Below are 48,525 nucleotides of genomic sequence, written 5' to 3'. Positions count from 1 at the left end.
AAAAAGAATATCAATGCTGGGAGTTATAATTTAACGAAGAAGCAAATAAGAGAAGCGGTAAAGAGAATTAAAACGTCTACAAATGAAAAGATAAACAATATTACAGTTTTGAATATAGGGAAAGTAACGCCAATATACAGGATTTTAAGAGCGATAAAATACGCGCAAGTCATATAAAGAACTGATAAGACGAAGCCCTGAATTAAGTAAGTTACAGGGGTTGTCTTAAAAAATCCTACAGTATCTTGATACTATCACAAAGTTAAGGAATATTGACAACAATTTATTAAGATTGTATAATAAAAAAACAAGGAGTGAGGCTATAGCTCAGCTGGTCAGAGCGCTACGTTGACATCGTAGAGGTCATAGGTTAGACTCCTGTTAACCCCACCAATAATAGGAAGGCTTTCCACGACTAGTTAATGCAGGAATTTTTATTTTGTTGTCTAGAAATTTTTCTATTTTTTGTGTGGCTTCTTTTTTTATTTCAAGAGTTGTAGCTAAAAATTATTTTACAGTAACTAGACGGCTTCGAGGGTTTTGATGTGGTGTGCGCCGGTACCGGGAGCTGTGGGAGCTTTTTCACGCATTTACAACAAAAACTGCATTGATGACATCGAGGTTCTTATTGAAAAAAGTGGTCCCGTTCGGATCCGGGACCTTTTTGTTCAGGCCAGAACCCGCCTCGAATTTTTTACGTTAATATCAGCGAAGACTATGAAAGAGCGCTGCTGTTGGAAAAGGATTCGATTCCGGTAAACCGATTTTTAAGGAGGATTCACTCATGACCTTACTGGAACTTGCCATAATACTGGGAATATCTAGGATCAGCGGTTATATGGCGGCCAGGTTAAACCAGATGAACGTACTGGGCCAGATCATCGCCGGCCTTCTCATAGGACCTTCGGTCTTCGGCTTGGTCCACTCCGATTATGTGCTGGAGTTCATGGCCGAAATAGGTGTGGTCCTGCTAATGTTCCTGGCAGGCCTCGAGACCGACACGTCGGAACTTATAGCGTCAGGATTTTCGTCTACGGCCATCGCCGCCGGAGGGGTTATAGTGCCCTTCGCTGCAGGTGCTTGGGGCGGACTGGCTGCGGGTGTTACCCTGCCCGAGGCCCTGTTCCTGGGGACCATGTTGACAGCCACCTCTGTCAGTATAACAGTGCAGGCACTGAGGGAAATGGGAAAGCTGAATTCAAAAGAGGGTATTGCCATTATGGCTGCTGCGGTAATCGACGACGTGATAGGTATAATCGTCCTCACCTTTGTGACCGGCTATATCTCCGGTGGAACCAGGATCCTGCCGCTGATGGAGAAAATAGGAGTATTTGCGGTCGCGGTGGCAGTTATTGCAGTAGTGCTTCGGAGATACAGTGAGCGCATAGTGGAGGTAATGAGACCGGGAACTAGGATCATAACCTTTGCTTTGGTACTATGCTTTAGCATGGCTTACTTCGCCGAAAAGGCGGACATTGCCGCCATCACCGGTGCTTACATAGCGGGCTTGATTCTTTCAAACTACAGTACAAAAGAAAAAATTGTCCGCGGCATAGAAGAAATAGCCTACCTTTTCTTCACGCCCATATTTTTCATCAGCATCGGACTGAAGACTGATGTAAGGGCTGTGCTAGGCGATATCGGCTTCAGTCTTATCATAATAGCCATTGCTGTGCTCGGTAAGGTCATCGGCTGCGGGCTGACGGCAAGGCTCGTGGGATTCAACTGGAGTGAGGGCTTTACAGTAGGCGCGGGCATGGTGCCCAGGGGAGAAGTGGCCCTGATCATCGCCAACCTGGGCTTAAAAAAGGGCATCGTTTCCCAGAGGATTTTCGGTGTTTCGGTGCTGATGGTTCTTGTAACTTCTCTTATTGCCCCGCCGCTTTTAAAGCTGTTTTTCCATAGGGCAGAAAATACCAAGAACGGGGAGTGAAGGCAATGTACCTGATGGTTATCATCCTTAACCGGCCGGAACTTTTAAAAAAGCTCCTGATGGTAATGAAAAGGAACGGGGCCAAGGGGGCCACGGTGCTGGATTCCATAGGTCAGGGCGTTATTATGAAAAGTTTTGAAGAACACAGGCCAATGATTGCCAGCATTAAAAAATTGAAAGAAGAGGGACTTTTCGTGAATAAGACCATCCTTTCGGTTATAGAAGACAAGCAAAAGCTCCAGAGCATAGCCGATGCCGTAGAAAGAGAGATAGGTAGTTTTGACGAAGACAGCGAAATGGGTATAATGTTTTCTGTGCCCCTCAACATGGTTAGGGGTGGTAAGTTCGGCCGTTACGACGGGCCATTCGAATAAGAAAAGACTCTTGGAGTTGTGCTCATGAAAGGTAGCAGGATCAGTAAGGACCATAGCCTGCACAGTAGCTATAAAAACAAGAGACTTTAAATTGCATATAAAAAAGAGGTGCAAAAATCGCACCTCTTATTTTGTATATTCTTCAATGTATTTTTTAATTTCATCTTTTGTTGCAACTCTGCCTGCAACTTTGACTTCTTCATTAATCACAAGAGCAGGTGTAATCATTACGTATTCTATAATTTTATTTAAATCCTGAACTTTTTCGACTTCTACTTCAATTCCTAGTTCTTGTAATGCAGCTTTTGTATTTTCCTCCAAAGCTTTGCACTTTGCGCATCCCATTCCAAGAATTTTAATATTCATTATATTTTCCTCCTTTAATTTCATTTATTTATTTTATTTTCATATAAACATTTTAATTTATCATAAATTTTTTTAAATAGCTTTAAAAAAATTTCCAAAAACAAATCCAATAAAAGTCGACATTATAATTACTAAACTTACATAGGTAATAGTCTTTTTTGGCCCGAGGACGCTATTAATTACAAGCATGCTAGGAAGACTCAAAGCAGGTCCTGAGAGCAAAAGTGCGAGGGCAGGACCTTGTCCCATACCGTAACCCAAAAGGCCCTGAATTATAGGAACTTCTGTAAGAGTAGAAAAATACATAAAAGCACCTATTATTGAAGCAATGAAGTTTGAAAGTAATGAATTTCCACCGACAAGAGCTTCAACATACCTTGAGGGGAGTATTCCCGCATCATACCCCGGCCTTCCCATTAAAAATCCTGCTATCGCAACACCTGCAAAAAGAAGGGGAAGTATTTGTTTGGCAAGACTCCAAGTAGCTTCGATCCATGAGGTAATTTCTTCTTTTTTGAACCATTTAACAAGGATTATCGTTAGGAACACGAGGAAAAATACTGTCAAGTACCATTTTACGTTATATACAGTACTGAAAAATCCTACAGGCTGCGCGGGTTTACCCCATGCTGCAAAAATTAATATAAATACAAGGTTTGCAAAAAACAAAAAATCCTGCAATAGGCTTCTTCCTTCATTTTTTGTTGAAACTTGATAGATTTTAGACAGCCTTGCCACATCTTCTTTTTTAAATATTATTTCCATGATTAAGCCAATAACAATTGAAAATAATACTGCCCCAACTGTCCTTGCTATTCCCAATTTGTATCCCAAAATTCTTGCTGTCATTATTATTGCAAGGACGTTTATCGCAGGACCCGAATACAAAAACGCTATTGCGGGACCAAGACCAGCTCCTCTTTTATAAATCCCCGTAAAAATCGGCAAAATTGTGCACGAGCAAACAGCAAGAATTATTCCGGATACTGAGGCGACCGCGTAGGAAAGCCATTTTTTTGCCCCATCGCCGAAGTATTTCATAACCGCCTGCTGGGAAATAAAGTTTGAAATAGCACCTGCTATGAAAAGAGCAGGTATTAAGCAGGTTAATACATGATGCCTTGCATAATTTTGAAGCATGTAAAGGGATTCTATGACAGCCCTTTTAAAGTGCATGCTCTCTAAAGGCATATAGTAAACAAAAAAGAAAACACCTGCAATGACTAGAAATTTTTTAATTTCTTCCTTCATTTGTAGCCTCCTTTTTGATAAATTTTGATATTAACAAAATTATTCAACTTTGTCCTTACTAGAATCAATAAAGGAAACCTTAGTTACAAGATCACACTTTATGGTTTTGTCAATACAGATAAAATAATCTTTCATACAAGGGAATCTTACTTTGTAAAATACTGAAAGACCTTCTTTCTTGCTTTCTAAAATGCCAGCCTTTTTTAATATATTTAAATGTTTTGATATTGTTGATTGATCTACACCTATTTTATTTACAATTTCGCATACGCAAATTTCCTTTTCATTTAAAATTACGTCTAAAATTTTCAGCCTTGTCGGATGAGAAAGGGCCTTAAAAAATTCTGCGCGGAGTTCATAGATGTTTTCTGCCATGGGATTCACCTCCTATATTCCTATATTAGCATATAGGAAATATTAGGTCAACAAAAAATTTTCAAAAACCTAATAAGACAGAAGTTGGCTCATTGTATAATTAAACGCAACACCCAAAAAATTATAGAACCATAGTGAGAAATCCTGTATGATATAGATATTCAAAAAACCTCTAAACATACAGGGAGGTCTCACTATGGCTCAACATAATTGTACCACAAAATATCGCTCTTTTAAACACCTAAGTGTTTAATGAAAGAGGACAAATTGCTGTCCTGTACAAAGAAGGCAAAAGCATACGCTACATTGCAAGACAACTAGGTAGAGCTCCAAGTACTATCAGTAGGGAAATTAAGCGTGGTACTGTTACTCAGCTCAAATCTGATTTATCTACTTACGAAGCATATTTCCCCGAAGCAGGGCAGGCAGTATATGAAAAAAGGCGAAAAAATTGTGGTGCTAAACTCAAACTACCACTCGTTAAGGACTTCATTAGATTTGCGGAGGAAAAGATGCTTGAGAGAAAACCATGGTCTCCAGACAGCATAGTGGGTTATTGTAAAAGGGATCCCGATTGGAAAGATAAGCCCATGGTTTGTACTAAAACTCTGTATAACTATATAGACAGGAGACTGCTTAAAGTACGCAATATTGATTTATTGCTTAAGACGAGGCTAAAACCCAGGGATAAGATGAAGAAAAGAGAACCTAAACGGATTATGGGTAAAAGCATAGATTTAAGGCCAAAGGAAGTAAAGACACGTGAAGAATTTGGGCACTGGGAAATAGACACTGTAGTAGGCAAACGTTCTAATGATGCGGTTCTTTTGACATTGACGGAAAGGAAAACCAGGTATGAGCTCATATTTCTTCTAGATTCAAAGAATAGTGAAGCAGTAAAGAGAGTGTTTATGGAACTTAAAAGCAGCTATGGAGAATTATTTAGGGAAGTATTTCGTAGTGTAACAGCCGACAATGATTCGGAATTTAGTGAAATGTCAAATATTTTAGAGAGTCTAAGTAGCGGAGCATATTTTGCCCATCCTTACTCATTGTGGAAAAGAGCGAGCAACGAGAGGCAAAACGGGATTATAAGGCGTTTTATTCCTAAGGGCAAAGCAATAAAAGATATACCACTATCAGAGGTTAAGGAGATAGAGAGATGGATGAACCTAAGGTTTTACAATTTAAAAAGTAAAAATTTGGATGTCTATATAATACTTTTCTTTAAAAAAGTGTTGCATTTAATATTGCAATTTAGATATAATAAATAGGCATAGAGTTAAACATAGAGTAAGCAGCGGAAAATAATAAGTTGCAAACATTTTGCTAACATAATAAATAAAAACGCTTAAAAACAGCTGTGAAACAAACTTAATAATTTCCAGCAAAATTAGCAAAAAAACTTACTCTTTAGGGCTTTTTAAAACTTTTTAATGGTAATTAAAAATACACAAAAAATCCCTAAGAGGTCTGCAAAACCTTGATTCCCCAGTTCGAATCCGGGTGTCGCATCCATAATTATTGAGAGACCTTCTAAAGCCCTAAAGAAGGCTTATATTTTTTGATCTTCTGGGAGGGAAAAGTATGAAAGAATTGACCAGCATAGAAAATGTGGAAAACCTCATACGAGAAAATGGCATGGTGTTTTTTTATTTTTCCACGGAAGACTGTGGCATCTGTTCTTCCTTGCTTCCTAAGCTTGATAAAATGCTGGAAAGTTACCCCAAGGTAGAGAGTTTTCACATTTCTATTGACAAAATGCCGGCGGCATCTGGTAAATTCTCTGTTTTTACTGTTCCTACGATTATAGTGTATGTGGATGGAAGGGAAGCCATAAGAGAAGCACGGTTTATATCAATGGATGTTTTGGAAGAAAAGCTTTCAAAGTATTATTCTCTCTTCTTTGAAGAGAGCACTTAGTTTTAATGAAATTTTAATGCAATGAATTGCTAGCTTTTCTTCCAAAATTTTTATATAATATTATAGGGTTGCTCATTAAATTTTATGGGGGAAGAGTTGTGAAGGGAAGGCTTATTTTAATTGTAGATGATGATAGGTTTACACGAAGAATATTAAGAGATATTTTGGAAAAAGAAGGGTATTCTATTATAGAAGCAAGAGATGGGGAAGAGGCTTTTAGGCTATACAAAGAGATGCTTCCAGACATGGTCATCTTGGACGTGGTGCTACCTGGGATGAGCGGATTTGACCTTCTAAAAATTTTAAGAAAAGAAGAGGAAAATCTAATGCTTCCCATTTTGGTGCTTACGGCTAAAGGGGATTTTGAAGAAAAGATAAAAGGGCTTGAACTGGGAGCTGATGATTATTTGGTAAAACCTGTAAATGAAAAGGAGCTGGTCATTAAAGTCAACAATTTGTTTCAGAGAATTGAGCACAATAAGATGGCTAATCCTTTAACGGGCTTAAGGGGAAACATAGACATAAAAGAAGAAATAAAGAGAAGGATTAAATCAAAAGAGCTTTTTGCTGTTTTGTACATAGATTTGGATAATTTTAAGTCTTACAACGACTACTATGGCTTTCTTAGAGGGGACGAAGTTATTAAACTTACAGCAAAGATTTTATCCGATGCTGTAGAGCTTGTTGGCAATGACAAGGACTTTTTAGGTCATATAGGTGGAGATGACTTCGTGATAATTACTACTCCCGAGAAAGCTGAGGAGATGTGCAAGTACATAATTTCTCGCTTTGACAGTGAAATAAAATTTTTATACGATAAAAAAGACAGAGAAAGAGGTTACATAGAGACCACTAGTAGAAGAGGAGAGAAGCTTAAGTTTCCTTTTGTGTCAGTTTCTATTGCTATTGTGACTAATGAATTTAGAGATTTTAGAAGCGATTTGGAAATAAGTGAAGTAGCGGCAGAACTCAAGAAAAAATTAAAACAGATGAAAGGGAGCTGCTATTTGAAAGATAGGAGAAGGGGTTAAATGGCATACAAAAAGTATGCCATATTTTTGTAATTTTTTACAGGAAGGGTGAATTTTTTGAATCCTCTTGTTCCTGAAAAAAGCGTCAATTGCGTTCTCCTAGATGGGAGAGAAATAGAAATTGGAAATGCTTTAGAAAGATTAGGCATAGAAGTCATATATACGGAAAAATGTGATGAACTTTATAAAGCTATTTCCTATCATCCTGATATTCTTGTGCACCCTGTAGAAGAGAAAGAAGTAATAGTGGCACCAAATGTTTCTCAAAGGTTTATTAACGAGCTTACAAAGTTTGGCATAAAAGTAGTAAAAGGTAAAACTTTTCTTAAAAGAAACTATCCATATGATATAGCATATAATGTAGCAAGATTAGGGAATACAGCTTTTCACAATTTGAAATATACTGATCCGGTTTTGAGAGAGATTTTAGAGAAAAAAGGTGTGAAGTTTTTACATGTCAACCAGGGATACACTAAGTGCAATATGGCAATTGTGGATGAGAAAAGTTTTATAACTTCCGACAGAGGTATATTTGAAGTGGGAGTGAGAAGTGGATTTGATGTGCTCTTAATTGAGCCAGGGGGAATAATTCTAGAAGGGTTTGATTATGGGTTTATAGGAGGAGCAACGGGGCTTATAGGGGAGAAAAGATTGGCAGTGACAGGGACTTTTTATCATCATAAAGATTATGAAAAAATAATGGAATTTTTAAATAAAAAAGGAATTAAAATCACTTATCTGACTTCTGGTCAAATAAAAGACATCGGTTCCATCATTCCACTCTTTTGACCTGCACAAAAACGGAGCAATGTACACATACTATTAGCGAAAGGAGTGATAGAAATTGCAACTTTTTTCCATCGCAGTTTCAAATAAATTGAATATAGATGAAGAAAACTTGATATCTGCTTTTAAAAATTTATCAAATAAAGGAGTAAAAGTGATAGTTAGTTCAAATATATGCAGGAGTTCTACTTATTATGAATTGAAATTGGAAGAAAAATTTGCATTTGGCAAAGACAATAAAGCTAGGGATTTGATAGCAGAGGCTATTTCAGATATAATTGTAAACCATGCAGTCAATTGGATTGTATCAAAGCTTATTGGCAAATATTATTATTACTTTAGCCAACAGGAAAAAGATGATATAAGAAAAATTGCTTACAGTATTTTAGAAAGTGAAGACAATATAGAGACTTTTAAAAAGGTGAAGAGAAAAGAAATAGCTAAAGAGGTATTCGATTTTTTGGAAGAAAATAGGCACATTGATATAGAAGGTTTTGTGAATTTCAGGTTAAAAAGTTTTGTGGGAGAGCTGAGTGAAGTAGTAGATAAGGCAGTAGACGAGTTTTTAATGCAGAAAGAGTACAACGAGTTTGTAGGGCTTTTGAAATATTTTGTAGAGTTACAAGACTCCAAGTTAGAGGTTTTAAATGTGGTAGTGGATAAGGGAGGGAAGTTTCACCTCTACAATGAAAGTTATGAACCTTTATCCAGCGAATATATAAAAGAAATAGCGGGAGAACTTCAGGAAGGTGTTGTGACGGATGAGGACGCTTTGATGAGCATTTTGATAACTATTGCTCCTCAAAAGATATTTTTTCACTCAGTAAATTACTTAAAAAATAAAGAGATTTTGGACACGATAAAAAAGGTATTTACCAATAGGGTGGAGGTTGTGTGTTCTGAAGTTAAATGCGAAAAGTGAAAATGGTTATTGACAAATGGCTTTAATGGGGATATAATGAATTAAAAATTGAATATGAAGGCAATGATGGGAAGAGTAGATATTCATAAGGAACATCACAGAGATTGAGTGACATAGGCTGAGATCACTCAAATGTTCCGAATATCGAAGACCACCCCGGAGCTGCGGATGATGAGTCCGAACGGTTATTCCGATATAATACCAGAGTATAAAGAAGAGTGGAACCGCAGATGACCTCTGCCTCTTTACGGGGTAAGAGGTTTTTTATTTAAAATTATACAAATTTATACAAAGGAGGTTAAGGCGATGGTAATTACTTTAAGGGACGGCACGAAAAGAGAATTTGAAAAGGGAATCACTGTGTATGAAATTGCAAAAAGTATAAGCGATAAACTGGCGAGAGAGGCTGTGGGAGGAAAATTTAATGGCAAGATAGTAGAGCTTAATACGAAGATTGAAGAAGATGGGGAGTTAGAGATTTTGACTTTTGAAGATGAAGAGGGGAAAAAGATTTACTGGCACACTTCTTCCCATATTCTGGCACAAGCTGTCAAAAGGCTTTTTAAAGATGTCAAACTGGCAATCGGCCCTGCCATAGACAATGGCTTTTACTACGATTTTGATACAGAAAGGCCTTTCACAACAGAAGATTTTGAGGCTATAGAGGAGGAAATGAATAAAATAATAAAAGAGGACTACAAGTTAGAGAGATTTGTCCTTTCAAAAGAAGAAGCTATAAAGTTTATGAAAGAAAAAGATGAGCCCTATAAGGTAGAGTTGATTGAAGAGATACCAGAAGGAGAAGAAATTTCCTTTTACAAGCAGGGAGAGTTTGTGGACCTATGTGCAGGACCTCATCTCCCCTCTACAGGCATGGTAAAGGCCATTAAATTGCTTTCAGTAGCTGGTGCTTATTGGAAGGGCGATGAGAAGAACAAGATGCTGCAAAGAATATATGGCATAAGCTTCCCCAAGAAGAGCATGCTGGACGAGTACCTACATATGATGGAAGAGGCTAAAAAGAGGGACCACAGAAAATTGGGGAAGGAGCTTGACTTATTTAGCATACATCCTGAAGGGCCTGGTTTTCCATTTTTCCATCCGAAGGGCATGATTATAAGGAATATATTGGAGGATTTTTGGAGAAAAGAGCACATAAAGAGGGGATACCAGGAGATAAGAACTCCTATAATTTTAAACGAGGAGCTCTGGAAGAGGTCTGGACACTGGGACCACTACAAAGAGAACATGTACTTTACGGAAATTGACGGACAGACTTATGCGATAAAACCGATGAACTGCCCTGGAGCGATGTTAGTTTATAAGTCAACACTTCACAGCTATAGAGATTTGCCGTTAAGGCTTTGCGAGCTGGGATTAGTCCACAGGCATGAGCTTTCTGGAGTGCTGCACGGGCTCATGAGGGTGAGAAGTTTCACGCAGGACGATGCTCACCTTTTCATGACTCCAGAACAGGTGGAAGATGAGATTTTAGGGGTAATAAACCTGGTTGACTATTTCTACAAGATATTCGGATTTGAGTATCATGTGGAACTTTCTACAAGACCTGAGAATTCTATGGGAACAGATGAAGAGTGGGAGCTGGCGACAAATGCCTTGATTTCTGCTTTAAAGAGAGCTAATCTGCCTTACAAGGTGAATGAGGGAGAAGGGGCTTTTTACGGGCCTAAGATAGATTTCCACTTAAAGGACAGCATAGGTCGCACATGGCAGTGCGGGACAATTCAACTGGATTTCCAGATGCCAGAGAGGTTTGAACTGGAGTATATAGGACCAGACGGAGAAAAACACAGACCTATAATGTTGCACAGGGTGATTTACGGCAGCATAGAAAGGTTTATTGGAATTTTAACAGAGCATTTTGCAGGAGCTTTTCCCACATGGCTTGCGCCTGTGCAGGTGAGAGTTTTGCCTATTTCTGAAAAGCACCATGAATATGCGAGAAAAGTCTATGAGCGCTTGCAGGAGCACGATATAAGGGTTGAGCTGGATGACAGAAATGAAAAAATAGGATACAAGATAAGGGAAGCACAGCTTCAAAAAATTCCTTACATGCTGATTGTGGGAGATAGGGAAGTAGAAGAGGGAAATGTTTCGTTAAGGTCCAGAAAAGATGGGGATTTGGGGCCAATTTCTCTAGACAATTTCATAGAAAAAATTCTAAAAGAGATAGCTACAAAAGCGCTCTAAAATCAAAATGTCCCTTTTCAAAAGGGGCATTTTGATTTCTTGAAAGAATTTTAAAAACATGGTAAGCTAAAATTAGAATATTTTATTTTGAAGGGAAGGGACATGAAAAGGGATATTGAAGTTTACAGGTATTTGAGGCATAACATAAGGATGAATCTATTCAATGGGATTGCATGGGCAATAGGCTTTAACATGGTTAACCCTTTTATCGGAATATATGCCATAAAATTGGGAGCGAATGACTTTCAGGTTTCTCTTTTAAATTCGCTTCCCGCTCTAATGGTGGTAGTTTCAGTTATTCCTGTGACCTACTTGATTAATAAACTAGAGGATGTTCACAAGTTTTCCTATGTAACTTTGTATATAGCAAGGACCTTTTATTTTTTGTTAGCCCTCGCTCCATTTTTTAGGAAAGATATTCAGCCATGGATAGTGGTATTGCTTGTAGGGCTTATGAACCTGCCTTCTGTCACTGTTGGAATGTGCTGGCAGTCATTTATGAGCGAATTGATACCTCAAGAGTATAGAAGCAAGGTTTTCGCTGATAGAAATTTTTGGACTACTATTGTAGGGACGATAGTGGTACTCCTCACAGGTTGGCTTCTTGACATAATAAAATTTCCATGGAATTATCAGATTATATTCACTGTGGCTTTTATATTTGGATTAATAGAGGCCTATTATTTTTCGAGGTTCCATGTGGTCAAAAGGGAGAAAAAGGAAGTGAGCAATTTTGCTCAAGCCTTTAAAAATATGTTTGAAAGCAAGAAGTTTATCTACTTCAACGCTACCTCATTTTTGTACTATTTTGTCTGGATGATGGCGTGGCCAATTTTTACAATTTACAAAGTAAACTATCTTCATGCCAATAATGCCTGGATGAGCATTTTCACTATTGTGTCTTCTATAGGGTCGATTATAGCTTTTTACAGATGGGCAGACTTGTCCAATAGGAAAGGAAATGGATATGCTGTGGCACTAAGCGCCCTGCTAATTGGGTTTATACCTCTTATGTGGGCTACGGCAAAGAACTTGTACGTTGGTGCGGTTTTTGATTTTTTTGGGGGAATAGCAGTAGGCGGGTACAACATGCTTTTATTGAACTGGCTTTTGGAGCTTTTGCCTCCAGGTTCTGAAAAGATGACTTACATAGGAGTTTTTACTTTTATCACTCAAATAGCTGCTTTTGTCTCTCCTGTTGTGGGAATGTGGCTTTACACGAAGATGGGGTATGTCACCTTTATGGTGTTTACAGGTATAGTGAGAATTCTCGTGAGCCTTCTTTACTTTGTGGTGGCATCCTATGAAGAAAAGATAGAGGAAGAAGAAAAGGTAGGGGGAATAAGATGAGATATCTTACAGCTGGAGAATCACACGGGGAGGCTTTGATTGCCATTATTGAAGGGCTTCCTTCAAATCTTTTTATTGATGCAGAATTTATCAATAAAGAGCTGGAAAGAAGACAAAAAGGCTACGGCAGAGGAGGAAGGATGGCTATTGAAAAAGATGAAATACGTATAATAAGTGGGGTAAGGGATGGGAAGACTACTGGTGCCCCTCTTACAATGGAGATTAAAAATAGGGATTATAAAAACTGGAAGGATAAAAAGGTTCCTCCTGTCACAAGGCCCCGGCCAGGACATGCAGATTTACCCGGTTCTATTAAGTATAACCAGAGAGATATAAGAAATATTTTGGAAAGAGCCAGTGCCAGAGAGACGGCGGCAAGGGTGGCAGTTGGAAGTGTTGCCAAGCTTCTCTTGAAAGAATTGAATATATCTTTAAAAAGCAGAGTTTTGGAGATTGGAGGAGCAAAAAGAGAAGAAAAGTGGAAAAGGCTTATTGAAAAGGCGAAAAAAGAAGGGGATACTCTGGGAGGAATAATAGAGATTGTGATTGAAGGGGTGCCTGTTGGGCTGGGAAGCCATGCTCAGTGGGACAGAAAGTTGGATGCGTTACTCGCTTATCATGTGATGAGCGTTCAAGGCATAAAAGGTGTTGAATTTGGACTGGGATTTGAAGGGGCAAGACTTCCCGGATCGCTGGTGCACGATGATATATATTACAAGGAAAACGAGGGTTTTTATAGAAAGACGAATAATGCCGGAGGCATTGAGGGAGGCATGTCAAACGGGAATCCTATAGTGATAAGGGCTGCTATGAAGCCAATTCCCACTCTTTTACGGCCTCTTGACTCTGTGGATATAGCTACAAAAGAAAAGACAAAAGCTATTTATGAAAGGTCGGATGTCACTGCTGTTGAAGCTGCTGCTTGTGTTTTGGAGGCTGTCTGTGCATGGGTGATTGCTGATGAATGCCTTAAAAAATTTGGCGGTGATTCAGTTGAGGAACTAAAGAGAAACTATGCTTCCTACAAAGAGTATGTCAAGATGTTTTAAAATTTATTGACAAAAAAATAAAATAATGATAAACTAAAAACGCGAATAAGTAGAAGCGCCCGCTTCTCACCTTTCGCCATAGGGCAGAAAGGTTTCTTCTTGAAAGTCAAAAGTAATATGGGCGAAGAAGCGGGTGGATTATCCGCTTTTATTTTTTGATAATTTTTAGGAGGTGTGTATTTATTAACCATCGGGATTTTCAGGTAAATGAGCAAATTAGGGACAAAGAGGTAAGGCTTATTGACCAGGATGGCAAGCAGATAGGGATAATGTCTGCCAAGGAAGCTTATAAGATTGCACAGGAGAGGCATTTGGACCTTGTGAAGATCGTTCCCAATGCCAATCCCCCTGTTTGTAAATTGATGGATTTTGGCAAGTACAGGTATGAGCTTAGCAAGAGGGAAAAAGAAGCTAAGAAAAAACAAAAGATAATAAATGTGAAGGAGATAAGGATGTCCCCTAATATTGAAGACCATGACTTTGGAGTCAAATTGAAAAGTGCGATTAAGTTTTTAAAGGATGGGGACAAGGTGAAGGTGACTATAAGGTTTAGGGGGAGAGAGGCGGCTCACACCTCCCTGGCAGAAGACCTTTTGAAGCGCTTTGCTGAGGAACTGAGGGAGTACGGCAATGTAGAAAAGGCGCCGAGCATGGATGGTCGCAACATGATGATGGTAATAGCACCTAAAAAACAGTAGAAGAGGAGGATAATTATGGCAAAAATAAAGATGAAAACTCATAGGGGAGCAGCAAAGAGATTTAAGGTGTTAAAATCCGGAAAAGTAAAGAGGATGAAAGCTTATAAGAGTCACCTTTTGACTCACAAAAGTTCAAAGAGGAAGAGAAGATTAAGAAAAGCTACTTATTTAGAGGGAGCAAGTGCCAAGACTATAAAGCGTCTTTTACCATATTCATAAAAATAGGAGGTTGTAAAAATGGCTAGGGTAAAATCCGGAAAAGTTACGAGAAGAAGGCATAAAAAGATACTAAAGCTTGCAAAAGGTTACTGGGGAGCGAAAAGCAAGCTCTTCAGAGTTGCTAATCAGGCTGTAATGAAGTCTTTGATGTACGCTTATATTGGAAGAAAGTTAAGGAAGAGAGATTTCAGAAGGCTTTGGATTACCAGGATTAATGCAGCTGCAAGAGCTCATGGTATTTCTTACAGCAGGTTTATAAACGGTCTCAAGAAAGCAGGGATAGAGATCAACAGAAAGATGCTTTCAGAAATGGCAATACACGATGAAAAGGCTTTTGCAGAGTTAGTGAACATAGCTAAACAGCAATTAAACGCATAAGGCCAGTTTTAGATGGCCTTTTGCTTTAATAAAAAAGAGTGGTGCAATATGCTCATAACGAGTGAGGACAATAGCTTTATAAAGAAGATTAAAAAGCTAAAAGATAAAAAAGGGCGATATGAAGAAAAGCTCTTTTTTGTAGAAGGATTAAACAGCGTAAAAGAAGCCTTGGATAGCGACTTTAAAGTGGAGTATGTGGTAGTAGGGGAAGATGTGGAATTTGAGTTTAAAGGAGATTTTAAGCTAATACGCATTGCAAATAAGCTGTTTAAAAAAATCAGTGATACGGTGACTCCTCAAAAAATAATGGCGATTGTGAGGATGCCAGTGTACCGCGAAGAAGATTTTATAAAAGAAGAGGGCGTGTACGTTATAGCAGATAATGTACAGGACCCGGGAAATCTTGGGACAATCATAAGAACGGCTGATGCTTTTGGGGCTGATGCTGTTTTTACAATAAATAACTCTGTCGATATATATAACCCAAAAGTTCTCAGAGCCTCAATGGGGTCAATCTTTCACATTCCTGTCATCGCTACAGCAAATGAAGTGCTTTACAAACTTAAAGGAAAAGGTGTCAAAGTTTTTGCCACGCACCTAAAAGGGGAAAAATTTGTGCATGAAGTTGAGATAGACAAAGGTACAGCTTTTATTCTGGGAAATGAAGCGAGGGGAGTGAGCTCTTTAGATTTTGTAGACGGCTTTATAAAAATTCCTATGACAGGGAGAGCAGAATCACTGAATGTTTCCATTGCGGCAGCAATATTTTTGTACGAATCACAAAGGCAGAGGTTGATAAAAAATAAGCAAAATGGTATAATCTTAAAAAAATACAGCCAAATGCGATGAAGGAGTAAAGTACATTATCGAAGGCCACAGGGAGATGGCGCCGTAGACTGAGAGCGCCATTGGCAGGTAGATAATGGAAGTTCCCTCTGGAGCAGCGTGCTGAACCAATAGTAGGCATTGCCGGGCGACCGTTACCTAAAATGAGGGAGCACCTCAAATGGGGTGCTAAGATAGGTGGTACCGCGGAATTCTTCGTCCTATGACGGAGGATTTTTTATTTTATAATCACAAGAAAAGGGGTTGAAAAAGGGATGGAGGAGTTACTAAAAGAGCTTTCTAAAAGAGCAGAAGAAGAGATTCTTAAGGCAAAAAGCCTTCAAGAAATTGAAAGTTTAAGGGTTAAATATTTGGGGAAAAAGGGCGAGCTTACGCAAATTTTGAGAGGGATGGGAAGTTTAAGCCCTGAAGAAAGGCCAGTGATAGGGCAGTTAGCCAATGATGTGAGAGAAAAAATAGAGAATATGATTTTGGAGAGAAGAGAAAAAATTGCCAAAGAAGAAAAGGAAAGAAAGATAAAAGAAGAGTACATAGATATTACCATGCCAGGCAAGCCTTACAAATACGGGCATAAGCATCCTATTACTCTTGTGATGGATGAAATTAAAAGAATTTTTCTGGGCCTAGGTTTTTCTATTGCAGAAGGGCCAGAAGTAGAGCTTGCTTACTACAATTTTGAAGCTTTGAACACTCCGGAAGACCATCCTGCTCGCGACTTGCAGGATACTTTTTACATAACTTCTGATATACTTTTGAGGACGCAAACTTCTCCAGTTCAAGTGAGGACTATGGAAAAGACCAAACCACCTATAAGAGTTATTTCGCCCGGCAGAGTCTACAGGTCTGATGACATAGATGCTACGCATTCTCCTGTATTCCATCAGATGGAGGGTTTAGTGGTAGATGAGGGCATCACAATGGGGGATTTGAAAGGGGTTTTAAACGTATTTGCTAAAAAGTTTTTCGGGGAGAGTACGCGGACAAAATTTAGGCCCCACTTTTTCCCCTTCACAGAGCCCAGTGCAGAAATGGATGTAAGCTGTTTTGCTTGTGGCGGTAAAGGATGCCGTGTGTGCGGCTACACCGGCTGGATTGAGATTTTAGGTGCAGGCATGGTCCATCCTAATGTCTTGAGGATGTCAGGAATTGACCCTGAGAAGTATACCGGTTTTGCCTTTGGGTTGGGAATAGACAGGATAGCGATGTTAAAATATGGGATAGAAGATTTGAGATTGTTATTTGAAAACGACATGAGATTTATAGAACAATTTTAAGGGGTGAGCTTATGTTAGTGTCTCTTTCTTGGTTGAAAGAATTTGTAGATATAGATGAAGACGCTAAGACAATAGCCGAAGGGTTGACCATGTCTGGTTCGAAAGTGGAAGGCATAAAAAGTTACGGAAAGGAAATTTCCAATGTAGTTGTAGGGCAGATTGTATCTTTGGAAAAACATCCTAATGCAGATAAATTGTGGGTTGGGATTGTGGACATTGGAAGTGAAAAATTGCAGATTGTCACAGGGGCAGAAAATATAAAGGTAGGGGACTATATACCGGTAGCATTGCACGGTGCTACTCTTCCGGGTGGAGTGAAGATAAAAAGAAGCAAATTAAGAGGAGTAGAGTCTGAGGGCATGATGTGTTCTGCGGAAGAGCTGGGGCTTGATGAGAGCCTGCTGCCTGAGTATCAGAGAAACGGGATATTCATCCTGCCTCCACTTCCTCTTGGGATGGACATAAATGAGGCATTGCAGCTTAAAGATGATGTTTTAGAATTTGAGATAACGCCAAATCGCCCCGACTGTCTATCTGTAGTTGGAATTGCGAGAGAGACTGCGGCAACTTTCAGAAAATCTTTCAGAATGCCAGAAATCAGAGTTACAGAAGTGGAGGAGCCCAATCCTGCCAGAGTGACTATAGAGGCGCCGGACCTTTGCTACAGGTACGTTGCGAGGGTCGTGAAAAATGTCAAAATAGGTCCTTCCCCCATCTGGATGCAGGTAAGGCTGTTGAAGGCAGGTATAAGGCCTATAAACAACGTAGTAGATGTGACTAACTATGTGATGCTGGAGCTGGGACAGCCTCTGCACGCTTTTGATTTGGACAAAGTAAAGAATAAACACATAATTGTGAGAAGGGCAAGAGACGGAGAAAAATTGGTTACTCTAGACGGGAAAGAGAGGATTTTAGATAGTTCAATGCTTGTGATAGCGGACGAAGAAAAGGCAATAGGCCTTGCAGGAGTAATGGGAGGAGAGAACACAGAAATAACGGATTCCACAGTGAATATACTCATAGAGAGTGCCAATTTCAAAGGCAGCAATATAAGGCATACCTCCAAAAAGCTGGGTCTTAGAAGCGAGGCTTCAGCGAGGTTTGAAAAAGGGCTAGACCCAGAAATTACAGTTCTTGCCTGTGAGAGAGCAGCCCAGCTCATGGAAAAGTACTGCGGTGGAGAGGTATTAAAAGGAATTGTGGATGAATATCCTAAGCCAATGGAAAGAACAGTATTGACTGTAAGACCTGATAGGATAAATAAATTTTTGGGCACAAATTTAGCTACCTCTGAAATGATTGAGATCTTAAGGTCTTTAGAATTTGAAGTAGTTGAAAAAGGAGAAGAGCTTGAAATAAAAGTTCCTCACTTCAGAAAAGATGTGACTATGGAGGCAGATATTGCAGAAGAAATAGCTAGGCTTTATGGTTACAACAATATTGAAGATAGTCTTATGAAAAATGCTCAGACCACTTTAGGTTCTCTTACAAAAGAGCAGCAGCTGGAAGAAAAGGCGAGAGAAGTACTGCTGGCTTGTGGACTAAATGAGATTGTCACAATGTCATTTATGGGAGAGAGGGATTTAGACAGAATAAATGTTCCTAAAGACAGTGTTTTGAGGAAAGCTGTCAAGATAATAAATCCCCTTGGCGAAGAGCAAAGCCTTATGAGGACTACACTTTTGCCTTTTATGCTAAATGTGGCTTATACCAATTACAGCAGAAAAGTGGGGGAATTTAGGGCTTTTGAAATCTCAAGGGTATTTTTACCAAAAGAACTGCCTTTGAAGGAACTGCCTGAAGAGGTAAAGACTATTTCTCTGGGAATGTACGGCAAGGAAGTGGACTTTTACACCATAAAAGGAGTAATTGAAGAACTGCTTGAAGTGATGGGGATTGTTGATGTAGAATATGTGAGGGCAGAGGAACCTTCTTATCATCCTGGAAGGTCAGCAAAAATACTCTTTAAAGAAGAAGTATTGGGTGTCTTTGGAGAAGTTCATCCGGATGTTTTGGAAAATTATGACTTGCCCGTGAGAGTGTATGCGGGGGAGTTGAATTTGGATAAAATCATAAAATTTGCTAATGTAGATAAAAAGTACACCCCGCTTCCCAAATACCCTGCAGTTGAAAGGGATATTGCAGTAGTAGTAGATGAGGATTTGTTTGTGGCTGAAGTTGAAAAAGTAATAAAAGAGGCCGGCAGAGGGTTTGTAGAAAAAACTGCCCTGTTTGATGTTTACAAAGGACCCAACATCCCTGAAGGAAAGAAGAGCGTCGCCTTTTCCATCTGGTACAGGTCTTATGAGAAAACCTTGACCGATGAAGAAGTCAATGAAGTCCATGCTAGGATAGTTAAGGCTTTAGAGGAAAAATTGGGGGCTAAATTGAGGTAAAAAAGAAGGAAAATTGCTTTTTATGTAGAAATAAATAGAATAACAAAGGATTAAGGGGATGTTTCTGTGGAGTTAAACAGGGTTAGTGTAACGATTAATGGCAATGAGTATATTTTAAAGTCCGATTATCCCGAAGAGCATGTAATAAAACTTGCAAATTATGTAGACAATGTAATTAAGGAATTGATGCAGAGCCATAAAAATCTTTCACAGCTTCAGTTATTTCTACTTGCGTCTTTGAACATTGCTGATGAGCTTTTCATGTCTAAGGAGGAAAACAATGCAATAAAAAAAGAGCTGCTTTCGTTGAAGACAGAATTAGAAGAAAAAAATAGGCGGATAAAAGAGCTGGAACAAGAGCTAGAAAATACTGTAAATAAACTTTTGGAGACAGAAGAAGAGTTCAGGCAGTTTTTAGAAACATTTGACCAAGAAAAGTAAAGGTGGTTGGATGAAAAGGGTTGAACTATTGGCACCGGCAGGGGATTATAATGCGCTTTTAAATGCTGTAAATGCAGGCTGTGATGCCGTTTATTTGGGAGGCAAGAATTTTGGGGCAAGAGCTTATGCCCCTAATTTTGATTATGAGGACCTTGAGAAAGCTTTAGAGTTTTGTCATTTGAGGGATGTTAAGGTTTATGTGACTGTCAACACTTTGATATTAAACGAAGAAATGGATAAACTTGTAGAGTACATTGACTTTTTATACTCAATTGGGGTAGACGCTGTTATAGTGCAAGATTTAGGAGTGCTGAAATTTTTAAGAGAAAATTATCCGGATTTTGAAGTGCACGCCAGTACGCAGATGACAGTACATAACCTGGAAGGCGTGCGGGAATTAGCTGAAAAAGGTGTGTCCAGGGTTATTTTATCAAGGGAATTGACTCTTAAAGAAATAAAAGATATTGCTTCCAATTCCCCTATAAATGTAGAGGTTTTTGTTCACGGGGCGATGTGCGTCAGCTATTCAGGTCAGTGCTTTATGAGCAGCCTCATAGGAGGGAGAAGCGGCAACAGAGGGAGATGTGCTCAACCCTGCCGTTTGAAGTATTCTTTAGTCAACAAGGAAGGGAATATTTTAAAAGAGAATTTGCACCTTCTGAGTATGGCGGATTTGTGCACAATTGAACATATACCTCTCCTTATTGAAGCAGGCGTTTCTTCTTTTAAGATTGAGGGAAGGATGAAAAGTCCGGAATACGTCGCTTCTGTTGTGAAAGCTTACAGAGATGCCATAGACAGTTATTACGAAGAGAGAGCTTTTGATAGTACTAAAGCCATGGAAGAAATGGCTAAAGTCTTCAATAGAGGTTTTTCTACGGGGTATTTGTTTGAGAGAAAGCCTTCCAAGATGAGCTATGTTACTCCTAAGAATATAGGGGTGCCTGTTGCGGAGGTAGTAAAAACCAAAGGGAGAGAAGTAAAAGTAAGGCTTCTTCAAGACATAAGAAAGGGAGATGGGATTTCTGATTCAAAGGGAGAAAAAGGGCACAGGATACAGGAAATCATAAAAAATGGGCAGAAAGTAGATGTGGCTTTTAAAGGGGAGATAGTGACCCTTTATTTGGATTTTTACCCCAAAGAAAAAGATATTTTGAATAAAACTTACGATTACCTTTTAAATGAAAGTTTAAAAAATTTGCCAGAGAAAAAGGTTCCTGTGAAAATTTATGCAGAATTGAAAAAAGAGATGCCTTTTGTAGTTAGAGTAGAAGATGGAATTTTCTTTGGGGAAGCGAACAGTGGAAGTATTCCGCAGGTAGCTAAAAAGGTTTCTATAGAAGAGGATTTTCTAAAGGACAAGTTGTCTCAGATTGGCGATACGCCTTTTTATCCTGAGAAAGTAGTTGTAAGTTTAGATAAAGGGCTTTTCATGCCTGTAAAGGACATTAAGGAGACAAGAAGGAAGGCAATATATGAATTAAAGTTAAAAAAATTGGCTTTCTATCAAAGGGAAAAGCTACAGAAAAAAGTTAAGCTTCCAGAGGGAAGGGAAAAGAGTGAAAGTCCAGTTTTGACCTTCTACACTGATAAATTAAATCATCTAGAAATCGCAGCATCTCTGGGGATACAGTATGTTTATTTTGATTACAAACTCAATGAAAGTATCTTAAAACAAGCAGTTAAATTGCTGGAAGGAAAAGATACTGTACTTGTTGCTGCTTTTCCTTCAATTTTAAGAGAAGAGATGAAAGATATTGAAAGGCAATTGCGGCTTTTAAGAGAATTGGATATACGGAATATCCTTGTTTCCAATTTGGGGCTTTATCATATTTTAAAAAATAGTGACTTTAGACTGTTTATTGATTATCCTCTCAATGTTTTCAACAGCCTTGCTGTAGAGTATTTTAATGCTTACGCTGTGACCCTTTCTTATGAACTTACGCTTGAGCAGATGAAAGACATTGCAAAAAGAAGCGATATAAAGTTTGAGGCAGTGATATATGGTCACCTTCCTCTTATGACTACGGAATACTGCCCTATAAGAAATTTAGTGGGTTGCGACAGGGCAAAATGCGAAAAGGGTTACTATTTTCTTAAAGACAGGAAAGGTAAATTGATGCCTATAAAGAGCAATGGTTTTTGCAGGATTCAGATTTTAAATGGGGATGTGCTCTTTATGGCAAATCACATGGAAGAGCTGAAAAAATCCGGCCTTTCTTTTCTCAGAATAAATGATACAATAGAAGAAGATGAGGAAATAGAAAAAATTTTACAAATGCATATAAAAGCATTAGAAGGAGAAAAAATTGAGGTTCCAGAGGGAAACTATACCAAAGGACATTTTTACAGAGGAGTTTTGTAGTCATGAAGGGAATGAGGGAAAAAACTTTAAAAAGCCTTGAGTTTGACAAAATAGTTAAGCTAATTGCGAATGAATGCGACTCAGAGCTTGGGAGAGAAAAAGTTTTTGACATAGAGATAAAAAAAGATTTAAAGGCAATAGAATTTGAATTAGACTTGCTCAATGAGGCAGTGAAATTTATCTATTCCTATGGGGATATATCTTTTTCTTTTCAAGACATAAGAGAGCATGTAAAAAAAGCGCAGATTGATTACATCCTCTACAACAGGGAACTTTTAGGTATTAAAAATTTTCTCAGCCTTGTGGAGGAAGTCAAGGCCCACTTTAAATCGCTGTATGACAGGGAAGACTTTTTATTGCTTAAAGAATTTGATAAAAGGCTTGTTCCTCTAAAAAGTTTAAAGGAGAAGATTGAGAATACGGTGATTTCTGAAGATGAGATCTCAGATGAAGCCTCTCCGGTTTTGAAAGCAATAAGGAGGCAGAAGGCATCAATAAATGAGAAGATAAAGTCTACTTTAAATTCTATAATTTCTACAAGGCAAAAAGAACTTCAAGAGCCAATAATAACAATGAGACAGGGAAGATATGTCGTGCCAGTAAAACAGGAATACAGGAATGTGTTTAAAGGCATAATACACGACCAGTCTTCCACAGGGGCTACTTTGTTCATCGAGCCTATCCAAGTAGTAGATTTAAACAATGAATTGAGGGAGTTAGAATTAAAGGAGCAGAAGGAGATAGAAAGGATACTTTTTGAACTTTCTCAAGAAGTTAAGAAGAATGCTGAAGCTATTTTCAAAGATGTTGAAGTGGTATCTGAACTGGATTTCCTATTTGCAAAAGCCCGTTATTCAATAAAGATAAAAGCTTCAAGGCCTGAGCTAAATACTTCAGGGTATGTAAATCTCAAAAAAGCGCGCCATCCTTTGATAGACCCTGAGAAAGTCGTTCCAATAGACATACACATAGGAAGAGAGTTTACTACCTTGGTAATTACAGGTCCTAACACAGGAGGTAAAACTGTCACTTTAAAGACAGTAGGGCTTTTGACTTTGATGGCGATGGCAGGAATAAACATTCCTGCAGAAGAGAAATCCCAGATTTCCATATTCGAAGATGTCTTTGTGGACATAGGCGATGAGCAGAGCATTGAGCAAAGTTTGAGCACCTTTTCTTCTCACATGACAAATATAGTGAGTATTCTTAAAAAGGTCAATAAGAATTCTTTGGTGCTTTTGGATGAGTTGGGGGCAGGGACTGACCCTCTTGAAGGTTCTGCACTTGCTATGAGCATCTTGGACTTTCTCCACAGGACAGGATGCAGGACAATAGCCACCACCCATTACAGTGAGCTCAAGCAGTACGCCTTGAAGACCAAGGGCGTGGAAAATGCCAGTGTCGAGTTTGATGTGGAGACCTTACGGCCTACTTACAGGCTTATCATAGGTATTCCTGGAAGGAGCAATGCTTTTGAGATTTCAAGAAGGCTTGGGCTTTCAGAGGAAATAATTGAAAATGCCAAGAGCTACATGTCTGGTGAGGCCATAAGGTTTGAGGATGTCATTAAAGACGTAGAAGAAAAAAGAAAAGATCTAGAAAATGCTTATCAGGAAGTAGAAAGGCTAAAAAAAGAAGTGGAAGTCTTAAAAGAGGAATTAGAAAAGGAGAAGAGAAAGCTCGAATCTCAAAAAGATAAAATATTGAAAGAGGCTAAAGAAAAAGCTAGGGAGATAATTAAAGAAGCAAAGCAGACTGCAGAGGAAGTAATAAAGAGGATAAAAGAGGCAGAAGAAAAAGAGAAAAACAAAGACAGGGCGATACAGGAAATAAGGGAGAAGATCAAGAAAAATCTAGAAGAGTTGGAAGAAGAGGTTTTAAAACCTAAGGAATTTTCTTATGGCAAAATCCCTGATTCTTTAAAAGCTGGACAGACTGTTTATATTGTCCCATTAGACCAAAATGGAATTGTTCTCTCTCCACCGGATGCATCAGGAAATGTTGAAGTGCAGGCGGGAATTTTGAAGATGACAGTTTACATAAGCAATTTGAGAGTCAAAGAAGAGCAGGAACAGGAAGAAGTGAAAAAGGGTTACAGCAGGTTTATCAATGAAAAGGCAAAGTCGATAAGCCCCTCTCTTGATGTCAGAGGTATGACTTTGGACGATGCTCTTTTGGAAGTGGAAAAATACATTGACGATGCGTATCTGGCAGGGCTTAATCAAGTGACTATAATACACGGAAGGGGTACAGGAGTTTTGAGGACGGGAATTGCCAAATTTTTAAGAAATAGTAAGTATGTAAAATCCTTTAGGCTAGGCAGATATGGTGAGGGCGGTGATGGTGTCACCATTGTTGAATTGCACAGCAGATAGGAGGGGACTTATGTACCTTGTGAGTGCCTGTTTGGCAGGGATAAACTGCAAATATGACGGCGGCAACAATGAAAGAGAAGAGATAAAAAATTTAGTAAGGGAAGGCAAAGCTATTTTGGTTTGCCCTGAGCAGTTAGGGGGGCTTCCAACTCCTAGACTTCCTTCTGAGATAAGGGGAGATAGAGTTTTTAATGTTAAGGGAGAGGAAGTCACTGAGAATTTTTACAGAGGAGCGTATGAGACTTTAAAAATAGCTGAGCTTTACGGTATAAAAGAGGCAATTTTTAAAGCCAAAAGCCCTTCTTGTGGATGTGGGCAGATATACGACGGGACCTTTTCCGGTAGATTGATTGAAGGCGACGGGATAACTACAAGGATTTTAAAACAAAATGGAATAAGAGTGATGACGGAAGTGGAATTTTGCGAAAAAACAAAAAAGAGTGAGTAAAACAGCTTCCCCTACATAAAATTGTAGGGGAGGTGTTTTTGTTGAGGAGGAAAAAGTGGGGTTATAGGAGAGTAAAAGGCCTTTACATATATTTGATTTACACCATTGTAGCACTAATTTTTTTCTATTATTTTACGGAATACAGATTAAAGCCGGCGATAATTGCTGTAAGTGAAACTCTGGCAAAAGAGACAGCAGTGAATACCATAAACGATGCTATAAATGAAAGAGTGCTCAAAGGGATAGAGTACAAAGACTTGGTTTATGTTAGAACAGACAACAACGGAAAAGTTTCGATGCTTCAGGCTAATACGATTGAGATGAATCTTTTGGCTTCAAAAATCACGAGAGAAGTCAAAGAAAATTTGAATAGTATAGGGCCTTTATATGCAAAAATCCCTTTGGGGTCCGTGTTTTCCAGTGATTTATTTGCAAATGTAGGGCCCAGAATAAAAGTTGGCCTTTTGCCTGTCGGGGCAGTTGATGTGGACTTTAGCTCTCAATTTGAGCCGGCAGGAATAAATCAAACAAGGCACAGGATTTATTTGGACATACGCACCACTATAAGGATAATTGCCCCCTTGACATCAGACGAAGTGCAGGTCACCTTGCACATGCCTATTGCTGAAAGCATAATAGTTGGAGATGTGCCGGCAAGCTATGTTGATGTCAACGGGGATAAATTTACTGTTCCAGTTCCCCAGCCTTCTGATTCGAAAGTGGAAATCAAGAAATGACTATTGAAATTTTGTCGAGAAGCTGATATAATAAAAAACGTGTGAAGTGGGGACGTAGCTCAGTTGGGAGAGCACCTGCCTTGCAAGCAGGGGGTCGGGAGTTCGAATCTCCTCGTCTCCACCATTTTTTTATTTGATGGGTATCTGATATCCTCAAGGGGTATTTTAGATTGTGGAAGATAAAAACTTTGTCAACGAACTGTAATACCCGTTTAGGGTATTTTTTTTGCCTTCTTCAAGTTTAGCATTTTTTTCTTCAAAATGCAGGATTTTTTACTTTTTTGTCGAATTATTAAAACAATGGGCTCAGGAGGTGAGATGAATGACTCAAAGTAGTGAAGTCCTGTATAAAAAAAGATTAGAAAACATTGTAGAAAAGACTATTGAAGTCATTGAAAGCAGCAAGCAACAGATTTTTGAGATCCTTGAAAAAGCAAAAGAGGAAGCTAGAAAGCTGGAAGCACAGCTAGAAGAACTTAAAGTTCAGGTGATCAACGTCATAAAAGAAGTGGAAATGTGTGAGAAAAAAGAAAAAAAATGTCGACTGAAATTGGCTTTGGTGAGCAAACAGTTTGGTCACCTCTCTGAGCAGGCAATAAAAGAAGCTTATGAGGAGGCAAAAGAGGCGCAGATAGAGTTGGCTCTAAAAAGGAGAGAAGAAAAGGAGCTTATAGAGAGGAGAAATGAACTAGAGAGGAAGCTTCTTGATACGAAAGCCATTATAGAAAAGGCTGAAAAGTTATCTTCCCAGATAAACATAGCTTTAAATTATTTGAATGGAGATTTGAAGGCGATGAACCTACAGCTGGAGCAACTCAAGGACAAGCAGGCTTTGAGCGTGAAGATCATTGAGGCCCAAGAGGAAGAAAGGAAAAGAATTGCAAGAGAGATTCACGATGGACCGGCTCAAGCAATGGCAAATGTTCTTTTAAAGTCAGAATTATGTGAAAAGTTAATCACAAAGGATGTGGAGCAGGCAAGGTTAGAACTCAAAAATTTAAAAGAAATTGTCCAGCAGTCTTTGAAGGAAGTCAGAAAGATAATCTACGATTTGAGACCTTCTGCATTGGACGATTTAGGCCTTGTACCCGCTTTGTCCAGGTACATAAAGAATTTTGAAGAAGAGACCGGGATACATGTTGATTTTACTGTGCTTTCAGATTACCAGAGGTTGAGTCCAGAGATTGAGGTCACATGTTTTCGCGTGGTGCAGGAAGCCCTCACAAATATAAAAAAGCATTCCAGGGCAAAGACTGCTTCAATTAAGTTTGAGTTTGGGATGAAATTTGTAAGCATAATCATAAAAGACGATGGGATAGGATTTGACAAAGAAAAGATAGGACAGGGATATGGCCTTATGGGGATGAGGGAGAGGGTGGAAATTTTGAATGGAAAGTTTGAGATAAGCAGTTTCAAAGGCAAAGGGACTCAAATTTACATTTCCATTCCTGTAAGGGGTGTTGAGGATGATTCGGTTGCTAGTGGCTGATGACCACGCTCTCATAAGAAAAGGACTTGTCCAGCTGATAGAACTTGAGAAGGATATAAGAGTGATATCCCAAGCTTCAAATGGTGAGGAAGCTTACAGGCTTGCTAAAGAACTTTCTCCTGACATAATTTTGATGGACATAAATATGCCTGTAATGAATGGCATAACAGCAGCGAAAAAATTGAAGGCAGAAAAACATCCCAGCAAAATACTGTTTTTGACTATTTACAATGACAAAGAATACTTGGTTGAGGCTTTGAAGTTAGGAGTGGAAGGTTACATATTAAAGGATGCTGAGTATGATGACCTTATAAAGGCTGTCCGCACAATTTACAGTGGTGGAGTGTACATTCATCCTTCTCTCATGCAAGAGATAGAGGATTCGAATGAGGAATTATTAAGAAAAGAACTTACTCCCCGCGAGATAGAAATACTCAAGTTGCTCTCTCAAGGATACAGCAATAAAGAGATCGCACAGAAACTATTTTTAAGCGAAAAAACTGTGAAAAATCACGTCTACAATATTTTCCGCAAACTGGGTGTCAAGGACAGAACGCAGGCTGCAATTTATATGCTCAAAAATCAGACGATTTTACAGAGTTAATCCTTTACAAGGCTAAATTTGACTTTTATTCAAAAAGGGAATAATATTATAGATGGATGTTTCAATATTAAAAGCAGCGGGGGGTAATGTAATTGGAAGAAAAAGATCTGAAGGAAATTGAAAAGAGACTGGGGTATAAAAATGTGGATGTATGGACTAAAATTTCCAGTGAGGAGAGGGAAAAAGTATTTGAGTTTGCAGAAGGCTATAAAGAATTTATGGCAGAGTGCAAAACTGAAAGGGAAACAGCGGAGAAGATAATTAAAATTGCGGAAGAACACGGCTTTATTGACATTGAAAAAGCTACAAATTTGAAACCAGGCAGCAAAGTGTACTACAACAACAAAGGGAAATCAGTAGTCTTAGCTGTAATTGGGAAAGAGTCCATGCAAAAGGGTATTAAAGCCGTAGCCTCCCACATAGATTCTCCTCGAATAGATTTAAAGCCCAATCCTCTGTATGAAGAAGGCGGATTAGCGCTTTTTAAAACCCACTACTACGGAGGCATTAAGAAATATCAATGGGTTACAATACCTCTGGCGCTTCACGGCGTAATTGTAAAGTCAAACGGAGAAAAGATAAATATAGTGGTGGGGGAAGACGAGAACGACCCTGTACTTTACATAACTGATTTACTGCCCCATTTAGGGAAAGACCAAATGGAAAAGAAAGCGTCGGAAGTGGTGACAGGGGAAGCTTTAAATGCAGTAGTGGGAAGTATACCGCTGTCTGAGGAAGTAAGTGTAAAACCGAGTATACTCAAATATTTAAATGAGAAGTACGGCATAGTAGAAGAAGATTTATTAAGCGCTGAATTAGAACTAGTTCCCGCTTACAAACCAAGAGATGTAGGTTTTGACAGAAGTATGATTGCAGCTTACGGGCAGGATGACAGAGTCTCTGCTTACACTTCCCTGAAAGCTATCCTGGAGATAGGAGTTCCTGAAAGGACTGCTGTTGCTATATTTGCAGATAAAGAAGAAGTAGGAAGCATGGGAAATACAGGTTTGCAGTCAAGGTTTTTTGAAAACGCCATTGCAGAAATCCTTGAAAAATATGAGGGCAGTACTGATATAAAACTAAGGAGACTTATGGCAAACTCTGAAATGCTCTCTGCAGATGTAAATGCTGCTTTTGACCCGACGTATGCTGAAGTGAGTGAAAAACAAAACACAGCTTATTTTGGTAAGGGTGTATGCATAACAAAATACACTGGGGTGAGAGGAAAAGCTGGATCCAATGATGCAAATGCAGAGTTTGTGGGGAAAGTTAGAAGGCTTTTCAATGAAAATGGAGTAATCTGGCAGATGGGAGAACTAGGGAAGGTTGACATGGGAGGCGGCGGCACTGTAGCTCAATATGCAGCTAATTACGGGATGGAAGTGTTGGACTGCGGCGTGGCTCTTTTGAGCATGCACGCGCCTTATGAATTGTCTTCCAAAGTGGATGTGTACATGGCTTACAAAGCCTATAAAGTTTTCATGGAAAAAGATTAATCCGGGAAGTTCCCGGATTAATCTTTTATAAAAAGTTCCACTACTATTATTCCATTTCCTTGTTTATTTTTTACTATTCCGACTCCAATTTTATTGTAATAAGGATTTAATATATTCGCCCTGTGCCCTTCTGAATTCATCAAAGAATAGTGAGCTTTTATCACGTTAGAATCTACTGCTATGTTTTCACCTGCCATATAATAATTTATTCCAAATTTTTTGAGCATGTCAAAAGGAGAGCCGTAATTTGGAGAAATGTGAGAAAAGTAGTCGTTGTCCCGCATGTCTTCAGCTTTTAGTCTAGCAACTTTGCACAGATTTTCATCTACCTGTAATGGCAAGAGGTTGTTTTTTTTTCTTTCTTTATTCACCAGTTCTACTAAAGTTTTTTCCTCCTGTGAAAGTACTGCACTTGTTTGAATTTGTGAAGTGTTACTTGGATTTGCTGTATTACTATTTATGATACTGGAGGAAGGTGTGTATGAAGCTATTTTTTTGTTTAAGGAGACAGGCTGTCTTACTGTTATAAGAGCAGAAGGTCTTATTAAATTGTTTTTTGAAAAATAGCCATAAGAGTAAAAGATTGAAGCGTCAGCAGAATTAAAAGAAAAAAGTGAAATTGCTGCTAAAACTAGTGCTATTGTTGATTTTGTTTTCATGTACACCACCTCAAATCAATATATTCTACAGAAAGCTGTAAATTCCTTTAAGTAATTTATGGACATGAAGGAACATTGTATCAACTGAGGGAGGTGTAGAATATACTGGTTCTGAGGTGGTATGTGTGAAATACGGGTTGATCGTGTTTTATTCCTATCAGCATGGGCTTATGGCAGAGAGAGTATTAAAAAGGCACAATATTGCTGTAGAATTTGTTCCTACGCCAAGAAGCATTTCAGAAGGGTGCAGTCATTCTCTCAAATTTGGGCTTGAGTCTTTAAAAGTGGTGCAAAATTTATTACAGAGAATTAATGTTCCATACAAGGGAATATACGAAGTGGAAAAAATACCGGCGGGGTATAAAATAGTAAAAGTGGTTTAGTCCTCTTCTTTTATGAAGAGGCTTTTTATTTTTTGAAATGTAGTGGCATTTTTAATGCTTTCTAGCTTGGAGTTTAAAATTAGTACTTGATTCTGTAAGTCCTTTATCTGCCTTTTTAGGTTTTCATTTTCTCTCATCAATCTGTTTACCATTGTATTGTAATTGTCTGCTTTAAGAGATATCTTTGCTTTTTCCTCATTTGCTTGCTTTAAAAGCTCCTGAAGTTCAAAGATGTTTTTGTTTTTCATTGCAATTTCGGCATTTTTTCTGTTTAATTCTTCTTCCAAAAAAGACTTTTCCTCTTTCAAAGTCTGTAACTTTTTGATTAAGAGATTTAAGTACTCTTGGACTTCTTTTATGTAAAAGGTGAAATAAGTGCTTTTTTCTTCTGGTTCCTTCCTAGGTTTGTATTCCAGTGGTATTATTTCTCCTTTTTTGCTTAGGAAAATGTAATTAGATTGTAAATTCCCTAAGGGAGCTCTCAGTTTAAAAAATTCTACTTCTTGGAGTGAGAAAGGAAGTTTAAAGGGTTTGGACCAGCTATTTCCACTGTCGGAGGATATGGTTGCAAAAAGGCTGTCTTTTTGTATGTAGCTTCCCCACAGGTTGTTATCTATAACAGAAAGGTGCAAATTTTTAATTTCGGTGGAGTAGGCTAAGGTAGTGGCAGCGGTCCAGTTTCCTTTTGGCCAGCTGCCTGGAGTTTTTTTCTTATACTTTATCTCTTGAATTATGTCCTCTTCTATCCAAAGGGTGTGTATGTTTTTCTGAGAGTCTACCGAAATAGCAGGTGAGAAGATTTTTTCTGATTCGGAAATTAAAAATTTTGGTGACCAGGAATCTTGCGTGTAGAAAAGGTAGTAAAGTTGTGTTTTATTTTTCTCAACTGTTGTATAAAGAAGATGAACATTTCTTTCATCTTCTAAAAATACTTCATAGAAAGGGAAGAGTAAAGGGCCTTTAATTAAAGCGATGTTTTTGCCACTCCAGTTTTTATCCCATTTTTGATGAATTAAAAGCATTTCTCGAGGTTTGCTTATACTGCTTAAGGTGTAAAAAAGGTGTACCACCTTGTTTTTTATTAATAGGGTAAAATTATCAAGATGCGTATTTTTATCAGGGTAAGAGTAAAGAACTTTTTTATGCCATCCCCTTTCTGAAAGAATTAATAAAACTAATTCTCCTTCTGAATTTTGGTATATCAAATTTAGTTTTCCTTCATCATCAAAACAGGCATCAAAATCGCTTTCACAGTCAGAAACTATGACTTCCTCCGCCTCTTTACCTTCACTTATTTTTTTAAGAGCTATCTTTTTGTCTTCTAAATAAAGGTATTTAAAAAAATCTCCTTTTTCGATGAGTATATTTGCCATTTTCAAGCCCCCTTTCGCTAAAATATATGCAAATAAGTTGCGATATAGAATTGTTAAACTATTAACATGACTTTTAAAAAGGATTTTTAGCAAAAATGTAGAAATAATATATAATATAAAGTAGCTTTGATGCAATAAGAAAAAAGGAGGAGTATAATCATGAATTACGATGTGATAGTCGTAGGAGGAGGACCTGGAGGTTATACTGCAGCCATTAGATTAAGTGAATTGGGTAAAAAAGTAGCTTTGATAGAAGAAGATTCTCTGGGAGGTACATGCCTTAATAGAGGGTGTATTCCTACAAAGGTTTATGCTCACGCTGCAGAACTTGTAACCCGCATAAAAGAAGCAAAAGACTTTGGAATAACTGCAGAGTACACTTTAGATATTGCCAAGCTTCGCCAGAAAAAAGAGCGGGTAGTAAAGAGATTAGTAGGTGGGGTAGGTTATTTGATGAACTTACACCACATTGATGTCATAAATGGAAAGGGAACGTTTATTGATAAAAATACTGTTGAAGTAAATGGAGCAAAGTACACTGCAGAGAATTTTATAATTGCTACTGGTTCAAAGGTATTTCTGCCCCCTATAGAGGGAATTGACTTAGAAGGCGTCATGACAAGCGATAAAGCTTTGGAATTAGAAAAAATTCCTGAAAAAATAGTGATAATTGGAGCAGGAATTATTGGACTTGAATTTGCAAATATTTATGCTTCTTTGGGGAGCAAAGTAATTATGATAGAGATGCTTCCTCAGCTTTTACCAATGCTTGATAGAGATGTAGTTGGAGTGATGGAAAAAGCATTGAAAAAGCAAAAGATAGAGCTTCATCTAAATAGTAAAGTAGAAAAAATAGAAAGAGGTCTGAGAGTAATTTATACAGAAAACGGTAATCAAGAGAGTGTCGAATGTGATGCTGTTTTGGTTGCGGTAGGAAGAGTGCCTAATGTAAACGGGGTCGATGCTTTAAACCTCGAGATGAACGGAAGAGGAATAAAAGTGGATTCCCATATGAGGACAAGCATAGAAAATATATACGCTATTGGAGATGTTACAGGAGGCATACAACTGGCACATGTGGCTTCTTATCAGGGAATTGTAGCTGCTCACAACATAGCAGGGGAAGAAAAAGAAGCGGATCTGACGGCGGTACCTAACTGCCTTTATACAAATCCAGAGGTTGCTTGGGTTGGTCTTAATGAATCACAGGCAAGAGAAAAGTATGGAGAAGTGAAAATAGGCACTTTCCCGTATACGGCTTTGGGAAGGGCTATGACTATGGGAGAAAGCGATGGGTTTGTGAAAATAATCGCAGAAGGAAAATATGGAAGAGTAGTCGGTATGGAGATAATAGGGGCTGGTGCTACAGAGATAATACATGAAGGGGTATTGGCCATAAAAGAGGAGTTTACGCTGGAGGAATTGGCAGATAGCATACATGCTCATCCTACACTTTCTGAGAGTATAAAAGAGGCTGCAGAGGATGCTTTAGGGATGCCAATAAACAAAGGTTAAAATAGGGGGAATTGTTTTGAGGAGAGGAGAAGTATTAAAATTAGGTGTGGTTCCTTATCTTGAAGGGAAAGAGATACAGCTTAAGGCTTTTGAAAAAGTTAAAAAGGAAGAAACAGACGGTATTTTGATATTACTTCAGCATAAGCCAGTATACACCATAGGTGTTTCAGGTGGATATGATGAAGACATACTGGTCCCCATTGATTACATAAAAGAAAAGGCAGAGCTTTACAAAGTAGAAAGGGGAGGAAAAATAACTTTTCACGGGCCTGGACAGGTGGTAGCCTATCCCATTTTTAACCTGGCAAAATGGCAGAAAGATGTTCACCTTTTTGTTCATAATTTAGAAGAAGCTGTAATAAGGCTTCTGAGGGAATATGGGATTATCGCCGGACGCAAGGAAAAGTACACGGGTGTGTGGGTTGGAGATGAAAAGATATGCGCAATAGGCATTGCGGTTAAAAGGTGGATAACTTGGCACGGTATAGCGCTCAATGTTAACACTGACCTGTCTTACTTTGGCCTTATTAACGCTTGTGGAATTACAGAGTTTGGTGTCACTTCCATGAAAAAGCTTGGAATAGAAGTTGAAATAGAAGAAGTGATGGACAGACTTGTGGACAAGTTTGAAGAGGTGTTCGAAATAAAATTTGAAGAGATTGATTTAACTAGATTGGCGGTGGTTGACAGTGCGAAAGCCTGAATGGCTTAAAGTGAGAATTTTAAGTGAGGATTTAAACAGGATGGAAGCTTTTTTGAAAAATATGGCCTTAAATACCGTATGTCAAAGTGCAAACTGCCCAAACATGGGGGAGTGCTTTGCAAGGAGAACAGCAACTTTTATGATAATGGGCAACATATGTACTAGAAACTGCAGATTTTGTGCAGTGGAAAAAGGGCATCCTCAGCCCCTTGATGAGGAAGAGCCGAGAAGAGTGGCGGAAGCAGCTAGAAGGTTGGGGTTAAGGCATGTGGTAGTTACGTCTGTTACAAGGGATGATTTGCCAGACGGTGGGGCTTCACATTTTGCGAAGACAATATATGAGCTAAAAAAGCTGCCAGGAGTCACTGTTGAAGTGCTTGTGCCTGATTTTATGGGAAATGAAGAGGCAATCAGGACTGTTGTGGAAGCAAAACCTGATGTAATAAATCACAATGTAGAGACGGTTCCGAGGCTTTACTCAAGAGTGAGGCCAAAAGCGGATTACATTAGGTCTTTAAACCTCCTTAAAAAGGTCAAAGAGCTGGACCCTCTAATACTTACTAAATCAGGGATTATGGTGGGACTGGGCGAAACAGAAGAGGAAGTAATAGAAGTTATGAAGGATTTAAGAGATATTGATTGCGATATGATGACCATAGGACAGTATCTAAGACCTTCTCATAAGCACATAGAAGTAGCTGAATATGTAACCCCTGAACAGTTTAAAAGATATGAAGAGATAGGCTACAAATTAGGATTTAAGCATGTAGCTTCTGGGCCGTTGGTTAGAAGTTCTTATCATGCTGATGTGGGTTTGAGTTTAGCAAGAGGATGAGTTATTTGTGGTAAAGAAAAAGCAGCTTTCAAAATGGGCTTTTAATGAAGGCTGCTTTTTTTGTAAAAAGGGGGATTTGAATGAAGGATTTTATTTCCTTTATGGAAAAGGCGTGGTGGAGATACATTACAGAAGGTATATTGGAGGAAGGGATTAGGGAAGAAATAAAAGAGTCTTGGAAGTTATGCAGAGAATATGGAGTGGACCCTTTTGGAGGGGTGGGAGAGATATTAGATGAAAAAAGTATGAAAGTAAGATTAAAAGAAAATGAAGAGTTGATCTCTGTTGCCCATCCTATAATGGAGGATATATACCGACAAGTAACAGGGTCTGGGTTTTTACTTGTGCTGGTAGATAAGGATGGATACTTAATAGATAGAATAGGTGATGAAAACATAATGGGAGAGACACGCAAACTTAATTTTGTGGAAGGAGCTTTGTGGACAGAGGAAGCAGTGGGAACCAATGCTATTGCTCTTGCCTTAAGGCTTGATAGGCCAATTCAATTGGTAGGAGCTGAGCACTACTGTATAACTCATCACATGGCTACATGTTCTGCTGCTCCTATCCATGACGAGAAGGGAAACGTTATTGGATGCCTTGATATGACTGGTTTGAAAGAAGAGGCTCATCCGCATAATTTGGGTGTTGTCCTGGCAGGTGCCTATGCAATTGAAAAACAGTTAGCTTTAATGAGGTCACATAAGCTCATAGATGCAACGTTTGATTCAATACATGAAGGAATGTTAATACTTGACCACAATTTCGTGGTTCAGCGAGTAAATGAGATAGCTTTAAGGATTTTAAACATAGCCCCCAAAGAAATTATAGGTAGGCACATCCAATCTTTTGTAGATTTTGATATCATTAAAGAAGTATTAAATCAGTCAGAACCTTATTACGATGTGGAAGGGGCTTTTTATAGCAAAGGGAGGAAAATACCTTGCAGAATAAACGCGGTTCCTGTAATGGCTAATAGAAAGACAATAGGAACTGTTATAACTTTTAGAGAAGAAAGGTATGTAAGAAATGTTGTAAATAAATTGGCAGGATTTAGGGCTTATTACACTTTTGAAGATATAGTTACACAGGATGACAAAATGAAAAAGGTTATAGAGACGGCTAAAAAAGCGGCTAAAAGTGATTGCAGTATCCTAATTGAAGGAGAAAGTGGGACAGGTAAAGAGCTTTTTGCACAGGCTATTCACAATTACAGCAAACGCGCTAAAGGACCTTTTGTTGCAGTGAATTGTGCTTCAATTCCTAGAGAATTGGTTGAAAGTGAACTTTTTGGATACGAGAAAGGAGCATTTACGGGAGCGAACAAGAAAGGGAAACCAGGCAAATTTGAGCTTGCAGACAATGGAACTATTTTTCTTGATGAAATAGGAGAATTGCCTTATGAAGTGCAGTCTAAACTTTTAAGAGTTCTTGACAATCATAGGATAGTAAGAGTTGGCGGTACAGAGGAGAAAAAATTAAACGTGCGAGTGATTGCGGCAACTAATAGAAATTTAAGTGAAGAAGTAGAAAAGAAAAATTTTCGAAATGATTTGTATTACAGGATAAACGTAATAAAAATCAATATTCCTCCTTTAAGGGAAAGAAAAGGGGATATTGAACTTCTTGCAAAAGTTTTTGTAGACAGGCTGAATAAGTACAATAACGAGCAGAAGGTTTTGAGTGAGTCTTTTATCAAGCGATTAAAAGATTATCATTGGCCTGGAAATGTTAGAGAATTGCAGAATGTCATTAACAGAGCCTATTACCTGGCAGAAGGCGAAATAATCACTGAAGATTATTTTCCCGAGAATATAGAGAGAAAAAATTGTGAGGAAGACATAAATGTGACTGCAGTACTTCCTTTTGATGTTATTGAGGAGAAGAATATAAAAGAAGCATTAAGGCTTGCAAAGGGCGACGTTGTCAAAGCGGCTAAGATGCTAAATTTAAGCAGAGCGACTATTTACAGAAAAATAAAGAAATACAAAGTAAATTTGAAAGAACTTTCATCTCTAGTTGAGACAAAATAGTTTAAGTCTCAAAATGAGACGCGATATATGTCTCATTTTGAGACTGTTACTTTTATGTCCCCTAGGATTATGGGGGTTTTTATTTTGGCATAAAACTTGCATAAATACTGAGTATGAGGCAAAAACTACTTAAGTAAAAATGGAGGTGATATTTATTAAAAGATATGTAGTGGAGTTTGGATATGGAGTAGATTTACATGGACAGGATGTCAATAAAGCTGCTCAAAAAGCAGTAAAGGATGCTATATCTCATAAGGCATGGTCATTTAATAGCAAAAGGTGGAAACCTTAAGTACATGATGGCTGAACTGTTTGGAAAAGAAACGGGTATGAAAAAGTTAATATTGTTGAAAGGGTAATAGCAGCTGCGCAATATATCAATATATCTAATAAAATTCAATAGGGGGGGTGGTTTCTTGTGTTTGGGTATGCCGGCAAGATATTGAGAGTTAACTTAACAGAAAGGAAATTCAAATTTGAAGATCTTAATTTAGAACTTGCAAAGAAATACATAGGCGGAAGAGGGCTTGCAAGCAAGATATTTATGGATGAAGTTGATCCAAATGTTGAACCCCTAAGTCCAGAAAATAAGTTAATAATTGCAACAGGACCACTTACAGGAACACCAGTTCCAACTGGTGGAAGATACATGGTAATCACTAAATCACCGTTAACAGGAACTATTGCATGTTCAAATTCAGGTGGATATTTTGGTGCAGAATTAAAGGCAGCAGGGCTTGATATGATTATTTTTGAAGGAAAGGCAGAAAGCCCAGTTTATGTTGCAATTGAAGATGATAAAGTTGAAATCAGAGATGCATCACATCTATGGGGAAAGCTTGTTTCTGAAACAACCGATGAACTTAAAAAAGAATATGGTGATAAATCAAAGGTTCTTTGCATAGGACCTGCGGGTGAAAAGCTTTCTAGGATTGCAGCGGTTATGAATGACTATGATAGAGCAGCAGGACGTTCTGGTGTTGGTGCTGTTATGGGGTCTAAGAACGTGAAGGCGATAGTTGTAAAGGGTTCCAAAGGGATTAAATTATACGATAAAGAGAAGGTTAGAGAAGTTGCTAGAAATAAAACAAAGATGCTTCGCGAAAATGGAGTTACGGGTGAAGGGCTACCAACTTATGGAACGGCAGTTCTTGTCAATATAATCAATGAACACGGAATTTTTCCAGTTGCTAATTTCCAAAGGGCCTATACAGAACATGCTGATAAAATAAGCGGAGAAACTATGACAAGGGAAATACTTGTGAGAAAGAATCCTTGTTATGGGTGTCCAATAGCTTGTGGAAGATGGATAAGATTAAAGGATGGCCGTGAGGTAGGAGGTCCTGAATACGAAACTCTCTGGGCATTTGGTGCAGACTGTGAGGTTTATGATATAAACGCTATAGCTGAAGCAAATTATTGGTGCAATGAATATGGTCTTGATACTATTTCAACTGGACCTACTATTGCAGCTGCTATGGAATTATATGAAAAGGGATATATAAAGGATGATGAAATAGAAAAAGATGGATATTCCTTAAAATTTGGTGATGCAGAAGCTGTTGTTGGATGGGTTAAAAAGATAGGTGCAAGGGAAGGATTTGGAGATAAGATGGCAGAAGGTTCATATAGACTTTGCGAAAGCTATGGTGTGCCAGAACTTTCGATGTCAGTTAAAAAACAAGAACTTCCCGCTTACGACCCAAGAGGAGCTCAAGGACATGGACTTGAATATGCGACTTCTAACAGAGGTGGTTGTCATGTAAGAGGATATATGATATCTCCTGAAATATTAGGTATACCTCAAAAGCTTGATAGATTTTCTCTTGAGGGAAAAGCTGAATGGGTTAAAACATTCCAAGATTTAACTGCTGTTATAGATTCGCTGGGACTGTGCCTATTTACATCTTTTGCCCTTGGTGCTCAAGATTACGTTGACCTTGTAAATGCAGTTTGCGGAACTGATTATACTGCAGAAACATTATTAGAGGTAGGCTCAAGGATATACACATTAGAAAGGCTGTTTAATTTGAAGGCAGGAATCGATCCAAAAGAGGATAAACTGCCAAAGAGACTTTTAGAAGAGCCTATTCCTGAAGGCCCATCTAAAGGACATGTTCATAAATTATCAGAACTGTTACCAAAGTATTATGATGTAAGAGGATGGGACGATAATGGATATCCAACGAAAGAAACTTTACAAAAATTGGGAATTTGAAAAATTATTAAGGCCCGTAAAAGGCTAATGCCTTTTAGGGCCCTTGTATATATATTAAAAATCAATAGCATGGAGGATAATATGTGAGCTTCAAAAAATTATACATTGAGTTGACAGATAAGTGCAATTTAAACTGCAAGATGTGTTATAGACGCTCATGGGCTGAAAAACCAAAGGATATGGAGAAAAAGGTTCTATATAAGATAAATAGTGAAGTTGTAAATAAAAAATTAAATGAAATCGTCCTTGGTGGCATTGGCGAACCAACGTATTCACCCCTTATATATGATGCTATCTCATTATTTTCAAGCTTTAATTTAACAATTACAACTAACGGAACGCTTCTTGATGATAAGTTAAAAAGTCTTATTGTTGATAATGTAAATAAAATCGTTGTTTCTATTGATGGACTTGAGGATAAATATAAAGATATTAGAGGATTTAATTTAAAAGAAGTTTTAGAGAACTTGAAGGATATATATTTGATAAAAAGAAAGAATAATAAAGAATATCCGCACGTTGTAATTCAATTTGTTGCATCAAAAGATAATATAGAAGATATTTTTAGTGTATTGGATATAGCAGAGACGGTAAGTGCATACCAAGTTATTATTTCAAATGTCATTCCTCAAACTGAAGATTATAAAGATAAAATATTATATACGAGGTATGAAAATAAATTTTTAAAGGATTTATTTGAAAGACTAAGAATACATTCGTTTAGAAAAGGCATAAATCTTACTCTGCCGAATATTGAACTAAAAACGGAACGATATTGTAATTTTATTGAGGAAGAAGCAGTAGTTGTTGGCTCTGATGGATATGTTTATCCGTGCTATAGGTTTTCCCATACTACTACTGAGTATGTTTTCGGAAGAAAAAAGAAGGTTTTTAAACACTCATTTGGAAATATATTGGAAAAAAGCTTAGATGATATTTATGAAAGCAATGAATATAAAAATTTTAGAGCGAGAGTTTATAATAATAGATATCCTTCGTGCCTCGATTGCGATCTCGTTGATGGGTGTGATTTCGTTAGAACTCCCGAATATGACTGTTATGCTATAAAACCTTCATGTGCAGATTGCCTTTGGAGTAGAAGGTTTGCTATATGTCCTTAATTGAAGGGGTTATATATTGATTAAAGTAAAATTATTTGCAACCTTTAGAGAAGGAAGACAAAAGGAAGTAAATTTTGATTACTTTGAAGGAATTACCGGAAGGTTTATAATAAACAAACTTAACATAAAAGAAAAGGATGTAGCAATATTTTTAGTAAATGGACTTGATGGGAAGCTTGATGATCCTCTTAGTGATGGAGATGTGATTTCCCTTTTTCCACCTGTTGGTGGTGGTTGAGGGAAAGGAGTGTCTTTATGGGAAGATACGACAGAAATATGAATATGCTATCTAAGGAAGAAAATGAAAAACTAAAGGACTTCAGGGTTTGTGTATTGGGATGTGGAGGATTGGGTGGGTATGCTATTGAAATGCTTGGTAGATTAGGTATAGGATATATAACTGCAGTTGATAAGGATGTTTTTGAGGAAACGAATTTAAACCGCCAGATTTTAAGTGATATGAATTCATTGGGTAAAAGTAAAGCATTAATGGCGGTGGAAAGAATGAAACTTGTCAACCCAGAAGTTTTTGTAAATGCTATTGTAGATGAATTTAATTTTGAAAATGGAAAAGATATCATAAAAGGACATGATATTGTAATCGATGCTCTTGATAATATTGAGGGAAAGCTTACTTTACAGGATATCTGCGAGGAGCTTGGCATTCCATTTGTTCATGGTGCTATTGCGGGCTGGTATGGGCAGGTTACTACAGTTTTTCCTGGCGATAAGACGCTTAAGTTTTTGTATAAAAAAGAAATGAGGAAGGGAATTGAAAAAGAACTTGGCAATCCTTCGTTCACTCCTGCTCTTGTTGCTTCCATTCAAGTTAGTGAAGCACTAAAAGTTTTGATAGGAAGAGGAGAAGTATTAAGACGTAAGGTGTTATTTATAAATACCTTTGAGCAAGAATATGAGATTATAGTTCTTTGAAATTGGTGTACTATTGTAACGAAAGGACGAAATAAACTTAATATTTTATTACTTATTCTCCGAGTCTATAATCCTAAGGCAAGAGCTATGGATTATAGGCCGATAGGGTAGTGCTGGAAACGGTGCTGCCTCCCGCCTGGAAAGGAGAATAGGAAGGCTGCTATTCTCCTTTCGCATACTAAAACGAAAGGAGTTTTTTTATGAAGGTTCTTTGTCAATAGTTGGGGTGGGTATTTTTTCTGAATGTTGTTATTGTAGGTCCTAAGAGTGATCCTGCAAAGGTACATCAAGCGGGTTCCCGCGGCGAGGGCTAAAGGTGGCTTGTTTCCGAAGGTAATATGAGGTTTCAAATGCTTGTAGAAGAGCTGTGAGAAACCTGAACTTGCGAGAATGTTTTATAATAGTAAAAGTGGCTTTCTACAGATTTAGAGCATAGTCGCAGAAAGGGCAACGATAAGTATGATGATTTTTTAGGAGAGGGCTTTTCAGGTGCCCACTTATGTTTATACACTTTACGTTGTAGCTTCTGGTAGTCCTCAAGGTCTTTGCCGAAACTGCGCAAAAAGAGAGGAGGAGTGCTGCATACAGGACATTCATCGACATCTACTTCAGGAGGCTTAATGTGCCTGACATTCGACAACTACCAACTTCGACTCCAAGGGGAGGGAATCTTTCTTTTTTCTCAAATTTTCTCAAATCTTTTGGTATCAAATGTTGTAAGGTTTGATAGCCCTTAAAGGAGGAAGCATATCTGACAAACTGTCAATACCCTAGGAGGTATTAAAATTGAAGATAATAGGTGTTATAGGAACAAAAGATACAGGTAAAACCACTCTTGTAACAAAAATTGTTAGAAAATTAGTGGATGAGGGGTACAGGGTTGCCACCCTGAAACACACCCATACAGGCTTTGATTTTGCAGATAAAGACACTGGTAAACACAGAGAAGCAGGGGCAGAGCTTGTAGTCGGTAGTGGAGAAGAAACCTTTTTTCTTCTTGGTAGGAAAATGGTGCTTGATGAACTTGTAGGTACTATCCAGCTTCTTGGGGATTTCGATTTCCTGGTTATCGAGGGTTTTAAAGAGATGCCCCATGCAAACATTTCTACTTCCACTGAAAATGAATTCACGATAAGAAAGGTGGATCCATTCTCCCTTAAGGAGGAAGAATTGGATGAACTCATTGAAGTCATAAAGAACAGAAGTTACTGTTTGCTGCAGGGGCTTAACTGTAAAAAGTGTGGTTTTGAATCATGCAGGGACTTTGCAATGGCAAAGGTCCAGGGAGCTGCAGATGATATAAACTGTAAGAGCCAGCCAAAAAGGGCTCTTCTGAGAATAAATGGTCACCCGGTACCTATGAATCCATTTGTACAGGAATTTATATCAAAAACAGTTCTTGGTATGATCGATGCACTTGACATGAAAAACCACGAAATTGAGAAGGTTGAGTTAATTATAAGAAATAATTATGAATAATGCACCATAAACGCATAGATGAATTGAAATTATTAGTTTAGGATAATTACCACAGACTTAAGGATCTTATGACAGGAAGAGTAATGTGAAGTGTTATTAGTCTTTTTAACCAATGCTGGTGTTCTTACTATAAATAATGTTGGGGTGGACAAAAATTATGTATCTAAGATCGCTTGACGAAGCTAATTAATCGAGATAAAAAAATTATTAAAGTAAGGAGAATAACTCTCCGAGCCTTTATGTCTAAGGGGCGAAGAGCCCTATGAGATAAAGGCCGATAGGGTATTGATGGAAACATCAATGCCTCCCGTGTTGGAAAGGAGAGGCAATGCATTTGCATTTATGCAAAGCAAGAATGCGTAAGGTAAAGTAATTGTGTCCTTGCTTTGCGAAAACGATGCAGTGCCTTCTCCGGAAGGCATTTTTTTGTACCTTTGTTAGGGACTAATTTCAATGGTAAAAGCTAAAGAATGGAATCTTTCCAGTTTTAATGGGTAAGGTTTAAACAAAAACTAATAGTGATGATGGAGGATGAATACCATGGCAAGAATATCAAAGAAGTTTTTGATGATCCTTTTATATTCTATTTTGTTGTTTAGTTTATTTTCTCTGAACGGTTGTACAGGTTCTAAAACTTCAGAGAAGATTTCCCCAGGTAATCGAGATGTAATTTTGGCGACAACAACAGGCCCGCAGGATAGTGGGCTTTTGGATTACCTTTTACCGATCTTTGAGAAAGAAACAGGATACAAAGTAAAAGTGGTTGCCGTGGGGACAGGACAGGCTTTGGAGATGGGAAAAAGGGGGGAAGCAGATGTTCTTCTTACACATGCTCCTGCGGCAGAGAAAGAACTTGTGGACAACAAGGATGTTATAAACTATCAGTTGGTAATGCACAATGATTTCATTGTGGTTGGTCCTTCAGAGGATCCAGCGCAAGTTAAGAATGCGGTTTCAGTAGAAGCAGCCTTTCAGGCGATTGCTGAAAAAGGTGTACCGTTTGTTTCGAGGGGTGATGATTCGGGTACACACAAAAAGGAATTGAGTTTATGGAAAGCAGCAGGGATTGATCCCAAGGGAAAGTCGTGGTATATAGAAAGCGGCACAGGAATGGGACAAACGCTCCTTATTGCTAACGAAAAACGGGCGTATACACTAACTGATCGGGGAACATACCTTGCATACCGCGATAAATTAGATCTTACCATTGTTCGAGAAGGAGATAAGGGTCTTCTTAATATTTATCACGTCATGCAGGTTAACCCCGAGAAACATCCTGGGAAACACATAAACAGCGATGGAGCCAAAGCTTTTGTGGAGTTTATGATTTCGCCCAGAACGCAGGAACTTATTGGCAAATTTGGGGTAGACAAATACGGAGTGCCGCTCTTTTTCCCCAATGCCCAAAAAGGGGAAGTAGAATAAGGAGTTGAATAAAAGTGGAACTTATTTGGGAAGGCCTGAAAGGAGCATTCAAATTTCTTTTTCATGGGGATCCAGAAATCAGAGAAATTACTCTTCTTTCTCTTAGGATTGCTGCGTGGGCTATAGGGATAAGTTCAGCCATTGGCCTTCCACTTGGGATTGCACTTGGAGTAAGCACGTTCCGTGGCAGGGATTTTCTTCTGACTTTAGCCAATACCGGCATGGGACTTCCACCGACAGTTGTGGGGCTTTGGGTAGCTATTGTGCTATGGCGTACCGGCCCTTTAGGAGGACTAAAGCTGATTTATACTCCTACTGCCATCATCATTGCTGAAGTAATTCTTACCGTGCCTATTATTATAGCTTTGGTAGCTGCAGCTGCGTCGGATAAAAAAGCTAAATTACACGATTTTTTTCTTTCTTTAGGGTTGAACCCTCTTCAATATATGTGGCTTTTACTTCGGGAAATTCGTAGCTCAGTTTTAACAGCAATCATTGCCGGTTTTGGACGTGCAATTTCGGAGGTAGGAGCAGCAATGATGGTAGGAGGGAACATCGCTGGGGAAACCCGCACGCTTACCACCGCTATTGTTCTTGAAGTATCTAAGGGTGAGTTTGACCGCGCGTTAGCGATAAGTTTTGTACTTCTTGCCTTATCGTTTTCTATTACTGCCTTTATTACCCATCTTCAGTATCAACAAAACTTAAAGTAGAAGCGGGAAAAACAAGAAATAATTAGATTAAAGAAAGGAGGTAGAGGAGTATGAATTATATGTTTGAACGCAAAGCTACCGATTTTCGGGATATAGAGAATCAAACGCCGGTTATTATAGCCGAAGATATTAGTGTACGGCGCAATGAACGCTTTATCCTGCGAAACATAAGCCTCGTTTTGCATCAAGGGGAACGTTTGGGACTTGCGGGTCCCAATGGTTCAGGAAAAAGTACGCTCCTTAAAGTCTTATCCTTACTAATTCCACCGTCTTCTGGGAGGCTTACAGTTCTTGGCTTTATGGGAGACGGGCGGTCTTCAGTGACTGTTCGCCGAAAGATGTCTATCGTCTTTCAACAACCGACGACGCTCACAGGGAGTGTTTTGCAAAACGTGAGTATTCCCCTGCGCATGCGAGGACTTTCTGCCCGAGAAGCAACCAAGCGGGCATATGAGTGGCTTAAGTGTTTTGATTTAGAAAAGCTTGCTTTTCAGCGGATACATACACTTTCTGGGGGAGAACTTGCACGTCTTCAGCTAGCAAGGGCGTTTGCTATGGAACCGGAAATTTTGTTCCTTGATGAACCTTTTGCAGCAGTGGATGCTACTTCACGGAGTCCACTAAAGGCCCTTCTTCGGGAGATTCTGGCAAAAAACAAGGTTTCACTGCTTCTTATTAGTCATGATTTTCGTGACCTTCTCGATCTTACTGAGCGCACGCTGGTTCTTTTGGATGGGCACATTGTTGCACAAGGTAAAACCCAAACTTTGCGCATACAATCTCCACTCGTGCGTGAGATTTTTCCGGAGTAAAGTTTTTCGGGATACAAAGGTTGCTCAATATGTCTCTACTCTATACCATACTTATTTAAGCAGTTTGCGAAAAAAGTTTTTTATTTCAAGTAGAAGGAATACTAATTACTATACTTTTATTATAAATGAAGGCAGGATAAAAAAATAAATTAGTGGGGGAAAGCAAGAAAGGGGATGATAAATTAATGATTAAAGTTGCTATTTTGACTGTTAGTGACAAGGGTTTTAGAGGAGAGAGAATTGACACAACATCATCTGCTATAAAAGAAGTTTTAGATCCAGCGATATATTCTATTGAAGAAATAAGAATCGTTCCAGATGAAATAGAAGATATAAAACGTGAACTAGTAAGATTTTGTGATGAATTAAAAGTTGACCTTGTTTTGACAAATGGAGGAACTGGATTTTCAAAGAGGGACGTAACACCAGAAGCAACGATGGCTGTGGTTGAGAAATTGGTTCCTGGAATTCCAGAAGCAATGAGGGCAAAGTCTTTAGAAATAACTCCACATGCTATGCTATCCCGCGCTGTTGCAGGAATTAGAAAGAGCACTTTAATCATAAATCTTCCAGGAAGCCCTAAGGGGGCTGTTGAAAACTTAAATGTTGTTTTACCTGCTCTTAAGCATGGAATTGAGATTTTAAAGGGTGAAGCTTCAGAATGTGCAAGAAAGGACGATTAAAATGGAACTTTTAAAACTTGTTACAGTAAAAGAGGCAAAGGAGATAATAGAAAAAAATATTAGTTTTAAACCTGGCATAGAGAAAATAAGTATTTTAAATTCGTTAGGAAGAATTTTAGCAGAAGACATATATGCACCGGAAAATGTTCCCGATTTTAGAAAATCAACCGTTGATGGATATGCTGTGATTTCGAGTGATGTTTTTGGAGCGAGTGAGAGTTTACCTGCAATTTTAAAGCTTGTTGGAGAAGTCAAGATAGGAACGGAACCAACCCTGGATATAATGCCAGGAGAGTGCATGTATGTTCCAACAGGGGGTATGCTTCCTAAAAGTGCCGATACTGTTGTTATGATTGAATACACAGAAAAACTTGATGATGAAACTATTTTAGTCAATAAACCAGCTGCGCCCTTTCAAAACATAATTGAAATTGGAGAAGATGTAAAAAAAGGTGAACTCATTTTAAAAAAAGGCACAAAATTGAGACCCTACGAAATAGGGGTTTTATCAAGTCTTGGAATATTAGAGGTGGAGGTTTATAAAAAAGTAAAGGTTGGAATTATTTCCACAGGCGATGAGATAGTGGACCCTAAGGAGAAAATTAATAAAGGACAGGTCAGGGACATAAATAGCTATCTGTTATACTCTCTGTGTCTTGAAGAAGGAGCAGAGCCTATTCTATACGGCATTGTTAAAGATGATTATGAAAAATTAAGAGAGAAATTGCAAGCGGCAATAAGTGAATGCGATTTGGTTTTGATGTCGGGTGGCAGTTCAGCCGGCAACAAAGATGAAACTCTCAGGGTTATAAGTTCATTTGAAAATTCGAATATTTTTATTCATGGAGTTGCTATACGACCTGGGAAACCTACGATTGTTGGAAAAGTAGGTGATAAATTCATATTTGGACTTCCAGGGCATCCACTGGCCTGTGCGGTAATATTTAAAACCCTTGTTATTCACTATTTGGACAGGATAAGGAATTTTGAAAGAGAAGAATATCCGGTTGAGTGCAGGTTTGCCGTAAACTATCATAAGGCTGAGGGTAGAGCAGAATTTTTACCTGTTAGTATAAAAGAAGTGGAAGGAAAATTAATTGCGTATCCCACTTATTATGAATCAGGACTTATATCTCGTTTTGCAAAATCCTTTGGATATGTTTACATCGAAAAAGAATTAGAGGGCATATCTGAAGGACAAATAGTTAAAGTTTATAAATAGGTGATTGCAAAATGAGATAAATATTAGAGTAAAAAAGTTACATTACAAGGAACAAAATAAAGAAATTATATTTTAAAGGCACACTCAAGACGGAAAAAGAGAAATGGAAGAAAGATACAAATTCAAAAAAGACAATACTTAACACACCTTTTTAATGTAAAAAGATGACAAACAAATCAAATCATAAGAACAAGTTATCAAGCCAAAAGTTTTTTCAAAGATAAAGGATGTTCAAAAGTACCAAGCTTTGCAGTAATAATTAAACCAATATGTTGAGTGATAGCCCCAAGAAAAACATCAGCTTTGATTGACCTGGTATTTATGAGTTTAAAGCTATCAACAGCGATAGAACTTTTTAAAAGAGAAATAGATTTTTCAATAATAGGGCGTTTTTCATAAAGTTTGGACCACTTTTTAGAGTTACGAGGGACAAAAGTATTTTTTCTAAAATCAATATCAAGGGTAGTATAGAATATTCTGCCACATTTAGAAGAGGTACAGGGGTTATCACATTGAAGGATATAAGTAGTTTTACCATTTAGTCTAACTTTTTTGGACATAGGGCAAAGCCATTTAATTCTGGTAGCTCTACCTTTTTCCCGAACGATGCCATCATAGGACATTTTAAGAGAAGGGTCACGGGGGCAGGTAGGGATACCATCAGAGTTAAAAGTAGGCTGAGGTAAGTTTTTAGAATTTCGAGGGTTAATAGGGATAATAGGGATTATGCCAAGCTTTGAGAACAAGTATTTATAATTATCAAAAGAATCAAACCCAGCGTCACCTAAGAAGTATCTATAAGAGAAATTAGGATGTAAATTAAAGAATTCCTTAAGAGAAGGGATTAAAGTTTTAGAATCGTACAAATCTTTAGACTCGGCAGCAGATTTAGCAGTATTGACATTTAAAGAATCATCGTCATAGAAACTAATATGCTGAATAATGCCTAAGCCATTAGTGAGGATGGTAGCTTTGATAGAGTAACAATAATGGCCATTAATATAAGAGAATTTAGCATCAGGATTAGAGTGAGCGAACTTAGGCATTTTAGAACAAGCATAAGAGTGGGCATCAAAATCAG

Annotated in this window: 45 protein-coding genes, 2 tRNA genes, 2 pseudogenes, 2 riboswitches and 2 other annotated features (1 of these 53 cut by a window edge); of the genes and pseudogenes, 43 read left to right on the top strand and 6 right to left on the bottom strand. The window is 38.3% G+C overall.

What is annotated here, in order from left to right:
* The 4 genes and pseudogenes from EV203_RS05420 to EV203_RS05405 form a co-directional block, all read left to right on the top strand.
* Positions 1-177, top strand: a pseudogene (locus tag EV203_RS05420) (UPF0236 family protein); the annotation flags it as partial.
* A gap of 139 nt (positions 178-316) precedes the next feature.
* A tRNA-Val gene (locus tag EV203_RS05415) sits at positions 317-393 on the top strand.
* A gap of 391 nt (positions 394-784) precedes the next feature.
* The gene (locus EV203_RS05410; RefSeq protein WP_132039484.1) at positions 785-1,933 is read left to right on the top strand and encodes a cation:proton antiporter; all 1,149 of its coding nucleotides are present in this window, start codon (positions 785-787) and stop codon (positions 1,931-1,933) included.
* Positions 1,934-1,938: 5 nt separating this feature from the next.
* Complete coding sequence (locus EV203_RS05405) at positions 1,939-2,307, top strand: P-II family nitrogen regulator (protein WP_132039482.1); 369 nt, start codon at positions 1,939-1,941, stop codon at positions 2,305-2,307.
* Between the two features lie 126 nt (positions 2,308-2,433).
* On the opposite strand, the gene EV203_RS05400 is transcribed toward EV203_RS05405, so the two are convergent.
* The 3 genes from EV203_RS05400 to EV203_RS05390 form a co-directional block, all read right to left on the bottom strand.
* On the bottom strand, positions 2,434-2,673 hold the full coding sequence (locus EV203_RS05400; RefSeq protein ID WP_132039488.1) for a thioredoxin family protein: 240 nt from the start codon (positions 2,671-2,673) through the stop codon (positions 2,434-2,436).
* Between the two features lie 72 nt (positions 2,674-2,745).
* On the bottom strand, positions 2,746-3,924 hold the full coding sequence (locus EV203_RS05395) for a permease (protein WP_132039481.1): 1,179 nt from the start codon (positions 3,922-3,924) through the stop codon (positions 2,746-2,748).
* Between the two features lie 39 nt (positions 3,925-3,963).
* Positions 3,964-4,299 (bottom strand): ArsR/SmtB family transcription factor, encoded by a 336-nt coding sequence (locus tag EV203_RS05390; RefSeq protein ID WP_132039479.1) that lies wholly within the window; start codon positions 4,297-4,299, stop codon positions 3,964-3,966.
* 196 nt (positions 4,300-4,495) lie between these two features.
* Here EV203_RS05390 and EV203_RS05385 point away from each other — a divergent pair.
* The 23 genes and pseudogenes from EV203_RS05385 (at position 4,496) to EV203_RS05275 (ending at position 29,337) form a co-directional block, all read left to right on the top strand.
* Positions 4,496-5,573 (top strand): annotated as a pseudogene (locus EV203_RS05385) (IS30 family transposase).
* 313 nt (positions 5,574-5,886) lie between these two features.
* Positions 5,887-6,222, top strand: a complete 336-nt coding sequence (locus tag EV203_RS05380) for a thioredoxin family protein (RefSeq protein ID WP_011025922.1) — start codon at positions 5,887-5,889, stop codon at positions 6,220-6,222.
* A 98-nt stretch (positions 6,223-6,320) separates the two neighbouring features.
* On the top strand, positions 6,321-7,253 hold the full coding sequence (locus EV203_RS05375) for a GGDEF domain-containing response regulator (RefSeq protein WP_132039477.1): 933 nt from the start codon (positions 6,321-6,323) through the stop codon (positions 7,251-7,253).
* 57 nt (positions 7,254-7,310) lie between these two features.
* Positions 7,311-8,042 (top strand): DUF6873 family GME fold protein, encoded by a 732-nt coding sequence (locus EV203_RS05370; RefSeq protein WP_132039475.1) that lies wholly within the window; start codon positions 7,311-7,313, stop codon positions 8,040-8,042.
* A gap of 55 nt (positions 8,043-8,097) precedes the next feature.
* Positions 8,098-8,961 carry a putative sporulation protein YtxC gene (gene ytxC / locus EV203_RS05365; RefSeq protein WP_132039473.1) on the top strand — a complete coding sequence of 288 codons (864 nt, stop codon included), beginning with the start codon at positions 8,098-8,100 and terminating at the stop codon, positions 8,959-8,961.
* 306 nt (positions 8,962-9,267) lie between these two features.
* A complete protein-coding gene (gene thrS, locus EV203_RS05360) occupies positions 9,268-11,172 on the top strand; it encodes a threonine--tRNA ligase (protein ID WP_132039471.1) in 1,905 nt (634 codons plus the stop codon).
* Between the two features lie 102 nt (positions 11,173-11,274).
* A complete protein-coding gene (locus tag EV203_RS05355) occupies positions 11,275-12,522 on the top strand; it encodes an MFS transporter (RefSeq protein WP_132039469.1) in 1,248 nt (415 codons plus the stop codon).
* Positions 12,519-13,571, top strand: a complete 1,053-nt coding sequence (locus EV203_RS05350; RefSeq protein ID WP_132039467.1) for a chorismate synthase — start codon at positions 12,519-12,521, stop codon at positions 13,569-13,571. The genes EV203_RS05355 and EV203_RS05350 overlap by 4 nt, the downstream gene beginning before the upstream one ends.
* Before the next feature lie 41 nt (positions 13,572-13,612).
* Positions 13,613-13,731: a sequence feature (ribosomal protein L20 leader region), on the top strand.
* Positions 13,712-14,269, top strand: coding sequence for a translation initiation factor IF-3 (gene infC / locus EV203_RS05345; RefSeq protein ID WP_043884099.1), 558 nt, complete (start codon positions 13,712-13,714; stop codon positions 14,267-14,269). (Overlaps the previous feature by 20 nt.)
* A gap of 15 nt (positions 14,270-14,284) precedes the next feature.
* Positions 14,285-14,488 (top strand): 50S ribosomal protein L35, encoded by a 204-nt coding sequence (gene rpmI, locus EV203_RS05340; protein ID WP_011025901.1) that lies wholly within the window; start codon positions 14,285-14,287, stop codon positions 14,486-14,488.
* Between the two features lie 18 nt (positions 14,489-14,506).
* On the top strand, positions 14,507-14,866 hold the full coding sequence (gene rplT / locus EV203_RS05335) for a 50S ribosomal protein L20 (protein WP_022587805.1): 360 nt from the start codon (positions 14,507-14,509) through the stop codon (positions 14,864-14,866).
* Positions 14,867-14,914: 48 nt separating this feature from the next.
* Positions 14,915-15,715 carry a TrmH family RNA methyltransferase gene (locus tag EV203_RS05330; RefSeq protein WP_011025899.1) on the top strand — a complete coding sequence of 267 codons (801 nt, stop codon included), beginning with the start codon at positions 14,915-14,917 and terminating at the stop codon, positions 15,713-15,715.
* Positions 15,703-15,918 (top strand) — a binding site (T-box leader). (Overlaps the previous gene by 13 nt.)
* A 48-nt stretch (positions 15,919-15,966) precedes the next feature.
* Positions 15,967-16,986: a phenylalanine--tRNA ligase subunit alpha gene (gene pheS / locus EV203_RS05325; protein WP_132039465.1), complete on the top strand. Its 1,020-nt coding sequence runs from the start codon at positions 15,967-15,969 to the stop codon at positions 16,984-16,986.
* A gap of 11 nt (positions 16,987-16,997) precedes the next feature.
* Positions 16,998-19,382: a phenylalanine--tRNA ligase subunit beta gene (gene pheT, locus EV203_RS05320; protein ID WP_132039463.1), complete on the top strand. Its 2,385-nt coding sequence runs from the start codon at positions 16,998-17,000 to the stop codon at positions 19,380-19,382.
* A gap of 66 nt (positions 19,383-19,448) precedes the next feature.
* Positions 19,449-19,823: a cell division protein ZapA gene (locus EV203_RS05315; protein WP_022587802.1), complete on the top strand. Its 375-nt coding sequence runs from the start codon at positions 19,449-19,451 to the stop codon at positions 19,821-19,823.
* A gap of 10 nt (positions 19,824-19,833) precedes the next feature.
* Positions 19,834-22,188 carry a U32 family peptidase gene (locus EV203_RS05310; RefSeq protein WP_132039461.1) on the top strand — a complete coding sequence of 785 codons (2,355 nt, stop codon included), beginning with the start codon at positions 19,834-19,836 and terminating at the stop codon, positions 22,186-22,188.
* A gap of 11 nt (positions 22,189-22,199) precedes the next feature.
* Positions 22,200-24,563 carry an endonuclease MutS2 gene (locus tag EV203_RS05305; RefSeq protein WP_341765402.1) on the top strand — a complete coding sequence of 788 codons (2,364 nt, stop codon included), beginning with the start codon at positions 22,200-22,202 and terminating at the stop codon, positions 24,561-24,563.
* A gap of 10 nt (positions 24,564-24,573) precedes the next feature.
* Positions 24,574-25,011 carry a 2-thiouracil desulfurase family protein gene (locus EV203_RS05300; RefSeq protein ID WP_011025894.1) on the top strand — a complete coding sequence of 146 codons (438 nt, stop codon included), beginning with the start codon at positions 24,574-24,576 and terminating at the stop codon, positions 25,009-25,011.
* A 41-nt stretch (positions 25,012-25,052) separates the two neighbouring features.
* Positions 25,053-25,748, top strand: coding sequence for a sporulation protein YunB (gene yunB / locus EV203_RS05295; RefSeq protein ID WP_031314049.1), 696 nt, complete (start codon positions 25,053-25,055; stop codon positions 25,746-25,748).
* 48 nt (positions 25,749-25,796) lie between these two features.
* A tRNA-Ala gene (locus EV203_RS05290) sits at positions 25,797-25,872 on the top strand.
* Between the two features lie 198 nt (positions 25,873-26,070).
* On the top strand, positions 26,071-27,237 hold the full coding sequence (locus EV203_RS05285) for a sensor histidine kinase (RefSeq protein WP_009610617.1): 1,167 nt from the start codon (positions 26,071-26,073) through the stop codon (positions 27,235-27,237).
* A complete protein-coding gene (locus EV203_RS05280) occupies positions 27,215-27,841 on the top strand; it encodes a response regulator (RefSeq protein ID WP_132039458.1) in 627 nt (208 codons plus the stop codon). Before EV203_RS05285 ends, EV203_RS05280 begins: the two co-directional genes overlap by 23 nt.
* 92 nt (positions 27,842-27,933) lie before the next feature.
* Positions 27,934-29,337 carry an aminopeptidase gene (locus tag EV203_RS05275; protein ID WP_132039456.1) on the top strand — a complete coding sequence of 468 codons (1,404 nt, stop codon included), beginning with the start codon at positions 27,934-27,936 and terminating at the stop codon, positions 29,335-29,337.
* A 17-nt stretch (positions 29,338-29,354) separates the two neighbouring features.
* Here the strand turns inward: EV203_RS05275 and EV203_RS05270 are convergent, their stop codons facing one another.
* Positions 29,355-29,996, bottom strand: coding sequence for a CAP domain-containing protein (locus EV203_RS05270; RefSeq protein ID WP_132039454.1), 642 nt, complete (start codon positions 29,994-29,996; stop codon positions 29,355-29,357).
* Between the two features lie 125 nt (positions 29,997-30,121).
* Here EV203_RS05270 and EV203_RS05265 point away from each other — a divergent pair, with 125 nt between their 5' ends.
* Complete coding sequence (locus tag EV203_RS05265; RefSeq protein WP_011025890.1) at positions 30,122-30,379, top strand: putative Se/S carrier protein; 258 nt, start codon at positions 30,122-30,124, stop codon at positions 30,377-30,379.
* Here the strand turns inward: EV203_RS05265 and EV203_RS05260 are convergent.
* Positions 30,376-31,752 (bottom strand): hypothetical protein, encoded by a 1,377-nt coding sequence (locus EV203_RS05260; RefSeq protein WP_009610615.1) that lies wholly within the window; start codon positions 31,750-31,752, stop codon positions 30,376-30,378. The genes EV203_RS05265 and EV203_RS05260 overlap by 4 nt on opposite strands.
* Before the next feature lie 159 nt (positions 31,753-31,911).
* Between EV203_RS05260 and lpdA the strand changes: the two genes are divergently transcribed.
* From lpdA to EV203_RS05185, 15 genes are all read left to right on the top strand, one after another.
* Complete coding sequence (gene lpdA, locus EV203_RS05255) at positions 31,912-33,267, top strand: dihydrolipoyl dehydrogenase (protein ID WP_011025889.1); 1,356 nt, start codon at positions 31,912-31,914, stop codon at positions 33,265-33,267.
* Positions 33,268-33,283: 16 nt separating this feature from the next.
* Positions 33,284-33,970: a lipoyl(octanoyl) transferase LipB gene (gene lipB / locus EV203_RS05250; RefSeq protein ID WP_003868833.1), complete on the top strand. Its 687-nt coding sequence runs from the start codon at positions 33,284-33,286 to the stop codon at positions 33,968-33,970.
* Complete coding sequence (lipA, locus tag EV203_RS05245; RefSeq protein WP_003868834.1) at positions 33,957-34,805, top strand: lipoyl synthase; 849 nt, start codon at positions 33,957-33,959, stop codon at positions 34,803-34,805. Before lipB ends, lipA begins: the two co-directional genes overlap by 14 nt.
* Before the next feature lie 80 nt (positions 34,806-34,885).
* Positions 34,886-36,838, top strand: a complete 1,953-nt coding sequence (locus EV203_RS05240) for a sigma-54-dependent Fis family transcriptional regulator (RefSeq protein ID WP_132039453.1) — start codon at positions 34,886-34,888, stop codon at positions 36,836-36,838.
* Positions 36,839-36,977: 139 nt separating this feature from the next.
* Positions 36,978-37,130, top strand: coding sequence for a Lin0512 family protein (locus EV203_RS05235; protein ID WP_243700584.1), 153 nt, complete (start codon positions 36,978-36,980; stop codon positions 37,128-37,130).
* A 126-nt stretch (positions 37,131-37,256) separates the two neighbouring features.
* Positions 37,257-39,056, top strand: coding sequence for an aldehyde ferredoxin oxidoreductase family protein (locus EV203_RS05230; protein ID WP_132039451.1), 1,800 nt, complete (start codon positions 37,257-37,259; stop codon positions 39,054-39,056).
* A gap of 83 nt (positions 39,057-39,139) precedes the next feature.
* Positions 39,140-40,177: a tungsten cofactor oxidoreductase radical SAM maturase gene (locus tag EV203_RS05225; RefSeq protein ID WP_132039449.1), complete on the top strand. Its 1,038-nt coding sequence runs from the start codon at positions 39,140-39,142 to the stop codon at positions 40,175-40,177.
* 16 nt (positions 40,178-40,193) lie between these two features.
* Entirely contained in the window at positions 40,194-40,415 is a 222-nt protein-coding gene (locus tag EV203_RS05220; RefSeq protein ID WP_003868640.1) for a MoaD/ThiS family protein, read from the top strand.
* Between the two features lie 17 nt (positions 40,416-40,432).
* On the top strand, positions 40,433-41,110 hold the full coding sequence (locus EV203_RS05215; protein WP_003868641.1) for a HesA/MoeB/ThiF family protein: 678 nt from the start codon (positions 40,433-40,435) through the stop codon (positions 41,108-41,110).
* Between the two features lie 45 nt (positions 41,111-41,155).
* Positions 41,156-41,273: riboswitch (molybdenum cofactor riboswitch) on the top strand.
* Between the two features lie 623 nt (positions 41,274-41,896).
* Complete coding sequence (mobB, locus tag EV203_RS05210) at positions 41,897-42,589, top strand: molybdopterin-guanine dinucleotide biosynthesis protein B (protein ID WP_003868642.1); 693 nt, start codon at positions 41,897-41,899, stop codon at positions 42,587-42,589.
* A gap of 215 nt (positions 42,590-42,804) precedes the next feature.
* Positions 42,805-42,928, top strand: a riboswitch (molybdenum cofactor riboswitch).
* Positions 42,929-43,129: 201 nt separating this feature from the next.
* Complete coding sequence (locus tag EV203_RS05205) at positions 43,130-44,014, top strand: ABC transporter substrate-binding protein (RefSeq protein WP_132039447.1); 885 nt, start codon at positions 43,130-43,132, stop codon at positions 44,012-44,014.
* 14 nt (positions 44,015-44,028) lie between these two features.
* Positions 44,029-44,727, top strand: a complete 699-nt coding sequence (locus tag EV203_RS05200; RefSeq protein ID WP_003868644.1) for an ABC transporter permease — start codon at positions 44,029-44,031, stop codon at positions 44,725-44,727.
* Positions 44,728-44,777: 50 nt separating this feature from the next.
* A complete protein-coding gene (locus EV203_RS05195) occupies positions 44,778-45,539 on the top strand; it encodes an energy-coupling factor ABC transporter ATP-binding protein (RefSeq protein WP_003868645.1) in 762 nt (253 codons plus the stop codon).
* Between the two features lie 185 nt (positions 45,540-45,724).
* Positions 45,725-46,222: a MogA/MoaB family molybdenum cofactor biosynthesis protein gene (locus EV203_RS05190; protein ID WP_009052268.1), complete on the top strand. Its 498-nt coding sequence runs from the start codon at positions 45,725-45,727 to the stop codon at positions 46,220-46,222.
* Position 46,223: 1 nt separating this feature from the next.
* Entirely contained in the window at positions 46,224-47,444 is a 1,221-nt protein-coding gene (locus EV203_RS05185; protein WP_132039445.1) for a molybdopterin molybdotransferase MoeA, read from the top strand.
* Positions 47,445-47,641: 197 nt separating this feature from the next.
* Here EV203_RS05185 and EV203_RS05180 read toward each other — a convergent pair whose 3' ends face one another.
* Positions 47,642-48,525, bottom strand: the 3' portion of a protein-coding gene (locus EV203_RS05180) for a transposase (protein ID WP_012268686.1). It continues 535 nt past the right edge of the window; the window shows 884 of its 1,419 coding nt (coding positions 536-1,419); the start codon falls outside the window, past its right edge; its stop codon occupies positions 47,642-47,644.

Source organism: Caldanaerobacter subterraneus (genome assembly GCF_004345675.1).
GTDB lineage: Bacteria > Bacillota > Thermoanaerobacteria > Thermoanaerobacterales > Thermoanaerobacteraceae > Thermoanaerobacter > Thermoanaerobacter subterraneus.
Note: the sequence above shows the minus strand (reverse complement) of the source record. Positions and strands in the feature narration are given on the sequence as shown.

Excerpts from the sequence above, each read along its gene's own strand:
- EV203_RS05410 (WP_132039484.1), top strand. The coding sequence starts at position 785 with ATGACCTTACTGGAACTTGCCATAATACTGGGAATATCTAGGATCAGC.
- EV203_RS05405 (WP_132039482.1), top strand. The coding sequence starts at position 1,939 with ATGTACCTGATGGTTATCATCCTTAACCGGCCGGAACTTTTAAAAAAG.
- EV203_RS05400 (WP_132039488.1), bottom strand. The coding sequence starts at position 2,673 with ATGAATATTAAAATTCTTGGAATGGGATGCGCAAAGTGCAAAGCTTTG.
- EV203_RS05395 (WP_132039481.1), bottom strand. The coding sequence starts at position 3,924 with ATGAAGGAAGAAATTAAAAAATTTCTAGTCATTGCAGGTGTTTTCTTT.
- EV203_RS05390 (WP_132039479.1), bottom strand. The coding sequence starts at position 4,299 with ATGGCAGAAAACATCTATGAACTCCGCGCAGAATTTTTTAAGGCCCTT.
- EV203_RS05380 (WP_011025922.1), top strand. The coding sequence starts at position 5,887 with ATGAAAGAATTGACCAGCATAGAAAATGTGGAAAACCTCATACGAGAA.
- thrS (WP_132039471.1), top strand. The coding sequence starts at position 9,268 with ATGGTAATTACTTTAAGGGACGGCACGAAAAGAGAATTTGAAAAGGGA.
- EV203_RS05355 (WP_132039469.1), top strand. The coding sequence starts at position 11,275 with ATGAAAAGGGATATTGAAGTTTACAGGTATTTGAGGCATAACATAAGG.
- EV203_RS05350 (WP_132039467.1), top strand. The coding sequence starts at position 12,519 with ATGAGATATCTTACAGCTGGAGAATCACACGGGGAGGCTTTGATTGCC.
- rpmI (WP_011025901.1), top strand. The coding sequence starts at position 14,285 with ATGGCAAAAATAAAGATGAAAACTCATAGGGGAGCAGCAAAGAGATTT.
- rplT (WP_022587805.1), top strand. The coding sequence starts at position 14,507 with ATGGCTAGGGTAAAATCCGGAAAAGTTACGAGAAGAAGGCATAAAAAG.
- EV203_RS05330 (WP_011025899.1), top strand. The coding sequence starts at position 14,915 with ATGCTCATAACGAGTGAGGACAATAGCTTTATAAAGAAGATTAAAAAG.
- pheS (WP_132039465.1), top strand. The coding sequence starts at position 15,967 with ATGGAGGAGTTACTAAAAGAGCTTTCTAAAAGAGCAGAAGAAGAGATT.
- pheT (WP_132039463.1), top strand. The coding sequence starts at position 16,998 with ATGTTAGTGTCTCTTTCTTGGTTGAAAGAATTTGTAGATATAGATGAA.
- EV203_RS05310 (WP_132039461.1), top strand. The coding sequence starts at position 19,834 with ATGAAAAGGGTTGAACTATTGGCACCGGCAGGGGATTATAATGCGCTT.
- EV203_RS05305 (WP_341765402.1), top strand. The coding sequence starts at position 22,200 with ATGAGGGAAAAAACTTTAAAAAGCCTTGAGTTTGACAAAATAGTTAAG.
- EV203_RS05300 (WP_011025894.1), top strand. The coding sequence starts at position 24,574 with ATGTACCTTGTGAGTGCCTGTTTGGCAGGGATAAACTGCAAATATGAC.
- EV203_RS05285 (WP_009610617.1), top strand. The coding sequence starts at position 26,071 with ATGACTCAAAGTAGTGAAGTCCTGTATAAAAAAAGATTAGAAAACATT.
- EV203_RS05280 (WP_132039458.1), top strand. The coding sequence starts at position 27,215 with ATGATTCGGTTGCTAGTGGCTGATGACCACGCTCTCATAAGAAAAGGA.
- EV203_RS05270 (WP_132039454.1), bottom strand. The coding sequence starts at position 29,996 with ATGAAAACAAAATCAACAATAGCACTAGTTTTAGCAGCAATTTCACTT.
- EV203_RS05260 (WP_009610615.1), bottom strand. The coding sequence starts at position 31,752 with ATGGCAAATATACTCATCGAAAAAGGAGATTTTTTTAAATACCTTTAT.
- lpdA (WP_011025889.1), top strand. The coding sequence starts at position 31,912 with ATGAATTACGATGTGATAGTCGTAGGAGGAGGACCTGGAGGTTATACT.
- EV203_RS05240 (WP_132039453.1), top strand. The coding sequence starts at position 34,886 with ATGAAGGATTTTATTTCCTTTATGGAAAAGGCGTGGTGGAGATACATT.
- EV203_RS05235 (WP_243700584.1), top strand. The coding sequence starts at position 36,978 with ATGGAGGTGATATTTATTAAAAGATATGTAGTGGAGTTTGGATATGGA.
- EV203_RS05215 (WP_003868641.1), top strand. The coding sequence starts at position 40,433 with ATGGGAAGATACGACAGAAATATGAATATGCTATCTAAGGAAGAAAAT.
- EV203_RS05205 (WP_132039447.1), top strand. The coding sequence starts at position 43,130 with ATGGCAAGAATATCAAAGAAGTTTTTGATGATCCTTTTATATTCTATT.
- EV203_RS05195 (WP_003868645.1), top strand. The coding sequence starts at position 44,778 with ATGAATTATATGTTTGAACGCAAAGCTACCGATTTTCGGGATATAGAG.
- EV203_RS05190 (WP_009052268.1), top strand. The coding sequence starts at position 45,725 with ATGATTAAAGTTGCTATTTTGACTGTTAGTGACAAGGGTTTTAGAGGA.
- EV203_RS05185 (WP_132039445.1), top strand. The coding sequence starts at position 46,224 with ATGGAACTTTTAAAACTTGTTACAGTAAAAGAGGCAAAGGAGATAATA.